At 73.3% G+C, this 44,367-nt stretch carries 39 protein-coding genes and 1 pseudogene; 9 read left to right on the top strand and 31 right to left on the bottom strand.

Translation table 11 applies throughout. The features are described 5' to 3' along the window. Positions 1 to 140: 140 nt before the first annotated feature. A complete protein-coding gene (locus tag ACFXPX_RS27985) occupies positions 141 to 278 on the bottom strand; it encodes a hypothetical protein (RefSeq protein ID WP_380522814.1) in 138 nt (45 codons plus the stop codon). Positions 279 to 635: 357 nt separating this feature from the next. Between ACFXPX_RS27985 and ACFXPX_RS27980 the strand changes: the two genes are divergently transcribed. Beyond that, positions 636 to 2,663 (top strand): HelD family protein, encoded by a 2,028-nt coding sequence (locus tag ACFXPX_RS27980; RefSeq protein WP_380643920.1) that lies wholly within the window; start codon positions 636 to 638, stop codon positions 2,661 to 2,663. 43 nt (positions 2,664 to 2,706) lie between these two features. Here ACFXPX_RS27980 and ACFXPX_RS27975 read toward each other — a convergent pair whose 3' ends face one another. The 8 genes from ACFXPX_RS27975 to ACFXPX_RS27940 form a co-directional block, all read right to left on the bottom strand. After that, positions 2,707 to 4,047, bottom strand: a complete 1,341-nt coding sequence (locus tag ACFXPX_RS27975) for an MFS transporter (protein WP_380643919.1) — start codon at positions 4,045 to 4,047, stop codon at positions 2,707 to 2,709. Then, positions 4,044 to 4,655: a winged helix-turn-helix domain-containing protein gene (locus ACFXPX_RS27970; protein WP_380522811.1), complete on the bottom strand. Its 612-nt coding sequence runs from the start codon at positions 4,653 to 4,655 to the stop codon at positions 4,044 to 4,046. Before ACFXPX_RS27970 ends, ACFXPX_RS27975 begins: the two co-directional genes overlap by 4 nt. Before the next feature lie 106 nt (positions 4,656 to 4,761). Further along, positions 4,762 to 5,958, bottom strand: coding sequence for a hypothetical protein (locus tag ACFXPX_RS27965; RefSeq protein ID WP_380643918.1), 1,197 nt, complete (start codon positions 5,956 to 5,958; stop codon positions 4,762 to 4,764). 232 nt (positions 5,959 to 6,190) lie between these two features. Next, on the bottom strand, positions 6,191 to 6,958 hold the full coding sequence (locus ACFXPX_RS27960; RefSeq protein WP_380643917.1) for a 3-oxoacyl-ACP reductase: 768 nt from the start codon (positions 6,956 to 6,958) through the stop codon (positions 6,191 to 6,193). Positions 6,959 to 6,963: 5 nt separating this feature from the next. Next, complete coding sequence (locus ACFXPX_RS27955) at positions 6,964 to 8,337, bottom strand: aldehyde dehydrogenase family protein (protein ID WP_375893787.1); 1,374 nt, start codon at positions 8,335 to 8,337, stop codon at positions 6,964 to 6,966. Continuing rightward, positions 8,334 to 9,107: a gamma-glutamyl-gamma-aminobutyrate hydrolase family protein gene (locus ACFXPX_RS27950; RefSeq protein WP_380593272.1), complete on the bottom strand. Its 774-nt coding sequence runs from the start codon at positions 9,105 to 9,107 to the stop codon at positions 8,334 to 8,336. Before ACFXPX_RS27950 ends, ACFXPX_RS27955 begins: the two co-directional genes overlap by 4 nt. Then, positions 9,104 to 10,462, bottom strand: coding sequence for a glutamine synthetase family protein (locus tag ACFXPX_RS27945; protein WP_375893782.1), 1,359 nt, complete (start codon positions 10,460 to 10,462; stop codon positions 9,104 to 9,106). Before ACFXPX_RS27945 ends, ACFXPX_RS27950 begins: the two co-directional genes overlap by 4 nt. Continuing rightward, the gene (locus ACFXPX_RS27940) at positions 10,459 to 11,979 is read right to left on the bottom strand and encodes an amino acid permease (RefSeq protein ID WP_380593286.1); all 1,521 of its coding nucleotides are present in this window, start codon (positions 11,977 to 11,979) and stop codon (positions 10,459 to 10,461) included. Before ACFXPX_RS27940 ends, ACFXPX_RS27945 begins: the two co-directional genes overlap by 4 nt. Before the next feature lie 399 nt (positions 11,980 to 12,378). Between ACFXPX_RS27940 and ACFXPX_RS27935 the strand changes: the two genes are divergently transcribed. Further along, positions 12,379 to 13,128 carry a FadR/GntR family transcriptional regulator gene (locus ACFXPX_RS27935; RefSeq protein ID WP_375893777.1) on the top strand — a complete coding sequence of 250 codons (750 nt, stop codon included), beginning with the start codon at positions 12,379 to 12,381 and terminating at the stop codon, positions 13,126 to 13,128. A gap of 70 nt (positions 13,129 to 13,198) precedes the next feature. Here ACFXPX_RS27935 and ACFXPX_RS27930 read toward each other — a convergent pair whose 3' ends face one another. The 4 genes from ACFXPX_RS27930 to ACFXPX_RS27915 form a co-directional block, all read right to left on the bottom strand. Then, positions 13,199 to 14,185: a hypothetical protein gene (locus ACFXPX_RS27930; protein WP_380643916.1), complete on the bottom strand. Its 987-nt coding sequence runs from the start codon at positions 14,183 to 14,185 to the stop codon at positions 13,199 to 13,201. Between the two features lie 65 nt (positions 14,186 to 14,250). Further along, positions 14,251 to 15,555 carry a nucleotidyl transferase AbiEii/AbiGii toxin family protein gene (locus ACFXPX_RS27925; RefSeq protein ID WP_380643915.1) on the bottom strand — a complete coding sequence of 435 codons (1,305 nt, stop codon included), beginning with the start codon at positions 15,553 to 15,555 and terminating at the stop codon, positions 14,251 to 14,253. Continuing rightward, a complete protein-coding gene (locus ACFXPX_RS27920; RefSeq protein ID WP_380643914.1) occupies positions 15,552 to 16,286 on the bottom strand; it encodes a hypothetical protein in 735 nt (244 codons plus the stop codon). The genes ACFXPX_RS27925 and ACFXPX_RS27920 overlap by 4 nt, the downstream gene beginning before the upstream one ends. A gap of 102 nt (positions 16,287 to 16,388) precedes the next feature. Next, positions 16,389 to 17,042 (bottom strand): restriction endonuclease, encoded by a 654-nt coding sequence (locus ACFXPX_RS27915; protein WP_380593277.1) that lies wholly within the window; start codon positions 17,040 to 17,042, stop codon positions 16,389 to 16,391. Positions 17,043 to 17,317: 275 nt separating this feature from the next. Here ACFXPX_RS27915 and ACFXPX_RS27910 point away from each other — a divergent pair, with 275 nt between their 5' ends. Next, positions 17,318 to 17,986: a hypothetical protein gene (locus ACFXPX_RS27910; RefSeq protein ID WP_380643913.1), complete on the top strand. Its 669-nt coding sequence runs from the start codon at positions 17,318 to 17,320 to the stop codon at positions 17,984 to 17,986. A 129-nt stretch (positions 17,987 to 18,115) separates the two neighbouring features. On the opposite strand, the gene ACFXPX_RS27905 is transcribed toward ACFXPX_RS27910, so the two are convergent. The 5 genes from ACFXPX_RS27905 to ACFXPX_RS27885 all read right to left on the bottom strand — a co-directional run bounded on the left by ACFXPX_RS27905 (position 18,116) and on the right by ACFXPX_RS27885 (position 25,189). After that, positions 18,116 to 19,816 carry an ABC transporter family substrate-binding protein gene (locus tag ACFXPX_RS27905; protein WP_375893765.1) on the bottom strand — a complete coding sequence of 567 codons (1,701 nt, stop codon included), beginning with the start codon at positions 19,814 to 19,816 and terminating at the stop codon, positions 18,116 to 18,118. A gap of 76 nt (positions 19,817 to 19,892) precedes the next feature. After that, positions 19,893 to 22,064 carry a dipeptide ABC transporter ATP-binding protein gene (locus ACFXPX_RS27900; protein WP_380643912.1) on the bottom strand — a complete coding sequence of 724 codons (2,172 nt, stop codon included), beginning with the start codon at positions 22,062 to 22,064 and terminating at the stop codon, positions 19,893 to 19,895. Next, positions 22,061 to 23,029, bottom strand: coding sequence for an ABC transporter permease (locus tag ACFXPX_RS27895; protein WP_380643911.1), 969 nt, complete (start codon positions 23,027 to 23,029; stop codon positions 22,061 to 22,063). Before ACFXPX_RS27895 ends, ACFXPX_RS27900 begins: the two co-directional genes overlap by 4 nt. Before the next feature lies 1 nt (position 23,030). Beyond that, positions 23,031 to 24,014: an ABC transporter permease gene (locus tag ACFXPX_RS27890; protein WP_375893758.1), complete on the bottom strand. Its 984-nt coding sequence runs from the start codon at positions 24,012 to 24,014 to the stop codon at positions 23,031 to 23,033. 281 nt (positions 24,015 to 24,295) lie between these two features. Beyond that, positions 24,296 to 25,189: a LysR family transcriptional regulator gene (locus tag ACFXPX_RS27885; protein WP_380522801.1), complete on the bottom strand. Its 894-nt coding sequence runs from the start codon at positions 25,187 to 25,189 to the stop codon at positions 24,296 to 24,298. 194 nt (positions 25,190 to 25,383) lie between these two features. Between ACFXPX_RS27885 and ACFXPX_RS27880 the strand changes: the two genes are divergently transcribed. After that, entirely contained in the window at positions 25,384 to 26,472 is a 1,089-nt protein-coding gene (locus ACFXPX_RS27880) for an alcohol dehydrogenase catalytic domain-containing protein (protein ID WP_380643910.1), read from the top strand. A 111-nt stretch (positions 26,473 to 26,583) separates the two neighbouring features. Here the strand turns inward: ACFXPX_RS27880 and ACFXPX_RS27875 are convergent, their stop codons facing one another. The 6 genes and pseudogenes from ACFXPX_RS27875 to ACFXPX_RS27850 form a co-directional block, all read right to left on the bottom strand. Then, positions 26,584 to 29,451 carry a hypothetical protein gene (locus tag ACFXPX_RS27875; protein WP_380643909.1) on the bottom strand — a complete coding sequence of 956 codons (2,868 nt, stop codon included), beginning with the start codon at positions 29,449 to 29,451 and terminating at the stop codon, positions 26,584 to 26,586. Beyond that, a complete protein-coding gene (locus ACFXPX_RS27870) occupies positions 29,448 to 30,563 on the bottom strand; it encodes an AAA family ATPase (RefSeq protein ID WP_380522799.1) in 1,116 nt (371 codons plus the stop codon). The genes ACFXPX_RS27875 and ACFXPX_RS27870 overlap by 4 nt, the downstream gene beginning before the upstream one ends. Before the next feature lie 62 nt (positions 30,564 to 30,625). Next, positions 30,626 to 32,137 carry a VWA domain-containing protein gene (locus ACFXPX_RS27865; RefSeq protein WP_380643908.1) on the bottom strand — a complete coding sequence of 504 codons (1,512 nt, stop codon included), beginning with the start codon at positions 32,135 to 32,137 and terminating at the stop codon, positions 30,626 to 30,628. Positions 32,138 to 32,145: 8 nt separating this feature from the next. Further along, complete coding sequence (locus ACFXPX_RS27860; protein ID WP_380643907.1) at positions 32,146 to 33,534, bottom strand: hypothetical protein; 1,389 nt, start codon at positions 33,532 to 33,534, stop codon at positions 32,146 to 32,148. Continuing rightward, complete coding sequence (locus tag ACFXPX_RS27855; protein ID WP_380522859.1) at positions 33,534 to 34,037, bottom strand: hypothetical protein; 504 nt, start codon at positions 34,035 to 34,037, stop codon at positions 33,534 to 33,536. The genes ACFXPX_RS27860 and ACFXPX_RS27855 overlap by 1 nt, the downstream gene beginning before the upstream one ends. A 247-nt stretch (positions 34,038 to 34,284) precedes the next feature. After that, a pseudogene (locus ACFXPX_RS27850) lies at positions 34,285 to 34,560 on the bottom strand (PIG-L deacetylase family protein); the annotation flags it as partial. Positions 34,561 to 34,823: 263 nt separating this feature from the next. On the opposite strand from ACFXPX_RS27850, the gene ACFXPX_RS27845 reads away from it, so the two are divergent. Beyond that, positions 34,824 to 34,997, top strand: coding sequence for a hypothetical protein (locus tag ACFXPX_RS27845; RefSeq protein WP_380643906.1), 174 nt, complete (start codon positions 34,824 to 34,826; stop codon positions 34,995 to 34,997). A 230-nt stretch (positions 34,998 to 35,227) separates the two neighbouring features. On the opposite strand, the gene ACFXPX_RS27840 is transcribed toward ACFXPX_RS27845, so the two are convergent. After that, positions 35,228 to 35,662, bottom strand: coding sequence for a hypothetical protein (locus ACFXPX_RS27840; protein ID WP_380522796.1), 435 nt, complete (start codon positions 35,660 to 35,662; stop codon positions 35,228 to 35,230). Positions 35,663 to 35,838: 176 nt separating this feature from the next. Here ACFXPX_RS27840 and ACFXPX_RS27835 point away from each other — a divergent pair, with 176 nt between their 5' ends. Together ACFXPX_RS27835 and ACFXPX_RS27830 are read left to right on the top strand one after the other, a co-directional pair. Then, positions 35,839 to 36,303 (top strand): DUF6924 domain-containing protein, encoded by a 465-nt coding sequence (locus ACFXPX_RS27835; protein ID WP_380643905.1) that lies wholly within the window; start codon positions 35,839 to 35,841, stop codon positions 36,301 to 36,303. 271 nt (positions 36,304 to 36,574) lie between these two features. Continuing rightward, the gene (locus ACFXPX_RS27830) at positions 36,575 to 37,762 is read left to right on the top strand and encodes a protein-L-isoaspartate O-methyltransferase (RefSeq protein WP_380643904.1); all 1,188 of its coding nucleotides are present in this window, start codon (positions 36,575 to 36,577) and stop codon (positions 37,760 to 37,762) included. 76 nt (positions 37,763 to 37,838) lie between these two features. On the opposite strand, the gene ACFXPX_RS27825 is transcribed toward ACFXPX_RS27830, so the two are convergent. Beyond that, on the bottom strand, positions 37,839 to 38,933 hold the full coding sequence (locus tag ACFXPX_RS27825; protein ID WP_380643903.1) for a hypothetical protein: 1,095 nt from the start codon (positions 38,931 to 38,933) through the stop codon (positions 37,839 to 37,841). 393 nt (positions 38,934 to 39,326) lie between these two features. Further along, a complete protein-coding gene (locus ACFXPX_RS27820) occupies positions 39,327 to 39,767 on the bottom strand; it encodes a hypothetical protein (protein ID WP_380595162.1) in 441 nt (146 codons plus the stop codon). Positions 39,768 to 40,024: 257 nt separating this feature from the next. Between ACFXPX_RS27820 and ACFXPX_RS27815 the strand changes: the two genes are divergently transcribed. Beyond that, positions 40,025 to 40,630 (top strand): hypothetical protein, encoded by a 606-nt coding sequence (locus ACFXPX_RS27815; RefSeq protein ID WP_380643902.1) that lies wholly within the window; start codon positions 40,025 to 40,027, stop codon positions 40,628 to 40,630. Between the two features lie 63 nt (positions 40,631 to 40,693). On the opposite strand, the gene ACFXPX_RS27810 is transcribed toward ACFXPX_RS27815, so the two are convergent. The 4 genes from ACFXPX_RS27810 to ACFXPX_RS27795 all read right to left on the bottom strand — a co-directional run bounded on the left by ACFXPX_RS27810 (position 40,694) and on the right by ACFXPX_RS27795 (position 43,982). Further along, positions 40,694 to 41,272 (bottom strand): hypothetical protein, encoded by a 579-nt coding sequence (locus ACFXPX_RS27810; protein WP_380643901.1) that lies wholly within the window; start codon positions 41,270 to 41,272, stop codon positions 40,694 to 40,696. Positions 41,273 to 41,357: 85 nt separating this feature from the next. Next, positions 41,358 to 42,242, bottom strand: coding sequence for a hypothetical protein (locus ACFXPX_RS27805; protein ID WP_380643900.1), 885 nt, complete (start codon positions 42,240 to 42,242; stop codon positions 41,358 to 41,360). 462 nt (positions 42,243 to 42,704) lie between these two features. Then, complete coding sequence (locus ACFXPX_RS27800) at positions 42,705 to 43,286, bottom strand: hypothetical protein (RefSeq protein ID WP_380643899.1); 582 nt, start codon at positions 43,284 to 43,286, stop codon at positions 42,705 to 42,707. A gap of 138 nt (positions 43,287 to 43,424) precedes the next feature. Next, positions 43,425 to 43,982 carry a DivIVA domain-containing protein gene (locus tag ACFXPX_RS27795; RefSeq protein ID WP_380643898.1) on the bottom strand — a complete coding sequence of 186 codons (558 nt, stop codon included), beginning with the start codon at positions 43,980 to 43,982 and terminating at the stop codon, positions 43,425 to 43,427. Positions 43,983 to 44,194: 212 nt separating this feature from the next. Between ACFXPX_RS27795 and ACFXPX_RS27790 the strand changes: the two genes are divergently transcribed. After that, positions 44,195 to 44,367 (top strand): redoxin family protein (locus tag ACFXPX_RS27790; RefSeq protein ID WP_380522858.1); only part of this gene is annotated, 173 nt, incomplete at its 3' end.

Raw genomic sequence — 44,367 nt, 5'->3', positions numbered from 1 at the left:
GATGAACACCCTCCGCACCGAGGAACTCGAACAACGCTTCCCCGGCCTCCTGACCGCAGTCATCGCGGCCGCCGACACCGAAGCCCACGACATTCCCTGAAATCCCCTGGCCTCCGGCCCCAGCGTCTCCGAGCCGGGGGTCAGGGGCCGGGCGCGTCGCCGCCGTTGACAAGAAGGGCGTCCGCCTCGCGGACCCAGGAAACCCAGCATTCCGTGTCGATGCCGGGCAGGGCGGTGAGCTCCAGTACGCCCACCGACTTCCACCCCAACTCGGTCATGGGATTGGGGGACTGCCCACTGATGAAACGCCATGGCCCGTGCGGATCCCCGTACGGGCCCCCGTGTCCGGCGGTGGGGATGCAGAGGGCGTCCGCCTCGGCGATCGGTTTGCCCAGGAGGTCGACCAGGGTCGCGAGAATGCTCCCGAATTCCCCTTTTCCGGATACCTAATTGGCGATTGACAAAGTAATGGAATTCAGTCACAGGGACATGTCTGCACCGTACAAGTCAAGACTTACCTTCGAGGAAATCCGACCGTATGGTATGACTCGAATCGAAGGAGCCCCCTGTTGCCGAAGTTGTCGAAGACGACGAATGACCCTTCCACGCTCGCAGTTGACGCGGAGCGGGATTATGTGTCCTCCCTGTACGAGTTCCTCGCCGGGCGCCTTTCCGAGGCGCGGGCGCAGCGGGCGCGTGTGCTGAATGCCCCGGCGGACGGCGCCGGTGAGGCGTACGAGCGGGAAATCGCCGCCGAGCGGCTGGCCAAGGAGATCGGCCGGCTGGAGGGTGCCGAACGGGGGCTGGTCTTCGGGCGGATCGACTGGGCGGACGGCACGGCCCTGCGCATCGGGCGGATCGGGCTGCACACGGAGGAGGACGAGCTGCCCCTGCTCGTGGACTGGCGCGCGAACGCGGCGCGGCCCTTCTACGAGGCGACGCCGGTCCACCCGATGGGCCTGCGGCGGCGCCGGCACCTGCGTCTGGAGGAGCGCACGGTCGTCTCGGTGAACGACGAACTGCTGGACGGGAGCGCCCCGACCGACGAGGACGTCGTCGGCGACGGCCCGTTGACGGAGGCCCTGTCGGCACGGCGTACGGGCCGGATGCACGCGGCCGTCGCGACGCTGCAGGCCGAGCAGGACGAGATCGTCCGTTCCCCCCACCGAGGGGTGACCGTGGTGCAGGGCGGGCCCGGCACCGGCAAGACGGTGGTCGCCCTGCACCGGGCGGCCTACGTCCTGTACGCGTTCCCGCGGGCCGCGGAGGAGGGTGTCCTGGTGCTGGGCCCGAACGCCCGGTTCCTCGACTACATCTCCCAGGTCCTTCCCTCCCTCGGCGAGAACGACGTCGTCCTGGCGACCTGCCGGGAGCTGGCCGGGGTACCCACGGACGCGGTGGACCGGTTCGACACCGCGCGCCTCAAGGGCGGCACCGACCTCGCCGACGCCCTGGCCGGCCTGCTGCGCGCCCGCCAGGCCCCCGCCGGTGACTTCACGGTGCGGGTCGGACGGGAGGTGGTCCACCTGTCCGCCGAGGAGGTCGCCACGGCACGCGACGCCGCCGTCGCGGCCGTACCGGGGCACAACCCCGCGCGCCGGGTGTTCACGGAGCTCCTGGTCGACGCCGTCACCGACGCGATGCAACGGGACATGGGCGACCTCCTGGAGCAGATCGACGCCGATGCCGCCGCGATGACGGGCCTGGACCTCGACAAGTTCACGGGGGCGGGCCGCAACCGCGCCGAAGGTGCGGCCGACCCCGGTCCGGCCCACGAACTGGACCTGGACGCCGTCCGGGCCGATCTCCTCGACGATGCCGGTGTGGACCGGGCGGTCGAGCTGCTGTGGCCGCGGCTGGTCCCCGGTGACCTCGTGAACGCGCTCCTGACGGACGCCGACGCGCTCGCCGCACACCTGCCCCACCTCACCGCGCCGGAGCGGTCCCTGCTGCTCCGCGACCCGGACGGCCCGTGGACCGACGCCGATGGGCCGTTGCTGGACGAGGCCGCGAGCCTGGTCGACGGCCCGCCCGAGCGGACGTACGGGCACGTCGTCGTCGACGAGGCGCAGGAACTGACCGCCATGCAGTGGCGGATGATCGTCCGCCGCTGCCCGGCGCGGGCGATGACGCTGGTGGGCGACTTCGCCCAGGCGGGCCCGGTCGCGACGGCGCGCGACTGGAAGGAGGCGCTGAGCCCCCACGTCGGACCGCGGTTCAAGCTGCACGACCTGACCGTGAGTTACCGCACCACCCAGGAGATCCTGGAGAGCGTCCGGGACCTGCTGGCCCGGATCGCCCCGGACCAGCGGCCCACCCGCTCACTGCGCAGCGGTGAGCTCCCCCGCACCGTGACCGCGCCGGCGGACGAGCTGGCCACCGCCGTCGTCCAGGAGCTCCGCGCCCAGGGCGCCGCGCACCCGGGCGAGCTCCTAGGAGTGGTCTGCGCGGACGCCAGGGTGGGCGAGCTGACGGCCCGGGGCGTCGCCGACCACGCGCGGATCGTGCCGGCGTCCGAGGCGCGCGGCCTGGAGTTCGACGGGGTCGTCGTGCTGCACCCCGAGGAGATCGTCACGGCCCGCCCCGGCGGGGAGCGGGACCTGTACGTGGCCCTGACCCGGGCCACCAAGCGCCTCTGCACGGTCACCGTCGGGCCCGCCTGACGGCTCGACGCCCCCGTCGCCGCCGCGGGCTCGGCGGCCGCCCTCAGGGCGAGTCTGACATGCCCTCACCCTGGCCGGCCGGGGTGGGCAGGTCGCGGAGTCGGCGGATCGGGGAGGGCAGGAGCCAGAGGACGGAGGTGAGGGCGCCGATGGCGGCCACCCACAGGGTGGGGCGCAGGCCGATGGTGGCGGCGAGGGCGCCGCCGACGAGGGAACCGAGCGGGCGGGTACCGAAGTTGACGCAGCGGTAGGCGCCGAAGACGCGGGAGCGTAGGTTGTCCGGGATGATCGCGGCGAAGATGGAGGCCCCGGCGACGTCCAGCCACATCACTCCGAGTCCGGCGCCGAACTCGGCCGCGAAGAGAAGCGCGAGGACGACGGGGGTGGTCCCGTGCGCGGCGGGGATCAGCAGCAGGGAGGCGGGGTAGAGGGCGGTGCCGAGGATGAAGGTCGGCCCGACGCCTATGCGCCTGGTGACGGCGGTGGCGCAGAGGGCCCCCAGGAGTCCGCCGACGGCCCCGGCGCCCAGCACCGCGCCGAGCAGGCCGGGGTCGAGGCGCAGCACGGTGGTGGCGTACAGCACGAGCAGGGCGGTCAGCATGAAGGTGAAGAAGTTGGCGGTGGCGGTGGCGGCGAGCGAGGCGCGCATCATCGGCGACCCGAGCATGAACCGTGCGCCTTCGGCGAGTTGGCCGCGGGCCTTGCGTTCCGCCGGGGGTTCGGCGGGGGCGATGCGGGACAGCGCGAAGGCCGAGGCGGCGTAGGAGAGCGCGTCGGCCAGCAGGGCGAGCGGCGCGGAGAGGACCTGCACCAGCACTCCGCCGATGCTCGGCCCGGCCACCTGGGCCATGGCGCGGCTGCCGCTGACCAGCGAGTGCCCCTCGACGTACCGGTCGGGCGGGACGAGGGCGTTGAACAGCGGTGCGTCGCAGACGTCGAAGAGGACCGAGAGGGTCCCGGCCGTCAGGGCCACCGCGTACAGCTGGGCGAGGGTGAGCGCGTCGAAGGCGTAGGCCAGCGGGATGGTGGCGACGAGGGCGAACCGGCCGAGGTCGGCGGCGATCATGACCCGGCGCCGGTGGCTGCGGCGGTCGGCCCAGACGCCCGCGTGGAGCGCGAAGAGTAGGTTCGGCAGCCAGGTCGCGGCGGCGAGGTAGCCCATCTGGAGGGCGTCGGCGTGCACGGCGAGGACCGCGACGAGCGGTATCGCGAGGGAGGAGATCTGGTCGCCGAGGCCGGATATCGTCTGACCGGTCCAGTAGCGGCGGAAGGCCCGTTCCCGGAGCAGGACCGGCAACCAGCGCATCCGCGTCCCGGCGGGGGTCCGGTCGGGTGCCGCCGGTGCCCGGTCGGGGGCGGGCCGGTCGGGGGCGGGCGCGGTCACGGGGTCGGCTCCTGCTCGCTCCGGCCGTCGGCGCGGGTGGGGAAGGCCAGTTGCAGCACGGTGACCGGCCGGGAGCCCTCGGGGCGCTTGCCCGCGTCGTCGAGCCGTTCCAGGTAGGGCCGCATCAGGTCCTGGATCCGCCCGCCCAACTCCTCCAGCTCGGCTGCCGTCAGGTGCAGGAGGGTGTCGCCGAACTGCGCGGCCTGCCGCCACTCGGCCGGCTCCTGGGCCTGCCCTTGGACCCAGCGCGTGGTGAGCTCGAAGTAGCGCTCGGCGATGGCCAGTTGGAGCGCCTCCGTGGCGGCGGCCGCCGCCGGGTCCGCGATGGCGCCGGAGTCCCAGCTGGTGAACATGGCGGTAGCCTGCCACGGCTTCTCCCGCCCCCGCCCGCCCCCGGCCTCCTCCACCAGGCCGTACTTCGCCAGCTGCCGCAGGTGGAAGGAGCAGCTGGCGACGCTCTCGCCGGTGGCTTCGGCGGCCTGGGTGGCCGTCATCGGGCCGTCCCGGCGCAGCAGGCCGACCAGCACCAGCCGGGTCGGGTGGGCGTAGGCGCGCAGGGCGCGGGGGTCGGTGAGGCGGATGGAACGCGGTGAGTTCTCCTCGGGCATGCATGTAAAGCTATCTTTAGAAAGAACTCTTTACAAGGGTCGGGGCCGGAGGCTGCACGCCCCCGGCCCCAGGCCCTGACCCTCGTCCCCGCCCCCCCGGCGGCGGCTACGGCCGCCAGATCACCGCCACCCGCGTCGAACCGGTCGACGCCGAGGAGCCGATCCGGACCCCGACCGCCAGGCCGGCGTTGTTGACGGCCACGGGGTAGGAGTAGCCCTCCGGTGCCACGTCCAGTTCCGTCAGGGCCCCGTCGGCGCCCCAGCGGAGGGCGTGGCGCTCCTGCGCCTGCGGCACCTTCGTCCCGGTGTACCCGACGGAGACGCCGGCGTCGTTGACGGCGACGGCCGTCGTGTACTCGTAGTCGGCGCCGATCGTCGTGGCGGTGCCGGCCGGGCTCCAGCTCGTGGCGGTGTAGTCGATGCCGTCCGCCCCGCCCTGCTTGCCGACGACCGTGCCGCCGGCGTTGAGGGCCGTCGCCGTGGAGTGCCGGCCCAGGTCCGTGACGGTGCCGTCGGCGTTCCAGGTCATGGAGCGCCACTGGTCGTTCGCGGCGCCGGTCGGCGTGCCCTTCCCGAGCACGGTGCCGGCGTCGTTGATCTGGACGACCCAGACGCCGCGGTAGGCCGAGGCCGGGTCGAGCGCGGTGGGGGTGCCGTCCGGGCTCCACTTCACGGGGTGGGCGACGCCGGAGGCCGAGTAGGACAGGCCGGCCACCGCGCCCGAGGCGTTGACCGAGACGGCGGTGCTGTTGACGTCCCCGCTCAGCGGGGCGAGCGGGACGGCCCGGCCGTCCGGGCCCCACTTCACCGCGTGGGAGGCCGTCCCGGCCGCGGAGTGCCCGACCGCCGTACCGGTGCGGCTCATCGCGTAGATGTAGCCCCAGCCGCCGGTGTCCGCGGGCAGCAGCGGCAGTACGGAGACCGTGCCGTCGGGGGCCCAGCGCACCGTGTGGTTCCCCGAGTAGCCGACGGCGGCACCGTCGGCGGCGACGGCCACGGCGCGGCCGCTCGGGTCCCCGGGCAGCAGGGGGAGTGTCGTGGCGCTGAGGTCCGCGTTCCAGCGGACCGGACGGTCCTGGTTCTGCGGATCGGTGACGTAGCCGACGATCACCCCGTCGTCGTTGACCGCTGCGGGATCGCTCCCGACGGCGCCGGGCGGCAGGGGCAGGTCGACGGCCACGCCGGCCGCCGGATCGGTGTCGGCCGTCGCGCTGCCGGCCGTACCCAGCGCGAGGGCGCCGACGGCGGCCAGGGCGACGGTGGTGGCGGCTGCGGACCGCAGGGCTCGGGTGCCGATGCTCATGACGTGCGTTCCTCGTCTCGTGGACTTCCGCGGAATGGCACTGTGCTGATGCTGTGTCATGTTTCGCATGGAGAGTTCCCGTGCGCCACACCGTTCGGCGCACGGGAACTTCACCCAGTCTTCACGATTCGCGGCACGGGCGCAGCGGAATCCGGAGTCAGGCACCCGGAGCCGGGATCCGGGATCCCGGGGTCCGACCCCCGGGGTCCGGAGTCCCGAGGGCGGCGCCCCGCTAGTGCGGGGTCACGTACGCGCCGGAGATGCCGCCGTCGACGAGGAAGGTGTTGGCGGTCATGAACGAGGAGTCGTCGGAGGCGAGGAAGGCCACCGCGGCGGCGATCTCCTCGGGCTCGGCGAAGCGGCCCAGCGGGATGTGCACCAGGCGGCGGGCGGCGCGCTCCGGGTCCTTGGCGAAGAGCTCCTGGAGCAGCGGGGTGTTCACCGGGCCCGGGCACAGGGCGTTGACCCGGACGCCCTCGCGGGCGAACTGCACGCCCAGCTCGCGCGACATGGCCAGCACGCCGCCCTTGGAGGCGCTGTAGGAGATCTGCGAGGTGGCCGCGCCCATCACGGCGACGAACGACGCCGTGTTGATGATCGAGCCCTTGCCCTGGCGCTGCATGTGCGGGATCGCGTACTTGCAGCACAGGTAGACGCTGGTGAGGTTGACCTCCTGGACGCGCTTCCAGGCCTCCAGGCCGGTGGTGAGGATGGAGTCGTCGTCCGGCGGGGAGATGCCCGCGTTGTTGAAGGTGATGTCGAGGCGGCCGTACTCGTCGACGGTCCGCTGGAAGAGGTCGCGGACTGCGGCCTCGTCGGTGACGTCGGCCTGGATGAACAGGCCGCCGACCTCGTTCGCGGCCTTGGCGCCGGTCTCGGCGTCGAGGTCGACGCAGACCACCTTCGCGCCCTCGGCGGCGAAGCGGCGGGCGGTCGCCAGGCCGATGCCGCTGCCGGCGCCGGTGATCACGGCCACGCGGCCGTCGAGTCGCTGGGTCATGGTGATCATTCCTCCGTGGAGATGAAGACGTTCTTGGTCTGGGTGAAGGCGTCGAGGGCGTCCGGGCCGAGCTCGCGGCCGAGGCCGGACTGCTTGAAGCCGCCGAACGGCGTGGTGTAGCGCACCGAGGAGTGCGAGTTGACGGAGAGGTTGCCGGCCTCGACGCCGCGCGAGACGCGAAGCGCGCGGCCGAGGTCCCTGGTCCAGATGGAGCCGGACAGGCCGTACTCGGTGGCGTTGGCGATCCGCAGTGCGTCCTCCTCGTCGCGGAACGGGACGACGGCGACGACCGGGCCGAAGATCTCCTCGGTGAAGGCGCGGTCGTCGTGCCGCACGGGCGCGAGGACGGTCGGCGGGTACCAGAAGCCGGGCCCGTCGGGGGCGTTGCCCCGGATGGCGACGGCCGAGGCGTCCGGGACGTACGAGGCGACCCGCTCGCGGTGGGCGGCCGAGATCAGCGGGCCCATCTCGGTCTTCTCGTCGGCCGGGTCGCCGACCCGCACGCCGCGCACGGCCGGCTCCAGGAGTGCCATGAAGTCGTCGAAGGCGGAGGCCTCGACCAGGATCCGGGAGCGGGCGCAGCAGTCCTGGCCGGCGTTGTCGAAGACGGCGTAGGGCGCGGTCGCGGCGGCCTTGGCGAGGTCGGCGTCGGCGAAGACGATGTTGGCGCTCTTGCCGCCGAGTTCGAGGGTGACGGGCTTCACCTGGGCGGCGCAGCCCGCCATGATCCCCTTGCCGACCCCGGTCGAGCCGGTGAAGACGACCTTGCGCACGTCGGGGTGGGTGACGAAGCGCCCGCCGACGACCGGTCCGCGGCCGGGCAGGACCTGGAGCACGCCCTCGGGGATGCCGGCCGCCAGGGCGAGTTCGGCCAGGCGCAGCGCGGTGAGCGGGGTGAGCTCGGCCGGTTTGACGATGACGGTGTTGCCGGCGGCGAGCGCCGGGGCGAGGGCCCAGGCGGCGATCGGCATCGGGAAGTTCCAGGGCACGATGACCCCGACGACGCCGATCGGTTCCTGGAAGGTGACGTCGATGCCGCCGGCGACGGGGATCTGCCGGCCGAACAGCCGCTCGGGGGCGGCGGCGTAGTACTCGATGACGTCCCGCGCATTGCCCGCCTCCCAGCGGGCGTTGCCGATGGTGTGGCCGGCGTTGGCGACCTCCAGGGCGGCGAGGTGCTCGCGGTCGGCGTCGACGGCGGCGGCGAAGGCGCGCAGCAGCCGGGCGCGGTCGGCGGGGGCCACCCGGCGCCAGGTGTCGAAGGCGGCGCGGGCGCGGGCGACGGCGGCGTCGGTCTCGGCGAGGCCGGCCAGTTCGACGGTGGTGATCACCTCCTCGGTGGCGGGGTTGACGACCTCGAAGAGGTCCGGTTCGGTCATCGGGGGCTCTCCCTCTGGCTGGTGCCTCGGCCGGCGGGCGGGCCGCCGGTCCGGCCGGTGGTCCGGCCGGCTGTCCGGGCGGCGTTGATGAAGGTGTGGAACAGGCGCAGGTCGTCGGGGTCGGTCTCCGGGTGCCACTGGACGCCCAGGGCGAAGCGGTGACCGGGCAGTTCGAGCGCCTCGACCGTTCCATCGGCACTGTGCGCGGTGACCTGGAGTCCGCTGCCGATCCGGTCGACGGCCTGGTGGTGGTAGCAGGAGACCTCGGTGGCGGGCCCCAGCACGGCGGCGAGCCGACTGCCGTCGACGACGTCCACCCGGTGGCGGACGAAGCGGGCGGGGACGCGCTGGTGGCTGTCGTCGGGCAGGTGCTGGACGAGGGTGCCGCCGAGTTCGACGTTGAGCAGCTGCATGCCGCGGCAGACCCCGAGCACCGGCAGGTCCCGGGCGAGGGCGGCCCGCAGCAGCCGGCTCTCCCAGTCGTCGCGGGCGTGGTGGGGCGCGCCGGTGCGCGGATCGGGGGCCGCCGCGTAGCGGGCCGGGTCGACGTCCGGTCCGCCGGCGAGGACGAGTCCGTCGAGGGCGTCGAGCAGGTGGCCGGCCCCGCCGGGCTGGGGCGGCAGCAGCACCGGGATCCCGCCCGCGCGGACGACGCTGTCGACGTACGTCTGGGGCACGAGCGAGGCGCGCTGGTTCCAGACCGACCAGGCGGCGGCGTCCTGGTAGCTGCTGATGCCGATGAGGGGCGGTCGGCGGTCCTCGTGGGTCACAGCCGCTCGAATCCGCGGCGCCGCTCCCAGTCGGTCACCGCCCTTTGGTAGGAGGCGAGTTCGGTGCGCCCGGCGTGGGTGTAGTGCCGGACGACGTCCTTGCCGAAGGCCTCGGTGGCGACGGCGCTGCGCTCGAAGGCGTCGACCGCGTCGCGCAGGGTGGCGGGCACCCGGGGTGCGTCGGAGGCGTAGGCGTTGCCGGTGAACTCCGGCTGTAGTTCGAGCTGTTGCTCGACGCCGTGCAGTCCGGCGGCGATCAGGGCGGCGACCGCGAGGTAGGGGTTGACGTCCCCGCCGGGGACGCGGTTCTCGAAGCGCAGCGACTGCCCGTGCCCGACGACGCGCAGGGCGCAGGTGCGGTTGTCGCGGCCCCAGGCGATGGCGGTGGGCGCGAAGCTGCCGGGGACGTAGCGCTTGTAGGAGTTGACGGTGGGGGCGAACAGCAGGGCGAAGTCGGCGAGACAGGCGAGCTGGCCGGCGAGGAAGTGCTCCATGGTGCGGGAGAAGCCGTACGGGCGGTCGCCGGCGAACACCGGGGCGCCCTGCTCGTCGCGCAGGCTCAGGTGGATGTGGCAGGAGTTGCCCTCGCGTTCGTCGTACTTCGCCATGAACGTGAGGCTGCAGCCCTCCTGGGCGGCGATCTCCTTGGCGCCGGTCTTGTAGACGGCGTGGTTGTCGCAGGTGGTGAGGGCGTCGGCGTACTTGAAGGCGATCTCGTGCTGGCCGAGGTTGCACTCGCCCTTGGCGGACTCGACGGTGAGGCCGGCGCCGGCCATGCCGTTGCGCAGGCGGCGCAGGAGCGGCTCGATGCGCCCGGTGCCGAGGATGGAGTAGTCGACGTTGTACTGGTTGGCCGGGGTGAGCCGGGTGTAGTCCTTGTCCCAGGCCTGTTCGTAGCTGTCCCGGAAGACGATGAACTCCAGCTCGGTGGCGGCCTGGGCCTGCCAGCCGTAGCCGGCCAGGCGGTCGAGCTGGCGCTGGAGGACCTGGCGCGGGGAGACGGCGACCGGGGTGCCGTCGTGCTGGACGACGTCGCACTGGACCATGACGGTGGCCGGGTGCCAGGGGACGGACCGCAGGGTGGCGAGGTCGGGGCGCAGCGTCAGGTCGCCGTAGCCGTTCTCCCAGGAGGAGACCTCGTAGCCGTCGACGGTGTTCATGTCGACGTCGACGGCCAGCAGGTAGCCGCAGCCCTCCGCGGCGCCGGTCACGACGTCGTCGAGGAAGTACTGGGCGGCGACGCGCTTGCCCTGGAGGCGGCCCTGCATGTCGGTCATGGCGAGCACGACGGTGTCGACGGACCCGTCGGCGACGAGGGTGCGCAGCTCGTCGAGGGTGAGCCGGGGGGTGGTCATCGGGTCTCCTGTTCGGTGTCCCGGGTGCCGGGGGCGGACGGGGTGCCGTGGACGTGCGGTGTGTCGAGGACGTGCGGTGTGTCGAGGCCCGACAGCGGGGACATCGCGGACGGCGCAGCGCCGACGTGCGGCCCGGTGAACCAGTTCCGGGCGGAGGCGAGCCACCAGACGCCCGCGAAGCCGACCACGACGGCCACGGCGACCGGGGTGTAGTTGAAGCTGTCGACGGTGATCGGGCTGGCGGTGGGCAGCATGAACAGGACGGTGATCACCGCCGTCCAGACGACGGCGACGACGCCGATCGGCCGGCTCCAGCGGCCCAGGTGCCAGGGGCCGCGCGGGAAGTCCTCGCCCTGGCGCAGCCGCAGGTACACCGGGATGACGTAGGAGATGTAGAGGCCGATCACGGAGATCGAGGTCACGGCCGTGTAGGCGGTGTTGTTCCAGAGCGCGGGCAGTCCGAGCAGCAGGGCGCCGCCGGTGGCCAGCCAGACCGCGTTGGTCGGGGTCTGGGTGCGCGGGGAGATGCGGTGCCAGAGCCGGGAGCCGGGCAGCGCGCCGTCGCGGGAGAAGGCGTAGATCATGCGGGAGTTGGCGGTGACGGAGGCCATGCCGCAGAAGAACTGGGCGCCGATGACGATGAGCAGCAGGAACTGGGCGCCGCCGGAGCCGATCGCGTCGATGAAGATCTGCGCGGGCGGGACCTGGGTGTCGCTGTTGAGCGCGCCGTCGTAGTCGCGGATCGCGAAGGTGATGCCGAGCAGCAGGATCCAGCCCGCCACCAGGGAGACGGTGATCGCGTTGACGATGCCGCGCGGGCCGGAGCGGGCCGCGTCCTGGGTCTCCTCGGTCATGTGCGCGGAGGCGTCGTAGCCGGTGAGGGTGTACTGGGCCATCAGCAGGCCGAGCATCGCGACGTAGAACTGGCTGTGGAAGCCGGTCCGGTTGACGAACTCGGTGAGCACGAAGGAGGCGGAGGCGTGCCGCTCGGGGAGCAGCGCGAGCGCGCCGACGATGATCGCGACGCCGACCAGGTGCCACCACACGGAGACGCTGTTGAGGACGGCGACCAGGCGCACCCCGAAGGTGTTGAGCAGGCCGTGCGCCAGCAGGATGACCGCGAAGATCTCCATGGTGTGCGCGGGGGTGGCCGCGACGCCGAAGCGCAGTTCGAGGAACGCGTTGGTGAAGAAGGCGGCGCCGTAGTCGACGCTGGCGGTCACCGCGACCTGGCCGAGGAAGTTGAACCAGCCGGTGAACCAGCTCCAGGCCGGGCCGCTGCCACGGCTGCGGGTCAGCTTCGCGGACCAGTAGTAGAGCCCGCCGGCCGTCGGGTAGCTGGAGCAGATCTCGGCCATCGCGAGGCCGACGCAGAGCGTCAGCAGGCCGACCACCGGCCAGCCCCAGATGATCAGGGCCGGGCCGCCGGTCTTCATGCCCGTCCCGTAGAGGGTCAGGCAGCCGGACAGCACCGAGACGATGGAGAAGGAGACGGCGAAGTTGGAGAAGCCCGACATCGAGCGGGCCAGCTCCTGGGTGTAGCCCAGCTCGCGGAGGCGTTGTTCGTCGGCGGAGACCGGGGATCCCTCGGCGGGAACGGGGGATTCCTCGGCGGGCGCGAGGGATCCGTCAGCGGAAACGGGGGAGGAATCCACCGGAAACACGGCGGGGCCAGGGTGGTCGGGTGAGCGTGCGTCGGTCATGGGCACCCCTGGGGGTTGAGGGTGTGCCGGGGTGCGCGCGACCACGGCGGCGTGGCGCACCCGCCCAGGCGGGTTCGACGGTCGGACGGCTCTTCAATGGTCTAAAGTCAGACCATTGGGTGGGTGAGCAGCATCGTTCCGGCTGGACGGTGGCCACGTCAAGGGCGGGACGGGAACGAGTGCGGGAGATCCGATCGCAGGTACGATTCCGGCGTGGACGTGGACGTAACACGTGAGCAGGCACGGCTCGACTGGGAGGCCGGGGCGATCTTCCGCCCGATCCGGACCGGCAACGCCTTCGAGGAGACCGTCGAACGGCTGCTCCAGGCGATCAAGCTCGGCGTCTTCCGCCCCGGCGACCGACTGCCCGCCGAACGCGACCTCGCCGCCCGGCTCGGCGTCAGCCGCGAGACCCTGCGCGAGGCACTCCGCACGCTCCAGCAGGCCGACTGCGTCGAACCCCGCCGCGGCCGCTACGGCGGCACCTTCGTCACCTACCGGATGCCCGAACCGGACGTCGCCGACCTGCGTCGCGCCGCCCGCGACCTCGGCGGCGCCCTGGAGGACGCCCTGACCTACCGGCAGGTCCTGGAGGTCGGCGCCGCCGAGGCCGCCGCCCGGCGCCCCCTCTCCCCCGAACAGCGCGCCCACCTGGAGGACCGGCTCACCGAGCTGGACGCGGCCCCCGCCGAGCAGTACCGCCAGCTGGACTCCCGCTTCCACCTCGCCATCGGCGAGCTCACCGGCTCCCCCGCCCTCGCCGCGGCCATCGCCGAGGCCAGGATGCGCCTCAACGACCTGCTCAACGCGATCCCCATGCTGGACCGCAACATCGAGCACGCCGCCGAACAGCACCGGGCCATGGTCCACGCCATCCTCACCGGCGACGGCGCCGCCGCCCGCCGCGCCACCGAGGAACACCTCGCCGCAACGGCCTCCCTCCTCCGCGCCTTCCTGGCCTGACACCGCCCCCGGGCCGATCGGCCGTCCGGACCGGTCGGCCGTCGTGGATCAGGCTCCCAGGCGTGCCCGACTACCCGTCCGCCCCGGGCCCGGGCCCGGGCCCGGGCTCAGGGGTGCCCGGGAGACCGGGCAGGACACGCCCCAGCCCCTGCCTCTCCCCCGCCGGTCGGAGCGGCTGCGGCTCACCTCCGCGGCCCGCCGTCGACTCCGGGCCGCTGGTCGGCAGGGGCCCGAGGTCTCCGTGGACGACGGTCTCCGTGATCAGGGGGCGGTCCCAGAGGGCCAGGATCTCGTTCGCCAGGGCGATGGTCCGGCGCGGATCGCGGTCCCCGTTCACCGTGATGGCAGCCGCCGACAGGCTCTGCGGGACGGCCCCCGCGTCGAGGAGCACGCGCCAGTCCTCCGGGGTGAGTGCCACGAACTCGAGCCCGCTCAACCGGCCGACCTCCCGGGGGTCGGCGAGGGTCCCCCGGGAAGCGCTGAGGGTGCGCAGACGGGGCAGGGCGAGGACGGGGGCGCGCGCCACCCCCAGACGGGCCTCCGCGGCGGCGATCTCCTCCTCGGTCGCACCGATCGCCCCGGGTATCCGCTCGCGCAGCGTCCGCTCCAGCGCCTCCGGATCCACGGACGGAGCCGACCGCACCCCGGGCACCGGCTCGGGCCGGCGCCGCCACGGCTCCGGCACGGCACCCTCCACCCGCACCAGAACCCTCGGATGGGCGTTGCCCGGACCTGAACCGGCCGCAGGCCCCAGATCGAACAGGCGCAGCACCGCCCTCCCCTCCGGTGCGATCTCCACCGTAAAGGCGACGCCACCCGAACCCGTGTCAGGGACCACGGCCCGCACTCGCCGGATCGCGTCATGCTGCGCCTGGTAGCCCGACAGCAGGCTGGCACGCCCGGGCTCCGGACTCCGCCACTTCAACGGCACGGTGGACGAACCGCGACCGATCACCCCCGCCACGTACCCGCCCGGTGCGGCGAGCTTCTCCGCGTGGGCGGACCGGAGGAGCCGCAGCAGCGGCTCCCAGGTGGCGAAGTCGTTCAACGCGGACAACGGGGACCTCCTGATCCGGTGATCATGACGACCGCGATGATGACCGCCGGCACCGACAGACGGCCTCAGCCGGCGGCGCTCGCCCGGCTCTCGCGCGCGAGCTCGACCGCGTAGCGCGAGGCGGCCTCCGCGAGGAGGTGGGTCATCCGGCGCGGCGGGACTCCGACGTGGTCGGCGACGGCGCGGTCGGCAGCGGTGAGGTCGCCGCCGAGGAGTTCGCAGGTGATCACCAGGGTGTTGTCCGGGAGCATGTGGAGGCGGGCCATCCGTTGCTGGACCTCCTCCATGCCCTCGCTCGCCAGCACGTCCCGCAGTTCCTCGATCAGCGGAGCCAGCCACCGGGCGCGCAGGGCGTACTCGCCGCGGTCGGCGAAGGTCGGGTGGAGCGCGGCGAGCAGGTCGGCCGGGTACTCCTCGACGGGCTCGGCGAACTGCGGGTGGTCCTTGGCGAATTCCTCCCAGTCGACCTCCAGTCCGCTGATCTGCTCCGGGAGGACCGGCCGGCGCGACCAGGACTCGTCGGACTGGGTGAAGACCTGCCGCAGCAGCGCGTAAGGAACCTCGGCGGTGCGGGAGAGCAGGACCGCGTCGTAGAGGTCCTTGCCCTGGGGGTGGTTGTCGGACACCAGCCACAGGAGCTTCCACGCGAGGGAGAGCTCCGGCGTCGCGCCGAGCAGCGGTCCGGTGACGCCCGGGAGCCGGTAGGACTGCGGTGCGACGGGCAGGTGCTCGGTGAAGACGAAGTCGAGTTGGACGCTCCCGCCCGGGACGCCCGGCGCCGACCACGGCAGCACGAGCCTGCGCCCGGGGATCCTGCTGTACGTCCAGATCTCGTCGCTGAGCGCCTGGTCCGCGTGCAGCCGCACCTCGCCCGAGAGGCGTTCGGCGGCGGTGGCGAGTTCGCCGAGCATGCGCTCCGTGCGCTCGTCCTCCAGTTGCCAGTCCACCGGGCGGACCACGAAGTCCAGGTCACCGGGCTCACGGGCCTGTTCGCCGTACCAGGCCCGCAGCAGGACGCTTCCGCGCAGCACCAGGTGTTCGGCCCACGGCGAGCCGGCGACGGCGGACAGCACGGTGTCGAGCGCCTCGCGCCGCGCGGTGAGCCAGCGTTCGGCGAGCCCGGGGTCGGCGAACGCGGGCTCGCTGGGCCGGAGGGCGCGGGCGTACCCGGCGAGGGCGGGGTCGAAGACCGGCTGCTGGGTCACCGTCTCGTCGTCGATCGGGCGAAGGCTCCTGGGCAGCTCCCGATCCACCCGGACGTCCTCCGACGGCGGCTGCTTGGGCAGCAGGACCCCCCGCCAGGGGCCGTACCGCAGGTCCTCCCATGCCACGGGCGCATCGGGTCGGGGCTGGGACTGGTCCTCGGTCATGTCGACTCTCCTGCTCCGTACGGCCGGGCGCTGTGCCCGGGCTCGGTGATCCATCCCGCGTCCAGGGTCTCGTCACTGTCGACGACGACGAACTCGCGCTCCACCGAGGCCACTTCGCGACCGTCGGCGGCGAGGTCCCGCAGCAGCGCGTCCAACCGGCGGCCCGCGGTGTCCAGGCCGACCAGGCGGCACCGCTGGGTCACGAACCACTCGCGCCGGCCGTCCTCGCGCGTCCGTCGCGGGTTGCGCGACAGGTGCGCGCCGTGCCGGACGGCCAGTGCGGTGAGCTCGGCGAAGCGGGCGGAGTCGGCCGCCGGGATCCCAGCCGGCAGCAACAGCTTGACGTGGTGCTCGAAGTAGCGCCCGGCCCCGTGCGAGGCGGCGTCCTCGTCCGAGGCCGGGACACCCTCCGCCCACGGCGTGGCCTCGATCTTCGCCCGCAGAACGGTGAATCCGGCCCGCTCGGCCCGGCCCCGGACCCGGGCGGTCAGGACGGCGACCTCCTCCAGCGTGCCGTCGGCGCGCAGGGTGAGCATCGGCTGCGAGGGCGACGTACCGCGCTCCAGCAGGATGTGGGTGAACTTCAGTCCGTGACCGTCGGCCCACGCGGCCAGTGCGTCGGCCGCGCCGGGCCCGACGGTCAGGTGCACCTCGAAGCCTCCCCGGACGGTGGGGGGAGCGGGCCGCGCGGGCCGGTCGTCAAGGTGCTGGTCAGGGTGGATGGCGAGCATGGGGATCATCCTGCCAAGCGCCTCTGACAACGGCCCGCGCTGGTCACGGGCGGTGAGTCCGGGGACGGCCTCCGTGGCCGTCGTCGGCGTCGACCGGGCGGGTCAGGCCCAGGGTGGGACGCCCGTGCCCTCCGCCCAGCGGGCGAGGGAGCGGCGGTCGACGGCGCGGATGCCGACCTGTGCGCAGAATGCGGCGGCGGCCTTGGTGAACGAGCTGGTCGTCACCACGGCGGCCAGGTCGCAGCGGTGCACGTCGCGGTAGGTGCCGTTGACGCGCTGGACGTCCTGGGAGCCGACGAACGTCCGCGGTCCGTAGCGCTTGGCCTGGATCAGGATCCGCTGTCCGGTGGGGGTGGTGGCCAGCACGTCCGCCGCGAGGTCCCCGGCTCCGCCGACCACCGAGACCTTGGTGCAGCCGTCCCGCCGGCACAGGTCGGCCAGCGCGTGCTCGAACGCCTTCGGGCTCATCGCCAGGAACGGCCCGATGTGCCGCAGTTGGGCCGCCCGCGTGTCCAGCTCGCGCTGCCGCGCCCGGACGCGCGTACGCAGCACGGCGACGCCCGCCCCCGCGCCCGCGAGGAGGAGCAGGGCCACCAGCAGCAGGTGCTGGGCCAGCCAGCGCACCGCCACCGAGAGCAGCACGAGGACGATCACGGCCGCCACGCCCAGCAGCACCGCGTTGTCCCGCGCCTGCCGCAGCCGACGCGCCCGGCGCGCAGCGGTCGACCGGCGTCGCCGGACAGGTCCACGGGCCACGGCATCCCCCTTCGCGCCACAGTGTTCGTGCGAGCGTAGGGTCCACCGGCACCCGGCCGCCTGCGATCTCGGTGAATTCCGCCGAGCGCGGTACCGAGTTGACCGGATCCGGGCGGCCGGCGACCGGAGAGCTGCGCGTTCCGGGCCAGGTGGCAGAGCGGCAACGGCAGCGACAGCGGGTAGTCACGGATCGGCAACTGCCGGCTTCCGGACGCGCCCGGAGGGCTATGCTCCGCGTTGCTGACGGTGCATCACAATGCCCGAGGGGGCCGCAAATGACGTCGGACCAGGACTCACCAACCGGCCCCGGGGGGCCGACCCGCTTCGTCACCTTCTTCACCACACTGCCGGGGATCATCACCGCGGCCGCGGCTCTGGTGACGGCGATCGGCGGGGCCTTCTACGGTGGCACCCAAGCCGCCACGCCGAGCCCGACGGTGACGGTGACGCAGACCGAGTGGAGGTCGCCCTCTCCCGCTCCCCCGACGGCCCCGGTGCCTCCGGTGCCCTCGGTCTCCGACACCGCCACCGTGTCACCCGTGTCACCCGGGCCGACCGGCGCCGCCGGGACACTGCGCGGGTCGTACAGCTTCCAACTCCCCGCGCTCTACTACGCACCGCTGGGGCCCCAGAAGCCCACGCAGCCCGACATCGTCGGCGCCACCAACTCCAGCGGGGACATCTCGTGGAAGGCGGACCAGGGAGGGCAGCAGATCGAAGCCGGCACGTCGGAGAGGATGCTCGCCCTGCCGAACGGGAGCACGCCGACCTACCAGGCCTGCTCCACGGGGACCCAGTTCATCACCGGTGCGCCCAGCACGCCCGGGTCCGTCTTCTGCATCCTCGAACGGCCGGGACTGATCGCGGGCGTCCAGGTGACGTCCGTCAACGAGAACTCGCCGACCTACGTCACCCTCCAGGTGAGCGTGTGGCAGGGGCCCTGATCCGGCGCGTCGTGTCCGCGTCGGAGCCCCGGCGCCGGGGCCGGCGCGTCCACCACTTCGGGACCGCCGACCAGTAGCCGTGGCGGTAGCGGTAGCGGTAGCGGTGGACGCGCAGGCGGGTGGGGGTTGCTACTTCTGCCAGCCGATGGTCTCGGGCAGCGGGCTGTAGAAGATGGTGGCGCCGACGTTGGCGAGGCCCTTCTTGATGCCGTAGGTGGAGGGGCCGCTGTAGAGCGGCAGGAAGGCGTACTGCTGGAGGGCCTTCTGCTCGACCTTGTTGACGGCCTCGATCTGCTGCCCGAGGTCGGCGATCTGGCCGGTGGCGCGGATCTCCTGGTCCAGCTCGGGGGTGCCGGCGCCGGTGATGTTGGAGTCGCGGTCCGAGCAGTAGAAGTCGCACAGGTTACGGGCGCCGAAGGGGTCGGTCGAGCGGTTGCCGGAGATGAACAGGTCGAAGCGGCGCTCGCTGAGCACCTTGGAGAAGTCGTTCGAGGAGACCTTGTTGATGTCCAGCTTCACGCCGACGCCCTTGAGCATCGCGGTGAGCGCGGAGGCGGTGGCCTTCTCGATCGGGTCGTCGCCGAGCAGGGTGTAGCCGAGTGCGAGCTGCTTGCCGTCCTTGGTGCGGATGCCGTCCGGACCGGGCGTCCAGCCGGCCGCGTCCAGGGTCTTCCGGGCCTCGTCCGGGGCGTACTTCAACACGGCGGCGACGTTGTCCTGGTAGCCCTGCTGGAAGCTGTAGAGCACGGCGGAGCCGGGCAGCGGCTCGGTGTAGTCCAGGCCCTGGAACTGGATCTTCGCTATCTGCGGGCGGTCGATGCTCTCCTGCACCGCCTTGCGGACCTGGAGGTCACCGAGGAGCGGGGACTTGGTGTTGAGGTACAGCGAGTACTCGAAGGGGCTGCCGCCGCTGCGGATCTCGGCGTCCTTGACGGCCTTCACCTGCTTGAGGTTCTCCGCGTCCACGGCGGAGGTGTAGTCGAGTTCGCCGTTCTTGAAGGCGTTGATCGAGGCGCCGCTCTCCAGGTTGACGTAGACCCGCTTGTCCAGCTTGCCCTTCCTGCCCCACCAGTTGGGGTTGCGCACGAAGGTGATGTTGCCGGAGTGAGCGTCCCAGGTGCCGACGGTGTACGGTCCGGTGCCCCACTCGGGGTGGGCCGTCTTGACGTACGCCTTGTTGAAGTTGTCGACGGTGGCGGCCTCGGGGTGCAGGAAGGTGGTGAACAGCGCCGACCAGGAGGGGTTGACGCCCTTGAAGGCGATGACCGCCTGCTTGTCGTCCGCGCCCCGGGTGACGGAGGTGATGCGGTCGTAGCCGTCGGTGGAGTTGGCCGCGTAGTCCTTGTTCGAGCCGTTGTTGGCCTTCCAGGTGGCCTCGATGGCCCGCCAGTCGATGGGGGTCCCGTCGTTGAACACGGCCTTGGGGTTGAGGGTGATGACGACCTTCTGGTCGCCGCCCTCGACGGAGACCTTCACGTCGCTGTAGTAGTCCGGGTTGTACTGGACCTCGCCGGTGGGCGAGTAGGTGATGGCGTCGGCGTTGTACCAGGACCAGATCCGCACGGAGTTCAGGGTCCCGTTGACGTTGAAGGGGTTGCCCTGCTCGTCGAAGGTGCCCGCGGTGGTGTAGGTGCCGCCGTCCTTGACGTTGTCGTACGGCTGCGGGTTGTAGTCGGTGACCGAGGACGCGACCTTGGCGGCGTTCTTGGCGTTCTGCCCGGCGCCTCCGGCGGAGGAGGAACCACCGGAGGAGGACGAGGAGGAGCACGCGGTGGCCGCGACCGTGACGGCCGCGACGAGCGCGAGGGGCAGAGCGAGCTTCCGACGCATGGGATGTCCTTGTGGGAATCGGTGGGATCGGTGGGATCGGTGAACAGGGGAAGGGGCGGGTGCTGCCGGTGCGGGGTCAGACCGCGTGGCAGGCGTACTGGTGGTCGGAGCCGTCCGGGGCGGCGGCGGTCGCCGGCCGCTCGGTGCGGCAGCGGGTCCGTACGGCCTCGTCGGCCTCCCGGTACAGCGGGCAGCGGTCGACGAACACGCAGCCCTCCGGGAGGCGGGTGGCACTGGGCTGCTCGCCCGCGAGGACGATGCGCTCGCGGTGGCGCTCGCGTGCCGGGTCGGGCACCGGGATCGCCGACAGCAGGGCCTTGGTGTACGGGTGCCGGGGCCGGGCGAAGATCTCCTCGGTGGCGCCGGACTCGACGATGTGCCCGAGGTACATCACCGCGATGCGGTCGGAGACGTAGCGCACCACGGCCAGGTCGTGGGCCACCAGCAGGTAGGCCAGGCCCAGTTCGCGCTTGAGCCGGGTGAGCAGGTTGATGATCTCGGCCTGCACGGAGACGTCCAGCGCGGACAGCGGCTCGTCCAGGGCCAGCAGCTTCGGCTCCCGGGCCAGGGCACGGGCGATGCCGACGCGCTGGCGCTGGCCGCCGGACAGGGCGGCGGGGAAGCGGTCGCCCATGGCGCGGTCCAGGCCCACCACGTCCAGCAGCCGGGTGACCCGGGAGCGGATGGCCGCCCGGTCGGCGCCGGCGGCCTGGAGCGGTTCGGCCAGCAGGTCGAAGACGGTCAGGCGGGGGTCGAGGGCGTCCGTCGGGTCCTGGAGGACGATCTGGACGTCGCGCCGCAGCTCGCGCACCTGGACCGCAGCGTGGAGGGTGGCGACGTCGGTGCCGGCCACCTCGATGCGGCCGCCCTCGGGGGCGCGCAGCCGCAGCACCTCGCGCAGGGTGGTGGTCTTGCCGCTGCCGGACTCCCCCACCAGGGCCAGGGTCTCGCCCGCGCGCACCTCGAAGCTGACCTGGTTGACGGCGTGCAGGGTGCCCACCCGGCGCTTGAGGAGGGCGCCCTTGGTGACGGGGAACGTCTTGACCAGGTCCTCCACCCGCAGGACCACCTCGCCGACGGTCCGCTCCCCGGCGCCGCCGGCCGGCGGTACGAGGGCGGCCTCCCCGGCCGGGTCGAGGGTTCCGTCGGCGATCTCCTGCGCGCGGTGGCAGGCGACACGGCTGTGCTGCTGCCCGCTCACGGTGGTCGGGCCAGGGGTGGTCAGGCCGGGGGCGGTCAGGACCGGTTCGGTGGTCCGGCACACGTCCTGGGCGACCGCGCAGCGGGGCGCGAAGGGGCAGCCGCCGGGCAGGCCGACCAGGGACGGCGGCTCCCCGCCGACCGGGATCAGGGGCCGTTCGACGCCGCTGTCCACGGTGGGGACGCTGGCCAGCAGGCGGGCGGTGTACGGCATCGTGGGGCGGCGGAAGAGCTCGTCGACGCTCGCGTGCTCGACGATCCGCCCCGCGTACATGACGGCGACCTCGTCGGCGTGGCCCGCCACCACGCCCAGGTCGTGGGTGATCAGGACGAGGCCGGCGCCGGTCTCGCGCTGGGCCAGGCGCAGCACGTCCAGGATCTGGGCCTGGACGGTGACGTCGAGTGCCGTGGTGGGTTCGTCGGCGACGAGGACCGAGGGCTTGTTGGCGATGGCCAGGGCGATGACGACGCGTTGGCGCATGCCGCCGGAGAACTCATGCGGGAAGGACTTGGCGCGTTCGCGCGGGTCGGGGATACCGACCAGGTCGAGCAGTTCCACCGCCTGCTCCCACGCGTCCTGCTTCGTGAGGTCCCGGTGCACGCGCAGGGCCTGGGAGAGCAGCCGGCCGACGCTGTAGATGGGCGTGAGCGCGGACATCGGGTCCTGGAAGACCATGCCGATGTCCTTGCCGCGCACCCGGGAGAGGGCCTTGTCGTCCATCGCCGCGAGGTCGCGGCCACCCAGCAGGATCCGGCCGCCGAGGCGCGCGGTGGGCGGCAGCAGGCCCATGACGGCGAGGGCGGTGGCGGACTTGCCCGAGCCGGACTCGCCGACGATGCCCAGGGTGCGCCCGGGCAGCAGGTCGAAGTCGATGCCGCGCACGGCCTCCACCGGGCCGGCCTCGGAGGGGAAGGAGACGCGCAGGTCGCGTACGGAGAGGACGGGGGCGGGCACGGAGGCGACCACGGGGGCGGGTGTCGGATCGGCCGTCGGGGCGGCCGCGGGAGCCGCTGCGGGCCCGGTACGGCGGGCGGGTGCGAAGGTCATCGTCGGGCTCCTGCCGCGCCGGTGGTGGAGGTGGGGTCGAGGGCGTCGCGCAGGCCGTCGCCGACGAAGGTCATCGAGACGGTGAGCAGGACGGTCAGCCCGGCGGGGAAGGCGAAGAGCCAGGGAGCGCTGGTGATGGTGCCCGCGCCGTCGGCGAGCATCGTGCCCAGCGACACGTCCGGGGTCTGCACGCCGAAGCCGAGGAACGACAGGGCGGTCTCGCTGAGCACGGTGGAGACCACCCCCAGGGTGAGGTTGACGATGAGCAGGGAGCCCAGGTTCGGGATGATGTGGCGCAGCACGATGCGCAGGGGGCGCACGCCCATGTACTCGGCGGCGCGCACGTAGTCGCGCTCGCGCAGGGACGTCGACACCGACCAGACCACGCGCGCGGTGGACATCCAGCCGAACACCGTCAGGACCAGGATGAGGACCCGCCAGTCGCCCGCCAGCCGGTGCGAGACCAGGGCGAGGACGAGGAAGGAGGGCACGATCAGCAGGAAGTGGATGACGGCGAGGGTGGCCTTCTCCACCCGGCCGCCGAGGTAGGCCGCGCCCGCGCCCACGACCGCGGCGATGGCGACGGTCAGCACGGACACGCTCACCGCGATCACCAGCGAGCGCTGGAGGCCGTGCACGACGGCGGCGTAGACGTCGTTGCCGCCCTGGTTGGTGCCGAACCAGTGCTCGGCGCTGGGGGCCTGGGTCAGTGCCGAGAAGTCGGCGTCGGCGTAGCCGTACGGGGTGAGGAGGTCGCCGAGCGCGCTGAACAGCACCAGCAGCAGGAAGATCACCACGCCGGCGACGGCGGTCCGGTTGCGCAGGAAGCGCCGCAGGTAGAGGCGGCGCCGGCCCAGGTAGCGCCCGTCGGGCACGTCGGGCACGTCGGGCCTGCCGGTGGCGGGTGCGGCTGCCGTGGCGAGCGCGCCCTCGGAGGTCGCGTCGGGGCTCACGGGGACGGCCATCTCAGTTCACCCGCACTCTCGGGTCGAGGAGGACGGTGGCGATGTCCGCGAGGATCGCGCCGACCGCCGTCAGGGCGGCGGCGAAGGCGGCGGTCGCCACCGTGCCGTGCACGTCGTTCTTGCTGATGGTCTGGATGAAGTACTGACCCATGCCGTTCCAGCCGAAGATCGTCTCCGTGAGGACCGCGCCGGTGAAGACCGCCGGGATGCTGAACGCCACGGACTGGGCGGTGGGGATCAGTGCGGTGCGCAGGGCGTGCCGGCGGATCGCCTGGGCGCGGGTGAGCCCGGTGGCCCGGGCGGTGCGCACGAAGTCGGAGCCGATGACGTCCAGCAGCAGGGAGCGCTGGGTGAGGTGGTAGCCCACGTACCCCGTCAGGGTGAGCGTCAGCGTCGGCAGGATCAGGTGCAGCAGCCGGTCACCGAGCGTCGCCCAGAACCCTTCCACGTCGGGCGAGTTCTCCCCCGCGACGTACAGGAAGTGCCAGCCGGCCTGCTCGTTCAGCCGGATGGCCAGCAGCACCAGTGCGAGGGCGGCGATGGACACCGGGACGTTGAACAGCGCCATGGACACGGCCTGGGCCGCCCGGTCCCGCCAGCCGTACTGGCGCGAGGCGGTGTGGACCGCGAGCGCGACACCGACGACGACCGACAGGACCGTCGCACCGATCACCAACTCGGCGCTGACCAGGGAGCGGTAGCCGATCTCCCCGTTCACCTCGACCCCGACCGGGGAACGGCCCCAGTCGAAGTGCAGGACCACGCCGGTCAGCCAGTCCCACCAGCGGTGGAGCAGCGGTTCGTGCGGGTCGAGGTTGTACGGGGCCAGGGCCCGGGACAGCTGCTCCTCGGTGCGGACCGGGCGCAGTTCCTTGAAGTTCGAGCGCGGGTCGAGGAACCAACTGGCCAGGAAGTAGGTGGCGTTGGTGGCCACGGCGATCACCAGGAGCCAGCCCGCCGCTCTGCGGGTCACGTACCGGAGCACGGAGCGCACCTCCCCACCAGGTGCGGCGGAAGCGCCTGGGGGACGTCGGGTCTGAGGGAGGTGCGCATGGCGGCAGAACTTCCTGGAGCTGGGAGTCGGACGGAGTCGGACGGCACGGTCGTGCGGATCCGAGTCTGTGTACGACTGGTGTCGTAGCGCCAGTGACCAGGGGACATGGACATGAGAACGAAACACCCCCGCAGCAGAGGGGCATCGCGCCCCATCGTCCGTTCACATTCGCGGGGGTCGGGGGGCTCGGGGGGCTGGGGTGCCCACCCGGATCAGGCGGTGGCGACGATAGCCCGGGTGACGGCCGTGACGGTCGGGGTCGGGCGGCCGGGGAGTCGGGCCACCAGGATCCGGCGGATCTCGGGCGGGGCGCCTTCGACGCGCAGCAGGCTCACCCCGGACGGCAGCAGCGGCGCGAGCCGGGCGGGCACCGTCGTCACCCCGAAGCCGCCGGCGACCAGGTGGAGTTTCGTCAGCCAGTCGCGCGCGGAGTGGACGATGCGCGGCCGGCCGGGCAGGCCGGGCCAGACGCCGAGCAGCGGCTCGGAGCCGGACGCGGGAGTGGCGATCCACCGGGCGTCGAGCAGTTCGTCGACGTGCACCGCGGTGCGACCGGCGAACCCTCCGGTCGAAGGCGCCGCCAGGAGCAGCTCGGTGTCCGCGACGGTCTCGACGTGCAGGCGCGGCGACTCGCCGTCCACAGGGCGGTGGGGCGGGCGGGAGGACAGCACGGCGAGGTCGATCGAGCCCGCGCGCAGGGCCCGGACCAGCGCGGGCGTGGCGCCCTCGGTGGTCGTGACCGTGATCTGCGGGTCGGTTGCCGCGAGGCGGGCGAGCGCAAGGGGCAGGAGGCCCGCGCCCGCGCTCAGGAACAGTCCGAGTCGCAGCAGTTCGGCCTGCGGGGCGGTGCCGGTGAGGTCGCGCTCGGCCGCGGCCAGGCTGTCCAGGATCGTCCGGGCGTGGCGCAGCAGGGTCAGGCCCGCGGGAGTGAGCCGCACTCCGTCGGGGCGGCGTTCGAACAGGGCGGTGCCCGCGCTCCGTTCGAGGGAGGCGGCCTGGCGTGAGACCGCCGACTGGGTGTAGCCGAGCCGGGTGGCGGCCGCGGTGAAGCTGCCGGACTCCGCGATCTGTCGCAGGACCCGCAGGCCGGTACTGGAGACGTCCATGCCGCATACGCATACCACACGTGCTCGATCGTCGCTTCCCGCATGCCCGCCGGGCTCCTAGGGTCGATCACGACGAGCACGGACGGAGACGTCCGAAGACGGAGACGTCCGAAGACGGAGACGTCCGAAGACGGAGACGTCCGAAGACGAAGGCGTCCGCAGACGAAGACGAAGACGACCATGGAGGCTCACACGTGCGAGCAGCAGTCCTGACACGGTTCGGTGCCCCGCTCACGGTGCGGGAGGTACCCGACCCCGAGGCCGGCGGCGGCGAGGTGGTGGTCCGGGTGCTCGCCGCCTGCGTGGCCCCGTACGCGGCCGAGGTGTTCGGCGGCGAGCGGAAGTACCCCCTCGTGCCTCCCGTCGTGCCCGGCATCGGCGGCGTGGCACGCGTCGTCCAGGTGGGCCCGGACGCCACCCGGCTGCGGGTCGGCGACCTGGTGTGGTGCGACTGCACGGTCCGCTCCCGGGACGACGCCCTGACGCCCGACATCACCCTCCAGGGCTGGAGCTCGCGCGGCGAGGGCGGCGCGCGGCTCGCCCGGTACCTGCACGACGGGTCCTTCGCCGAGCTCATGCGGGTCCCGACGGAGAACGTGTACCCGCTGCCCCCGGCGGCCGGGGACGACCCGGCCCGCTGGGCCGCGCTCGGCGTGCACGTCATCCCGTACGGCGGGCTGCTGGCCGGCGGGCTCGCGGCCGGTGAGACGCTGCTCGTCAGCGGGGCGACCGGCAACCTCGGCAGCAGCGCGGTCGCGCTCGCGCTGGCGATGGGGGCGGGCCTGGTGGTCGCCCCCGGCCGCAACCGGGCCGCGCTCGACCTCCTCGCCGACCGGTTCGGCCCCCGGGTGCGCCCCGTCCCGCTCACCGGGGACGAGGCCGACGACCGCGCGGCGATGGCCGCGGCGGGCGACGGCCCGATCGACATGGTGCTCGACCTGCTGCCGCCGAGCGCACCCAGCTCGGTGGCGCGCACGGCGGCCATGACCGTGCGCGAGTACGGGCGCGTGGTCCTCATGGGCGGTGTCGGCATGCTCGGCGGCGACGACCTCGCCCTCCCCTACCCGTGGCTCATGCGCAACTCGGTCACCGTGCGCGGCCAGTGGATGTACCCGCGCACGGCGAACGTCGGCATCATCCGGCTGCTCGCCTCGGGCGCCCTGGACCTCGCCCCCGAACGGGTCCGGTCGTTCAGCCTCGACGCGGTCAACGACGCCGTCGCGTACGCCGCCTCGCACGGCGGCCCGTTCGAGCGCACCGTCCTCGTCCCGTCGGCGCGCTGACGGGTGTCGTGGGCCGGTGGCGACGGCACGGGGGGCGGTCCGTAACCGGCGGGACCGCCCCCGCGCCGTCAGCGTCGGCGTCCGTCCGCTCTCCGTCCGCTCTCCGTCCGCTCAGGCGGCGCCGAGCAGGGACGCCAGGGCGGCGGCCGTCTCGGGGTGCCGGCCGAGGAGCGCCGAGCCCGCCGGGGTCTGCGGCGCCGTCCAGGACCCGTCGCAGCCCAGGAGGGCGGCGAGCGCGTCGCAACCGGCGGGGTGCGCTGCGAGCAGGGCGGAGCCCCGGCCGGCGGTGCCGCCGCCGGGCCGGACCCGCTGGGGCGCCGGTGCGAGCCACGGCGGCACCCAGGTGTCCAGTTCGGCGAGCCGGCCGGGGAAGATGCGTCCGGCTTCCTTGGTGAGCTTCGGGGCGAGCTCGGCGCCGCCGCTGCGCAGGGTGGTGATCAGGGTCGGCAGCCAGGGCAGCAGGACCGGGTCGGGCAGGCGGGCGAAGGCGTGCGAGACCGCCTCGACGACGAGGTCGACCAGGCTGGGCACCGGCTCCAGCGCGTGGAGCAGCCCGCTGAGGTAGCGCGGGTAGGCGGGCAGCAGGAGCGGGTTGGCGAGCAGTTCGTCGCAGCGCTCGCGCAGGTCCTGGCGGGTGAGGTGGCCGAGGTGGACCCGCGCGGCCCACAGCAGGGCGCGCTTGGCCTGGTCCTGCGGGTCGGACCGGGCGACGGCGAGTTCGAGTTGGGCGCGGTCCCCGCCCAGGGACAGGGCCAGGCCCTCCATGCTGAACAGGAAGCTCAGCATGGCCGCGACCTGGCGCACCGTCGCCGTCTCGTCGGTGAACGCGGTGGGGAGCAGGGCGCAGTAGTGGGCGTACCCTGCCTCGGCGAACCGCTCGATCCACCGGGGCAGGACCGGCTCACCGGTGCGGTAGAACGCCAGCAGCTTCCGGACCCGGCGCAGCACCTCGGGGGCGCCGTCGACGCTGCGCTCGGTGGTCAGCACCTGGAGGGCGCGGGCGCCGAGTTCGTCGGCGAGCCGCCGGCTGCCGAGGTACAGGGTGGCGTCCTCCACGGTCCGCAGGACGACGGCGGCATTGGCCTGCGGGGCGTTGGCCTCCCGGCGCAGGCGCTGTTCGAGGACCTGTTCGAGCGTGACGCCTTCGTAGCCGAGCTCGATCAGGGCGCGCTGGTGGGTGCCGAGCGAGAGGTCCCAGGACTCCTGCTTGGGCTCGTCGCCGAGGGTGCGCTCGCCCATGATCGGGCGGGCGGCGTCGGGGATCAGGTGGCGCAGCATCCAGAGCACGTCGGAGCAGGGGCGCAGGTCGGGCTGGGACTTGATGTCAAGCAGCGCGCGCTTGACGCCGCGGGCCTGGAGGTTGAGGCCGAGCGGGGCGAGGCGGTCGTGGACGTCGCGGGCCAGCGGGGGCAGCGACTCGTAGCCGACCTGGCCGATCCGGTCGCCGCCCATCATGATCTCGACCAGGCGCCGGACGTTGCGCCGGCCGGGCACGGTCTCCTTCTCGATGCAGGTGACGGCCGCGTCCTGGAAGTCGTACGGGGTCGGGCGGGCGCGGTCGCGCATGCCCGCGAGAAGGATGGACGTCTCGTACACGGCGATGGCGTCGGCGGTGGAGGCGAGGTAGCCGTTGCGGCGGGCCGCTCGCACGATCTCCACGGACCAGCCGAGCAGTTCCTCCTGGTCCAACTGGTCGAGGGCGGGCGGTCGTTGCAGGAATCCGGCCAGCTTGTCGGTGCTGTCGCCGTCCGCGGCGGGGGCGGCGGCGACCGCCTTGCGGGCGCGGGTGGCCTTCGCCCCGGCACCGGCCTGGCCCTTGAGCCGGTAGGGCTGGACCCGGGTGCGCTTGAGGTTCTTCTCCCACTGGGCGGCGGCGATCGACACCGACCCGCCTTCGAGGCCGAACTGCCTCTCGATGGCGGTGTGACTGGAGGGGATCAGGCCGTACTGCCACTCGGTGGCGGTGCGCGGGGGCACGGCGAAGGTGTCGGTGCCGTGGAGGCCGAACTCCTCGACCCGGCTGGCGGCGTGGAAGGCGCCGCAGACGTAGACGCTCTGCGCCGGGTCGGCGCCGGTGGCGGCCAGGTGCTCGCGGATGCGGGTCCACATGTACCGCTCGCGGTCCTCGTCCACCCGCACACGGCCCGGATCTCCGGGCGCCAGGCGGCGGAAGAGGCTGCCGATCAGGAACATGACCTGCCGGTAGGTGTCGTGGTCGGCGTCGCCGAGCGGCCCCTCGACGTACTGGTGCCACCACTCCGACCAGTGCCGCACCTTGCCGTGGCGCAGCAGGTGCCGTTCGAGGTCGGCGAAGCGGGGCCGCAGGTCGCCCAGTTCGACGCCGACCGCGTCGCCGTGCAGTGCGGCCTCCTGGGAGGCAGCCGCGCCCACGTCGGCCTGGGCGGCGGCGGCCGCCGCGGCCTCGGCGGCGTCCGAGCCGTCCACGCTGTCCGGGGCGTCCGGGCGGGGCTGCCACTGGAAGACGTGGTCCGAGGACCGGTCGACGAGGACCAGGTCCACGCCGGGCGTCTCCAACGCGTACGCGATGGCCTGGTACTCGGCGGAGGCCTCGGTGATCGGCGCGACCACGGACAGCGGCGCCCAGTCGGCGGGGAACCCGTCGATCCGGGTGGCGAAGGCCTGGACGGCCACCGGCAGGCGGCAGTTGCGCAGCTCGGTGAGCAACGGGGCCATGTCCTCGCACAGTTCGAGGAAGACCGTCCTCGGCTGCCGGGCACGCAGGTGGCGGGCCATGGCGGTGGCGGAGGCCGGCGAGTGGTGGCAGACCGGGAAGATCTCCAGCGGCTCGCGCAGGGCGCGCTCGACGTCGCTCACGAGGCCGCGGAGGATGCCGTCCAGGGCGCCCGGGCCGTCGGCGAACTCGGCGGCAGCCGCGTCGAGTTGGCTCCGCAGCGCGCTGAACGTGTCGGGGCCGGGGTGCCCGCCGGTGGCGGGCACCCGGGTGCTGGCGCGGCTCATGCGAGCGCCTTGAGGGTGTCCAGGCCGGCGGCGAGGAACTGCGGCCACTCGCCGCCCTCCTGCTCACTGCGCTGGTGGACGGTGTTGGCCAGGTACTTGGTGAGGATGCTGGTGTCCTCGGGCGCGCGACGGCTGAGCGAGGCGACCAGGGAGGAGCCGAGGGCGTGGGCGGTGAGCGCGCGCTCGCCGAAGAAGTTGCTGTGCAGGATGGCGTCCTCCAGTACGCCGATCTGCTCGGCGGTGGACAGGGCCGACTCCAGCCGCTCGTCGTCGCTGCCCGCCGCCGTCGCGACGGCGCGCAGGTCCTCGAAGGAGCGCAGCAGTACGTCCAGCAGGGTGGGCGGCACGTCCAGTTCGATCTGGTGGCGGCGCAGCAGCTCCTCGGTGCGGAAGCGGACGATCTCCGCCTCGCTCCGCTTGTCCGTCACCACCGGGATCTGGACGAAGTTGAAGCGCCGCTTGAGCGCCGACGACAGGTCATTGACGCCGCGGTCGCGGCTGTTGGCGGTGGCGATCACCGCGAAGCCGGGCTTGGCGAACACCGTGCCGTCCTCGCCCTTCAACTCGGGCACCGACACGTACTTCTCGGAGAGGATGGAGATCAGCGCGTCCTGGACGTCGCTGGTGGAGCGGGTGAGCTCCTCGAAGCGTCCGATCGTGCCGGTCTCCATCGCGGTCATGATCGGCGAGGGGATCATGGACGCGCGCGACTGGCCCTTGGCGATCACCATGGACACGTTCCACGAGTACTTGATGTGGTCCTCGGTGGTGCCGGCGGTACCCTGCACGACCTGGGTGGAGTTGCGGCACACGGCGGCGGCCAGCAGCTCGGCGAGCCAGCTCTTGCCGGTGCCGGGGTCGCCGAGCAGCAGCAGGCCGCGGTCGGAGGCGAGCGTGACGATCGCCCGCTCGACCACGCTGCGCTCGCCGAACCACTTCTGGGCCACCTCGCGCTCCATGCCGTCGGAGGGCTCGGAGCCGAGGACGAAGGTGCGGATCATCTTCGGGGACAGCCGCCACGTGGACGGCTTCGGGCCGGAGTCGACCGACTCCAGGTAGTCCAGCTCATCGGCGTACTTGGTCTCGGCGGGGGCGCGGAGCATGTCGGACATCGGGCAGGAGCCTTTCTGCGGCGTGGGAATGGGGGATGAACGGGTGCGGCGCGGTGCGGCGCTCAGGTCAGGAACGTCTTGAGCTCGTGGACCAGCTTGTTGATGTGGCCGGAGAGCACCGGGGTGCCCTGGTCCTTGAACCGCTGGCGGAACCACGGGTTGACGCTGCCCCGGCCCGCACTCGTGACCGAGCCGACCGGGATGAACTTCACGCCGGAGCGGTGCACGGCGGCCATCTGCGCGAACAGCTCCTCGCCGCGCCACTCGTAGAAGTCGGAGATCCACACGACGACGGTGTTGACCGGCTCGGCGATCTTCGGCTGGGCGAGGGCCATGGCGACCGTACCGTCGGTGCCGCCGCCGAGCTGGGTGCGCAGCAGCGTCTCGAACGGGTCGTGGACCCACGGGGTGAGGTCGACGGCCCGGGTGTCGTACGCCACCAGGTGGACGTCGACCTTGGGCAGGCCGGCGAAGATCGAGGCGAGGATGGTGCAGTTGACCATGGAGTCGACCATCGAGCCGGACTGGTCCACGACCACGATCAGGCGCTGCGGCGTCGTCTTGCGGGTGGTGTGCCGGTAGTAGAGCCGGTCGACGTAGAGCCGCTCGTCGTCGGGGCTCCAGTTGACGAGGTTCTTCTCGACCGTGCGCTTGAGGTCGAGGTTGCGCCACACCCGCTTCGGCGGCACCGAGCGGTCCAGCTCCCCCGCCGTGGCCTTCTCGACCTGGGTGCGCAGCACCTCGGCGACCTCGTCGACGAACCGGCGGATCAGGGCCTTGGCGTTGGCGAGCGCGGTGCCGTCGAGGTTGCCCTTGTCGTGCAGCAGCTGCTCGATCAGCGACATGCTCGGGGTGAGGCGGGCGGCGAGCCTGCTGTCCGCGAGGACTTCGCGCAGGCGCATCCGCTTGACCAGATCGGCCTCGATGGCGGCGAGCTCGGGGCCGATCACGGGGATCAGCGTGGACAGGTCCGGGGTGCCGGGGGTCCCGGGGGTGCCGATGCCAGTGCCGGCGTGACGGCCGAGGCCTGCGTGGCGGCCGGCGCGCAGTTCCCCGGGCTTGCAGCCGAGGGCGCGTTCCAGCCATCCCGCGTCGGACTGCCAGCGGGAGAGCTGGCCCGCGGTCACCGTGCCGGAGCCGGTGGCGAGGGCGTTGAGGAGGATCTTGGAGTACAGGGCCGCGCGCCGGACCTCGGCGGCCCGGTCGCGGGCCCCGACCGGGCCTGCGGCGGCGTCAGCGTCGGTTTCGGTGTCAGAGTCGGCGGCGGCGTCGTCAGCGTCGGTTTCGATGTCGGCGTCGGCGCCCGGCACCAGGAGGCCGTCGAACTCCGCTGCCAGGCCGGGGTGGCGCTGGACGAGCGAGTCCACGGACGTACGAGGGTCCAGCAGGCCCGCGGGCAGGCCCAGGTCCTCGACGACGGCCAGACTCGCCGTCTCCAGCGCGGGCTGCTCCGCCGGGTCGAACAGACGCGCCAGCAGCTGCCAGTACAGCACCTGTCGGCGGTTCCCCTCGGGGTCCGCGAGAGCACCGCCGTTCCCATCGGTGGTGGTGGAGGAGGTGGAGGAGGAGGTCATGGGTCCGTTCACTTCCGCAGCAGCTTGCCGGCGCGCTCGCGCAGCACGGTCACCGTCTCGGTCGCTGCCGCCTCGGCCTTGCCGCCGCTCTTGTCGGTGGTGCCGCCCGCCCACGCACCGGCGTGCAGGCCCACCGTCCGGCGCTTGACGGTGGATTCGACGGCCAGCGGCTGGAGGACGAAGGCCCCGGCGTCCCAGCGCAGCAGGCCGATGCACGCGGTGGACGCGGCCACCGCCTGCGGCGTGAGCGGGCCCGCCACCGGGATGCGGTCGGTGTCGACGGCGAGCGGGTGGCCGGCCAGGTCGAAGGTCAGCACCCCGTCCTGCTCCAGGGCGGTGTAGCCCTCCAGGAAGACCGGCTCGGCCAGGCGTACCGGGTGGCGCTCCAGCGGCGCGACCGGCGCGCCCACGGCGGTGGGCAGCACGACCCGGGCGGTGGCGAACGGGTCGGCCTCGGCCGCGGTGCGGGCGAGTTCGTCGCTCCACAGCAGGTCGCCCTCGGCGGTGAGCGGCATGTCCGTCACCGTCACGGCGCGGCCCTCGCCCGCCGCCGCCAGGAGCGACATCCGGGGGCGCAGCAGCTGCCAGACCCCGGCGCCCAGGACGCTGTCCGGCTTCGGGACCGACACCGACGCCCGGACCAGGCGGGGCGCGGAGCCGTCGGCCGGCTCGAACACGGCGTGGACCTGGGCCTGCGCGGCCGTCGCGTGCTCGTGCAGGTCGACGCCGAGCGGCAGCAGCCGTCCGGTGACCGTCTGCGGGTCAGGGACGGTGCCCGCACCGGGAGTCGCCAGCAACAGGGCCCGCGACCACAGGTCGGCCCAGCGGCGGACCGGGACGCGTTCCAGACTCGCTCCCGGGCAGGACGCGGCGAGTTCGCCCGCGAACCCGTCCAGCAGGACGGCGAGGCGACGCAGCTGCGGGTCCGGGAGCATCGCGGAGACGAGCTGCGCCGAGGCCGACACGAGGTCGTGGTCCATGCCGAGCCAGCCGGTACGGGCCAGGTCCGCGAGCCAGGCGCGGACCGCGGTGAGCACGTTCGACGCGCCGCCCGGGCCCTCGGCGGGCACCGTCCACGGGGCGGTGGTACGACCGGTCGCCCCACCCACGACACCGTGGAGCGCGTCGTGGGCCGCACCGAGCAGAGCGGTACGGGCGGCCGCCAGGGCCAGCAGGTGGCCCTCGTCCGCGGTGCCGGCGGCCGCCTTCTCGGCGGCCTCGGCGACGAGGGCGGCCAGCGGCGAGTCCGCGACGGCCCCCGCGAGCTCGGCCAGCGCCTGGGCCTGGGCCGGCCGGGGCCGCACCAGGCCGTCGGACATCGCCCGGTCGAAGGCGTCGACGACGGCGAGCGCCTCGTCGAGGCCGCCGACCGGCGCGTGGAGGAGGTCGGTGCGCATCACGCCACCGCCCGGGTGGTCGGGAACCAGTGCAGGTCCGGCAGCGGAGTGGTCACCGGCTCGAACTCCAGGTACTCCAGGTGGTTCAGGAACCGGGTGAACACCGCCGCCGCGGGCGACTCGGCGGCCTTCACCGGGCGGGTGGCGCTCATGGCACCGGTGATGACCCGGGCGGTGGCCTCCTCCGTACCGGTGTCCACCCGCAGGTAACGGGCGACACGGTCACCGCCGAACTGCACCACCGCCTCGCCGACCAGCGCCTCCAGGTGCTTGCAGTAGCCACCCCGGGCGCCGCCGCACGGACGGTTGTTGTTGGTGCTGCACGAGAACGCGAAGGAACCGGCCTCAACGGCCGACACGTAGACCCGGCCGATGTCCGAACCGCTGGACACCACACCCTGCAGCCGACCGTCCGCCAACTGCACGAACGGCACCTTCGCGAGCTTGCGGGGCCGGGCGGGCGGAACCACCCGGACCGTACTCGAACCTTCCCAGGCAGGCAGAAGCACACCATCTCCAATGGGGTTGGGGGGACAGCGCGCCACGACAGGGCGGCAGCGCTTGTGGTGATGAACGTAGTGGTCACCACCGACAACCGGCCCCGCCGGGCCGGCCCGGCTCATCACTCGGCGCCGCGGAAGGACGTCGACGCCCGCACCGGCGGGGACGGACCGTCAGCTCCCGGCGGAATTCGAGCTCTCCCCGCCCGCATCCACGCGCCCGCGGCACGACGCCCGTCGCCCCTTGACCGACCACCGCGTCCAACGGCGCGTCGCACAAACGCGGCCGTCCGGGGGCGGAGTCGGGAACCCGGTGGTCGGCCCAGCCGAGCAGCCGGGGCTCCCCCGCTCCGAGGATCCGGACCGCCTCGGCCAACTCCCTTGCGCGCTGGGTCCCTTGCTCCCAGGTCGCGGTGACGACGGTGGTCCGGGCTCCGGCATCGGCGTGCTGGGCGAGTACGCCCCCGGCCGCGAGCGACTCGTCGTCGGGGTGCGCCATCACGGCGAGCAGGCTGGGCAGGGACACGGATTCCTCCTCTTGGGGTTGCGGCGTGGCCCGGTTGACCGCACCGGGGACGTGGCACAACTGCGGTGGCAGGGCGATGTCGACGCGATCCGGGCCGCGCCTCTGGTGAACCACCGAGTCCGAGCCCGAGGAGGAGGACGAGGACGGGTAGGGTCGGTGCCCGCATCCGCACGCCCCTGGTCATTGTCAGTGGCACCGGGCAACCTGTGCGTATGCGTGCCCCGAGAGTTCAGTGCCCGGCCTGCGAACGGCCGGTAGCCCTCATGCCGACCCGCCGTGCCGGTTACGGCGTCATCCATGACCACAAGCGGGACCGCCGCTCCCTCATCCTCTGCGAAGGCAGCATGAAGCAGGTGCCGCTGGCCGACGCCGTCGTCCGGCAGGACGCCCTCCCGGGACTCGGCGGGGCAGACGGGGCCGAGCCCACCCTCTCCTGAGCCCAGGAGCCCACGGACAGTGCCGTCGAACGGACCGGCAGGACCCCGGGGTCCTGCCTCCGCGCCGCTAGGGCCTGTCCGGCGGATCTTGGCAGATCAGCGCGCGGCGTTGGGCGCCCGGCTGGGCGTGCGCCGAGTCGGCCTCGTACTGGACGTACTTGGGCGATTCGGGCGTGCGTCCAGGCGGGATGCCCGGCGTCGCGCGCCTGGCAAGATCCGCCGGACAGGCCCTAGTACTTCCCGCCGGCGGCCGGGCCGGTGGCACGGGGGTGCACGGCGTACAGGGCTCGCACCTGGTCGGTCCAGAACTTCTCCTTCTCCGCCTTCGAAGCGCCGAGCGACAGGAGCCCGAGTTCCTGCGCCAGGCGGTAGAACCCGGGGCCGGCGTCGTTCAGCCCTTCGTACTGGACCAGCGCGGAGAGCATCGGCTCCTTCCCGGTACGGCCGGCTGCCGTGACGAGGCCCAGCAGGTGGCCGACGGCCGCCCGGTGCCCGGCCTGCGAGAAGTCGAATCCGGGCTGCCCCGTCCGCTCCACCAGAGCCGCGTTCAACTTGGTGTAGGTCGTCATGCCGCCGCCTCTGGCGACCTCGGCCAGGTAGTCGCAACCGGCCTCGGTCAACTCGTCCCATTCGAGCTCGGTTCGGCCGTACCTCTGCACGTGCATCACCGTCAATCATCCTGTAGTTGAGGGGTGTTGACCTTACCGGAGCTCGGGCCCGGTTGAAGCACACTCCCTCCGCGGGCCGTCTGCCCTTGCTGTCGGTGCTCCGCGGGAGACTGGACCGTACGGAGCTGTCCCGACCGCGGATCGGCGGTCGGCTCCGAGGGAGGGAGCCCCCCATGAGGACGTTGCCCGGTGTCGCCGACCACGGCGGATTCGACGCCCTGGTCATCCGCACCGACTACCACGACGAGGCCGGCTGGCGGGCGGTGGTGACGGAACTGGGCAAGCCCTGGGGAGACCGGTGCTACGAGTCGCTCGTCCACTTCGTCGACGACCCCGCCTGGGCGGACGCGACTGCCGACGAGGTGGCAGCGGAGGTCCGCTCCGGCGAGCACCCGAGCGTCGTCTTCCTCGCCGACCGCACGACGATGCGGTCCGCGCCCCGCACGCTTCTCGCGGTCACCGCCGTCCGGCGTGAGGACAGGGATTACGCCCTGACGACCAGGTACGGCCGTTCCTTCCGCACCCTCCCGACCGGCGTCCACGGGATCCACGCGAACCTGAGCATCGCCAACATGGGCTTCGAGGAGTTCGCCAGGGCCGCACAGGACGACCCGGACGGCATCTTCCGGTCCTTCTGACCGGAACCGGAACCGGACGCCGGGCCCGTGGCGGGCGCGGCGCCGCGGCGCGCGCCCCGTGGGCGCTCCCGCGCGCCCACTACCGTGCGGCACCGGGGTGGGCGAGGATGAGCGGCCGACCGTGTCCCCTACGCGACCGAAGGGAACCCGCATGGGCAAGCACGAGAAGCCGGCGCCGGACCCCGGAACGGGCACCCCGCCGCCCGGGAACAACGACGGGCAGGTCCCGCCCCCGCCGCCGGGCACCGGCACGCGCCGCAAGTAGCGCACGGTGACGGACGACGAGGACCTGGCGGGTCGCCGGGCGCACCTGGACGCGGTGATGGAGCGCGACGGGGCGTGGCCGACCGCGTCCCCGTGGGTGCGCGAGGCCATGGCGGCGGTGCCGCGCGACCGGTTCGCGCCGGACCGGCTGTGGCGCTGGGACGGCCGGGCCTATGTGCCGCTCGACCGTACGACGGACCCGCGCGGGTGGGCGGACGAGCTGTTCGCCGGCGTCCACGACGCGGCCGTCACCCAGGTCGGCAGCAGCCTGTCGGCACCGTCCCTGCCGTCCTCGTCGCTGTCCGCGCCGTCCGTCGTGGCGGACATGCTGGACAGCCTCCGCCTGGGACCCGGCCACCGGGTGTGGGACATCGGCACCGGGCAGGGGTGGACGGCGGCGCTGGCCGCGTGGCGGGCCGGTCCCGGGCTGGTGGTCTCCAGCGAGGTGGACGAGCACCTGGCCGCCGCCGCCCGCCACCGCCTGGCGGCCGCCGGTCTCACCGTCGAGGTGGTGGCCGGCAACGCGACCGGCGGCGGGGTGCCCGGCGGGGTGCCCGTCGACCGGATCCACGCCACCTACGCGGTGGAGGCCGTCCCGTGGGCCTGGGTGGAGGCGGTACGGCCGGGCGGCCGGATCGTCTACCCCTGGGGCCTGTTGGGGCACGTCGCCCTCGTCGTCGCCGACGACGGCAGGAGCGCGACCGGCTGGGTCCAGGGCCTCGCCCAGTTCATGGCCGACCGCACCGCCCCCACCCCGGCACCCGCCGGCCACGCCGCCTACACCGCGGTGCGCGGCGGCACGGCCGAACCGGACGCGGAGCGCCTGCTCCCGGCGTACGACCTGGGCCCGTTGGAGAACGACTGGGACCTGCGCTTCGCCCTGCGCGTGGCCGTACCGGACGCGGCACTGCTCACCGGCCGGGACGAGGACGGCGTCAACGCCTGGGTCCACGACGGCGACCGGTCGTGGGCCGCGTTCACCGCGCGCGGCGACGGCTCCGTGATGCTGTACCAGGGCGGGCCGCGCCGCATCGGCGACGAGGTGACGGCCGCCCGGTCCGCGTGGGAGGAGCTCGGCCGCCCGGACCGGTACGACTACGGCATCACCGTCACCCCCGACTCCCAGTGGGCGTGGCAGGGCGGCCCGGACGGACCGCGTTGGCCGATCGGACGGTCGGTGTCGGCAGGACACTGACCGGCGCCCGACCGGCGCCCGACCGGCGCCCGACCGGCGCCCGACCGGCGCCCGACCGGTGCCCGACCGGTGCAGGTCAGACCGTCGCCCGGGCGATCGCGTCCACGGCGATCGTGCGCATCCGGTGGAAGGCCGTCTGCGGGTCCTCGTAGGCGCTCCAGGGGCCGGCCACCTCACGGCCCATCACCTCGAACATCTCGAAGGCGTGCGCCACCCGGGCGTTCATGACCAGTGACCAGGCGGCCCAGCCCCGGGCGGCCTGGAGCTGCGGGTGCGCCGGATCGGCCTGCTCCAGATCGGCCAGCAGGGCGTCCACGGCCGCGGTGAACTCCGGCGTCCGGTAGGCGGCCGCCCCGGCGCTGTCGCGGGTGTACTGCTCGAAGAGCGCCCGCACCCGCAGGCTGGTCAGCAGGCTGCCGGCCGGTGCGTCGGCGAGCGCGGCGTCGACGAAGGCGTGCATCAGCTCGTTGCTGCCGTGCCACTTGGCGCACCAGTACTGCAGCGCGCCCTCGTGCGCCCGCAGGTGGTGCGGGTCACGGGCCGTCACCTCGGCCCACAGCTGACGGAAGTCCTCGTTCGACCGGCCCAGTCCCATGGCGATCGCGATCTGCGCCACCCAGGGGTTGGGGTCCTCGGCCGGAGCCAGCTCGACGGCCTCCCGCGCGGCCTGCTCCGCCTCCCCCAGTACGCGGTGGAACCCGCGGGCCTGCTCCCTGGTCACCTCTGAGGCGTACCTGCCGGTGCGGATCTCCCAGGCGAGCTGCACCAGTGCGTCGGTCTGCAGCAGGGCGGCCGCCGCGTCGCGCGGCTCCTCCTCGCGCCACCGCCGTAGCCAGTGGTCCTCCTTGGAGGCCGCCGTGCTGAGCGGCTCCATCCGCATCCAGCGCCGGTTGGCGCGGCTGTCAGCACCGCTGTCGGCTCCGGCTTCGGCTTCGGCCAGGTACTTCGCCACCGCCCGCCAGTCACCGCCCCCGGCCCCATCGAGCACGGCCGCCAACTCCGCGGACGGCTCGTCCCCCTTGACCACGAGCTGCTCGCGCGGGGCCAGCCTGCGCCACAGCTCGGTCTCCAGGAGGCTCCGCCGTTCCCGGGCGCGCTGCGAGACGATCACTTTGCCCACGACGGCGACGAGCACCACGAGCACGACGAGCACCACAAGCGAGAAGACCATGAACTGCTTTCCTAGCGGGACGGGGAGAGGCGCCGCTCACCCGCACCGAGCGGCCCGTGAGCGGGCACCCGGCACCGGGCACCGGGCACCGAAGGAGGCACAAGACACGAAGGCGTGAAGGCACGAAGGCGGCGCGGACACACCTCGCCCCGATCCCCCCGCCCCCGCACCTGCGTGCGCGGCGAGCAGGATCGTACCGGCACGGTGCACCGCCCCGCCTCAGCTTTACCCGGTCGGGGGTCTTGGAGGTCCCGCCGCCCGATCCGCAGTCACCGAACCCGCCCGAGGTCAGCAACAACCCCGGGGTTCAGGAGAGGAGTGGGCGCAGCATGCGACGCGGGTCGGAGATCGCTTCCCGGACGGCCCGTGGCCGTTTCCCGGACTCTGAAAGCCCTACGATTCCACCGGAGTTCCCAGGGCGGCGGCCCGCATGGCAAGAATCCGACGGCGGGTCTGCTCGACGCCCTTCCGGTCGTACCGCGCCGTTCCCCGCAGCAGCAGGACGTCACCACCGCGGACGGTCAGCGCGATCATCACGACTGCGGCCACCCCGGCGTTCGTCCCGCCCTCGACCCTGACGTCCTCGATGTCCTGCCAGGAGATGCGGTTCGGACGTCCCATCGAGCGCTCGACGATGCCCTGGGGCCCGATGACCAGTCCCAGCCGGGCACCCTGGTGACACCAGACCACCGAGAACACCAGCACGAACGAGTAGAACACCTTGGAACCGATCGGGGTGATGATCACACCGGCGACCGCGATTGAAAGGAACACCAGCCCGCCCGCCACGAGGAACAACCGCTGGTACTTCGGGTAGATCCGTATCGGCTTCATCAAACCTCACTGTGGTCTTCGAGCTCTCCGCCGCGTTGGCATTCTTGTGCCGGCCGCCTTCGCTGTCGACCTTCTGCTCCGAACGCGCGCTGTAGGCAGCCGGCCGACCGTTCCCGCGGGGAGTGTCCCCGAAGGTGACACGGATGGGCGGCGTTTCGCGGTTTCGGTGGTCCGTGAGCCCCTGCTGCGGGATCGTCGGTGCCGCGCCCGGGGGCGGGCGTTCCGCGTAGGCGGACCACTGGAGAGGCAGGCTCGTCATGGTCAAGCAAGAGACATGGACGACGGACGAGTTCGGGGCCTCGCACACCGGGTCGGTCGGCGTGCTCCTCGCCGACGGGACCGTGCCGAAACCCGCGTACATCATGATGACGGAGCACGGGGCCGGACTGACCACCGCGCAGTGGACCGTGTACGACGGGCACTCACGCCTCGCCCCGCGCGCGCACGCCCTGCGCGCCGTGTGCTCCTGCGGCTGGTCCGGCCCCGAGCACCCGCTCGACTGGGGGCAGATCGGCGAACAGCGGCTCGGCGAAGCGGCCGCGGAGCCGGCGGACACCTGCGAGCAGGAGTGGGACCAGCACACCGTCGAGGTCGAGAAGTCGGCCGTGGCCCTGCCCGAGGACCTCGCCGAGGTGCTGCACGGCCTGGGCGAGGCCATCGAGAAGCTGGCGCAGAACTCCCCGTTGGCGGCGCTGCGGGCCGCCCGGTTGCTGGAGGTGACCGCGGAGCGGACCGCGTACTGGCCCGCCCACGACGCCCGACGCGACCTGGGCCTCGCGGCGACGGCCGCCGCACTCGGCCTGGACGAGGACGGTGCCCGCCACCTGCTGGCCCGCTTCGGGCGCTGGAGCCCGTACAGCTGAGGGCTGCCACCCGGGCGGGCGCGCAGCGCGGCGGGGGCGAGGGACGCCCGAGTGCCCCGGACGTCACGGCTCCGGGAACACCGGCATCGGCTCCGCGCCCGGGCAGCACCCGGCGTCCTCGTCGGCGACGGGCTCCCGGCACCCCCCGCACAGCCAGGCCGGGTCCGGGAGTTCGGCCGCGGAGACGGAGACCTCGTTGCCGCGCACCAGGAGCTGCCAGGTGTCCCAGGGCTCCTCCCCCTGTGCGTCGATCGTGCCGTCGGCCACGTGGTCGAACGTGAACTCCTCGAAACCGGGCGTGCCTTGGGCATGGGCGCGGGGCTTCAAGAAGTGGTCGATCAGATAGGTCATCCACTCGGGCGCGTCGTAGAACTTCTCCACCTGGCTCCACTCGATCGCCGCACCGTCCGCCGTCGGCACCCAGCGGCACCAGAGGCCGGGCTGACCCGCCGGGGGCTTGTCGAAGTCGCGGATGTCGGCGTCGCGGCCCTGCCCCGCGTAGCCGCTCCCGTCGACGTAGTAGGGGCCGCCGGCACGGTCCATGCGGCGGGTGCCGGCGAACTTCCGCAGGTACGCGATCTCGGCCGGGTTGAGCGGTGGGGTGACGGCGACCCGGCCGGTGAAGTCAGTGGTGTAGCCCATGCCGGGGATGCTAGCCACGCCCTCCGACACCTCCGTGCGGCCGGCCCGGTCAGTCCGGTCAGTCCGGTCAGTCCGGTCAGCCAGGTCAGTCCGGCAGGTCGATCAGGGCGATGCCCTTGTCCTGGGCGACGGCGAGGCGGCGGCCGTCCGGGCTGAGCGCGGCGACGGGGGTCGGGATGTGCTCGGCGCCGTAGCTGCCGTTCCGCCGGGTGAGCGTCACCTCGGGCCACTCGGCGACCAGGGTGCCGGTCGCGGCGTCGAGCAGGCGGGGGTGCCCGTGGAGCGAGACCACCTGGGCGGAGCCGCCCCGGCCGAGCAGGGTGCCGGCGCGGTGGTCCAAGGGGCTGTGGTGCAGCCAGCGCCGGACCGACATCGACCACACTCCGAGGTGGTTCGCTCCAGCGGCCGGGGCCGCCGCGCAGCCGGACTCGTCGGCCCCGTCGTCGGCTCCGTCGTCGACCAGGTAGTCGAGCTCGCCCGTTGTGGCGATCGCCAACCGGTCGGCGTCCAGCCAGCAGCCGGAGACCACTTCGGCGTCGGTCTCGGGGGACGCCGGGAGAACCCCGTCGCCGTCCAGCACCGCCGGATCGGCGAGCGCCGCCGCGAGGTCGTACACCTCCGCGACACCGTAGGGGTGCCACACCCAGCCCGTCACCAGCAGGTACCGGCCGTCCGGGCTCACCGCCGGCCGCGAGTGGAAGATGTCCACGGGCTCCCGGGCACCTCCGGTGAGGCGCCGTCCGGACTCCAACTCCTCGATCTGGAGCACGTTGTACTCCTCGGGGCAGTGGACGAGCACCTCGCGGCCGTCGGGCAGCGCGCCGAGCGCGACCGGGTAGTCGTAGGCGTCGGCGCAGTGGTCGGCCCGGGCGAGCTCGCGCAGCACGCCCCGTCCGTCGAGGCCGACGACCACACCCCTGGTACCCCGCTCCTCGTGGACGACGGCGTAGCGCCCCGAGGGCGAGACCACTGCCCGGTCGAACCCGGGGCCGAAAGCGGCGGCGACAGCTCGGCCGGGACGCTCCGTCCCGTCCGCGCTCCACCGCCGACCACCGCCGACCGGATCGATCAACTCGCCGCCCTCCCAAGCCAGGGAGCACACCTTCCCCCGGACCGGCCACCAGTCCACCATCGACACCCGCCGTCCCCCACTCCCCGGGCGCCCGCCACCCATCGGCAGGCAAGCCAAGGCGGGCAAGCTAACAGGCCTGCCCCGCGGCGCGCACACGAATAATGCGGCTGCGGGTGCGGACGACAGGTGGCAGGAAGCGGGCATGGATGACCTGGTCACCGAATGCCTCGTCCTCCGCCCGCTGACCCCTCGCCAGGCCCGCCGCATCCTGGACGGTCCGCGCGGGCCTCACGGGGATTGGGGTCGCGGGGTGGCCTCCGCCGGGATGTGCCCTTCCGGGCGCGACGCGCGCCCGGCCCACTACGAGAGCACCTGGCCGTCCTCTCCCCGCGTCCCCGGGGCGCCGACGCCCAGCACCCAGGCCGGGTAGTGCTGCGCCGCCAGCGCGGGCGAGGCTGGACTGCCCGGGTGCAGCGCACCGGACGGGAAGAACGCCACCCGGCAGCGCCGGCACCACCAGCCGCGCCGCCACCGCTGCATCAGGTCCTGCCGGCGCGCGTGCTGGACCCGCAGTCGCTCCTCCTCCCGTCGCCGGCCCCGCCGCCGGGAGACGGTGCGCACCAGCAGGGCCGCGGCCGTCAGCACCGCCGGGCCGACCAGGCCGCCCAGCAGGTGGCCCGCCCGATAGGCGTCGTCGTGTCGATGCAGGTCCGGATCCGGGTGCAGCATGCCCAGCACCCCCACCAGCAGCCAGAGCGCCGCGACCACCACCAGCACGACCACCGCCGCGCTCTCCCGTACGGGCTGCGGCCCCGGCGCGGGCGGCGGGGCCAGGTGGGCGGCCGCCGGCGGGTCCACGGCGGCCGCAGCCGCGTCCTCCAGGGCCTCGGGCACGGGCAGGGCGTGCTCCCCGGCGGCGCACCCCGGGCATACGGCGTTCATCGAACGGTCCACTCCTCGCGGCGACTTGTGCGCGAACGATCCGGCACGCAGTAGACCACGCGGAACTGACGATGCGTCACCGAATTCGCACAACCGCCGGTGGCTCGGCAGTCGGCCCGGCGGGCGGCCCGGCGGTCCTCAGGACGGCGCGACCGTGCCGCCCGGACCGTACGCCCCCAGGTAGCCGTCCACCTGCGCACGCCGGTAGCCCCGGGGCACCACCGCGAACACCGCGGCCGCCGGGCGCCGATGCGTGGCCTGCGCCAGGTGGGCGTCCACCTGTGCCGGGTCGTAGCCGCGCCACGCCGTGGCGAACACCGGCACCGCGCCCGCCGCCACCAGGTCGACCTGCGCGGGGTGGTAGCCGCGCCGCACGAGCCGGAACCGAGGCCCGCCCGCACGCCGCCCCGCCCCCGACGCCGACGCCGACGCCAGGTAGGCATCCACCTCGGACCGCTCGTAGCCCCAGCTCACCAGGTCGAACCCGCGCCGGGCGACCGCGTCCACGGGCACCGCAGCGGCAGGTGCGGCGGCCAGCGCGCGGTCGACCTGCGCCCGGTCGTAGCCGCGCCGGGCGATGGTGAAACCCGGGGCGTCCGGGCGCCGGGAGGGCGCCAGGGCCAGGTAGGCGTCCACCTCCGCGCACTCGTAGCCGCGCCGTACCACGTCGAACCCGCTCCCGCCGCCCTCGGCCATCCGCCCCTCCCCCTGTCCCACCGGCCTCAGCCGTCTGCCGCCCCGTCAGCATCGCACAGCCCCGCCCGGCGGCCTCAGGCCCAGAATCGGGCCGACTCCGCCAGCGCGACGCGGGAGGGTGTCCGCTCCTCGGTCACCCCGCGTCGGGCGCGGGGTGCGGGCAGTAGGATCGACGGCGTTGTCTGTCGTACACCGCTGGTAGGAGGCTTTTCATGGCTCAGGTCACGCTCAAGGGGAACCCGGTCGAGATCGGCGGCGTACTGCCCGCCGCCGGCAGCCAGGCCCCCGCGTTCACGCTGGTCGGCGAGGGCCTCGCGGACACCTCGCTCCAGGACTTCGCCGGCCGCCGCAAGGTCCTCAACATCTTCCCCAGCATCGACACCCC

Source organism: Kitasatospora sp. NPDC059146, from assembly GCF_042786665.1.
Taxonomy (GTDB): domain Bacteria; phylum Actinomycetota; class Actinomycetes; order Streptomycetales; family Streptomycetaceae; genus Kitasatospora.
This window is presented reverse-complemented; position numbering and strand designations above follow the sequence as displayed.

Bases quoted from the DNA above. Each gene is read 5' to 3' on its own strand.
- ACFXPX_RS27985 (WP_380522814.1), bottom strand. From the start codon at position 278: ATGACCGAGTTGGGGTGGAAGTCGGTGGGCGTACTGGAGCTCACCGCC.
- ACFXPX_RS27970 (WP_380522811.1), bottom strand. From the start codon at position 4,655: ATGCCCGAGGAGAACTCACCGCGTTCCATCCGCCTCACCGACCCCCGC.
- ACFXPX_RS27965 (WP_380643918.1), bottom strand. From the start codon at position 5,958: ATGAGCATCGGCACCCGAGCCCTGCGGTCCGCAGCCGCCACCACCGTC.
- ACFXPX_RS27960 (WP_380643917.1), bottom strand. From the start codon at position 6,958: ATGACCCAGCGACTCGACGGCCGCGTGGCCGTGATCACCGGCGCCGGC.
- ACFXPX_RS27955 (WP_375893787.1), bottom strand. From the start codon at position 8,337: ATGACCGAACCGGACCTCTTCGAGGTCGTCAACCCCGCCACCGAGGAG.
- ACFXPX_RS27945 (WP_375893782.1), bottom strand. From the start codon at position 10,462: ATGACCACCCCCCGGCTCACCCTCGACGAGCTGCGCACCCTCGTCGCC.
- ACFXPX_RS27940 (WP_380593286.1), bottom strand. From the start codon at position 11,979: ATGTCGGGCTTCTCCAACTTCGCCGTCTCCTTCTCCATCGTCTCGGTG.
- ACFXPX_RS27925 (WP_380643915.1), bottom strand. From the start codon at position 15,555: ATGACCGAGGACCAGTCCCAGCCCCGACCCGATGCGCCCGTGGCATGG.
- ACFXPX_RS27920 (WP_380643914.1), bottom strand. From the start codon at position 16,286: ATGCTCGCCATCCACCCTGACCAGCACCTTGACGACCGGCCCGCGCGG.
- ACFXPX_RS27910 (WP_380643913.1), top strand. From the start codon at position 17,318: ATGACGTCGGACCAGGACTCACCAACCGGCCCCGGGGGGCCGACCCGC.
- ACFXPX_RS27905 (WP_375893765.1), bottom strand. From the start codon at position 19,816: ATGCGTCGGAAGCTCGCTCTGCCCCTCGCGCTCGTCGCGGCCGTCACG.
- ACFXPX_RS27900 (WP_380643912.1), bottom strand. From the start codon at position 22,064: ATGACCTTCGCACCCGCCCGCCGTACCGGGCCCGCAGCGGCTCCCGCG.
- ACFXPX_RS27895 (WP_380643911.1), bottom strand. From the start codon at position 23,029: ATGGCCGTCCCCGTGAGCCCCGACGCGACCTCCGAGGGCGCGCTCGCC.
- ACFXPX_RS27885 (WP_380522801.1), bottom strand. From the start codon at position 25,189: ATGGACGTCTCCAGTACCGGCCTGCGGGTCCTGCGACAGATCGCGGAG.
- ACFXPX_RS27875 (WP_380643909.1), bottom strand. From the start codon at position 29,451: ATGAGCCGCGCCAGCACCCGGGTGCCCGCCACCGGCGGGCACCCCGGC.
- ACFXPX_RS27870 (WP_380522799.1), bottom strand. From the start codon at position 30,563: ATGTCCGACATGCTCCGCGCCCCCGCCGAGACCAAGTACGCCGATGAG.
- ACFXPX_RS27865 (WP_380643908.1), bottom strand. From the start codon at position 32,137: ATGACCTCCTCCTCCACCTCCTCCACCACCACCGATGGGAACGGCGGT.
- ACFXPX_RS27860 (WP_380643907.1), bottom strand. From the start codon at position 33,534: ATGCGCACCGACCTCCTCCACGCGCCGGTCGGCGGCCTCGACGAGGCG.
- ACFXPX_RS27845 (WP_380643906.1), top strand. From the start codon at position 34,824: ATGCCGACCCGCCGTGCCGGTTACGGCGTCATCCATGACCACAAGCGG.
- ACFXPX_RS27840 (WP_380522796.1), bottom strand. From the start codon at position 35,662: ATGCACGTGCAGAGGTACGGCCGAACCGAGCTCGAATGGGACGAGTTG.
- ACFXPX_RS27835 (WP_380643905.1), top strand. From the start codon at position 35,839: ATGAGGACGTTGCCCGGTGTCGCCGACCACGGCGGATTCGACGCCCTG.
- ACFXPX_RS27825 (WP_380643903.1), bottom strand. From the start codon at position 38,933: ATGGTCTTCTCGCTTGTGGTGCTCGTCGTGCTCGTGGTGCTCGTCGCC.
- ACFXPX_RS27820 (WP_380595162.1), bottom strand. From the start codon at position 39,767: ATGAAGCCGATACGGATCTACCCGAAGTACCAGCGGTTGTTCCTCGTG.
- ACFXPX_RS27815 (WP_380643902.1), top strand. From the start codon at position 40,025: ATGGTCAAGCAAGAGACATGGACGACGGACGAGTTCGGGGCCTCGCAC.
- ACFXPX_RS27810 (WP_380643901.1), bottom strand. From the start codon at position 41,272: ATGGGCTACACCACTGACTTCACCGGCCGGGTCGCCGTCACCCCACCG.
- ACFXPX_RS27800 (WP_380643899.1), bottom strand. From the start codon at position 43,286: ATGAACGCCGTATGCCCGGGGTGCGCCGCCGGGGAGCACGCCCTGCCC.
- ACFXPX_RS27795 (WP_380643898.1), bottom strand. From the start codon at position 43,982: ATGGCCGAGGGCGGCGGGAGCGGGTTCGACGTGGTACGGCGCGGCTAC.